The sequence below is a fragment of the Pseudanabaena sp. FACHB-2040 genome (assembly GCF_014696715.1).
In the GTDB taxonomy this organism is placed as follows: Bacteria; Cyanobacteriota; Cyanobacteriia; order Phormidesmidales; family Phormidesmidaceae; genus JACVSF01.
Genome location: NZ_JACJQO010000019.1, coordinates 167,621 through 223,251, shown reverse-complemented (window position 1 = coordinate 223,251; position 55,631 = coordinate 167,621). Strand labels below are relative to the sequence as shown.

Sequence of the window (55,631 nt, the reverse complement as noted above, 5' to 3'; positions counted from 1 at the left end):
GGGCCATTTGCAGGTCGGCATCGGAGAGTTGAGCCTGCTGCAGTTTGGCTTCGGTGAGGCTGGCTCCCTGAAGCTGGCTGTACCTGAGGCTGGCGCTATTGAGAATGCAGCGAGAGAGGTTGGCGTGAGTTAGCACGGTTTCGTCTAAATCGGCCCCAGTTAGATCGGCCTCTGCTAGGTAGGCGTGGGATAAAATTGCGCCTCGGAGATTAGCCCCAGCTAGGTTCACGCCCCTTAAAACAGCCTCACTCAAATTTGCGCCGCTTAGATCAACGTTGGTTAGATCGGCCCCGGCTAGGTTGGTTCCTCGCAGGTCTGCTTTGTGAAGGTTGGCCCCACGCAAATTAACAAAGTAGCTGCGTCGCTCTAATCGTAGGTTGGCTCCCCGCAGACAGGCTCCAGTTAAGTTGGCTCCACTGAGGTCGGCATTGCGCAGGTCAGCCTCGCTGAGGTTGGCATCTAACAGGTCAGCTAAGGTCATGTCAGCGCTCCGCAGGTCAGCATTTTGCAGGCTGGCTCCATGCAGATCAGCGTCTCGCAACACGGCTCCAGACAGATCTGCCTGGTTGAGGTTGGCCCCGGATAGCTGAGCCCGGTGCAGATTGGCTTTTCTAAAGTTGGCCCGACTTAGGTAGGCCAGCATCAGGTTTGCGTTTTCTAGGTCGGCCTGGGACAGGTTTGCGCCAATTAGATCGGCACCTTCTAAGTTAATGCCGACTAAGGGTTCACCCTTGAAGTTCAGGTTTCCTTGGGCATAGTGGTGCAGTAGCTCGCTGGCGTTCATGGGCTGTTATCCTGCTCTCGGCAGGGAAAGCGCAGTTTGGATCTGATTAGGAGGGGGAGGCAGCGTGGCGCTGGGTGGAGCAACAGCCTCTGATTGACTACCCACTGCCGGGGGCTGGTTAGTGCCGCTGCAGGGTGGATCGGGAGGGTAGTAGGCTTTCATAGCGCGTGCGATCGCACCGGCTACCGCCACATTCTCTCCAGCATTATCTAGACAGTGAGACAGAATGGTCAGCTTGCTTTCCAGGTCAGCAAAGGTGGGGCAGTAGTCGAAGGTTTCCTGCAGCAGTTGATCTAGGGTCTGGCTCTTGAGCGCTGACCAGTCTTGACGGCTAAAGCTAAAAGGCCCGTGTAGGCAGGAGTGTAGCAGCACCTTAGCGCGCAGGGGGTTGGCATACCGCATAATTTCCTGCCGCAGGCCAAATAGATTACGACGGTCAAGCAGCCCCACTGGCATCACCGGGATAGGCCGTACCTCCCCAGCTGAGATAATCGGCACCGAGAGAGCCGTGTGCAGCGTGGTCATATCTTGAACTGCCGCCGGAAACTGCTCAATTGAGGTAACCTCGCTGTTCACCTCAACCGCTTCTCTATCTACCGGGGCCGATATCTGGGTCAACTCCGGCTCCGAAGCATACAGCCTTTGGAATTGTTCAATAATGGCGTTGGCTAGCCGGGTATATTCGGCTTTGCGGTTGAGCCGCTTAACAATTCGGCTCAGCTGATATTTTAAGTCCTGAGCTGTGGGGGAAACGGTATGGGTTTGCCGGACTAGCTGCTCAAGGCTGTAGTTTTCCAGAATGCTGCGATCGTTTTCCCAAATGTTGTGGCAAATGCAGTAGAGCAGCTTGCGCACCCGCAGAGCATCGGACAGGGTTTCCAGCGTCACGGCAATGGCTTCGTAGGGCTGGGGAGCAGATGGGGCCAGCCCCAGAGCTGTCACTTCACCCAGCATTTGGGTCAACTCCATGGTCTGGCGGTACCACGGTTCTATCTGCATCAAGACAGTAGCGGCCACCGCTTCGTAGAAGGCCCGACGGTTGAGGCCAGCCACAATCCGGTTTAGCTGAGCTTTCAGGGCTGCCAGCGTCGGATACCGCTGTCTCAATGTTTCTAGTAGGGCCTTTAGCTCAAACTGATCCAGCACCGCCGTGTCGTTTTCCCAAGCCTGCTGGCAGGCCGCAAAGATCAGCTTCTTAATGCGCGGGTAGTGGGTGTTGCTCTGGAGCCCGGCAATTGCTGTTGCCAGCGTTGCCTCCGGCGTCACCACTATTGGATGGGTAGCGTCCGTCAGGGAAGTATGCCCCTCAGCATCTTCATTTTCTGGCAGCGGGTCAACCTGATAGGCTGGCACCGGCTCTTGAATGTTCTTAAGCTTCAGCGGACCGAGGAAGGCAGCATTGAGCTGCAGCCGGGCTTTGACCACATCGTGAATCGTCTGAGAAATGCACAGGCCGCCTGGTTTGGCGTAGGTCTGGAGTCGCGCTGTAATGTTTACGCCATTGCCCATGACATCCGACTCATTTACCAGGATGTCTCCCAGGTGAATGCCGATGCGGTGCATTAACCCTGGAACACCAGTTTGGTCTTGATTGAGATCCGCCAGCCGCTGCTGAATCTCCAGGGCACAGGAGACGGCCTGAACGGCGCTGACAAAGTAGACCAGCAGGCCATCTCCGGTCGATTTCAATAGGGTGCCTTCAAAGGCTTCGCACAGTTCTCCAATTAGCTTTAGATCTCGGTCAATCAGCCGCAGCGTCGATTCCTCGTCAACCGACATGCGGGCACTAAAACCCACGGCATCGGTCATCATGATCGCCGCCAAAATGCGATGACGGGGGTTTGACGAAAGGACTCGGTTCTCCATGGGAGCGGGTTGAGAGGCCACTAGGTGCAGAGTTGGAAAAACATCCCCAGGGCTGCTTTCCGATATAAGGTTGCCCTTTTAACGACCTTAACTCGCCATAAAAGACTCCCAAAGCGGAAAACCTTTACCGGGCCTTCATATCTGCGATCGCACCCCGCGTCATCGCGGCAATCGTTTGATCGGTGGCCTTGGGCAATTGATAGTATTTTCCCCCTGCCGTTTTGGCCAGTTCTTTGCCAAAACCGGTCGAGACAAACTTGCGCTCGGTGTCGATAATCACCAGCTGGTAGCCCATTGCCCGAATGCGGCCAGCAATGTCTAGCAGCTCCCGCTTAATATCCGGCTTTTCGTCGGGTTCTAGCGGCTCGCCCAAGGAGCGGGCCAGCGGCACGTTACCCCGGCCATCGGTAATGGCCACAATAATTACATTGCCAATATCGCCCGACTGCTGAGCGTTGGTGCCTACGCGCACCGCTTGGGTCAATCCGTGGGCGAGCGGTGAGCCGCCGCCGCAGGGCAGACGCTCTAATCGACGACGGGCCATAGCAATGGAGCGCGTCGGCGGCAGCAGCACTTCGGCTTGCTCTCCTCGAAAGGGGATCAGCGAGACTTCATCCCGGCTTTGGTAAGCTTCGGTCAGCAGCTGCATCACCGCTCCTTTGGCAGACTGCATTCGGTTCAGCGCCATCGACCCGGAGGCATCGACCACAAAGATGATCAGCGAGCCAGCCTTGCGAGCCAGCCGCTTAGCCCGAATGTCGGCTTCTTCGACCACGACCTTGCGGTTGGGATAGCGCTCTCGGCGGGCTTTTTGGTAGGGGGCGGCGGCCCGCAGCGTTGCGTCTACAGCAATGCGCCGCACTGGGCCTTGGGGCAGTACCGGCTTGATGTAGCGGCCTCGATCTTCTGATATCACCAGGCTTTGGCTACCCGACTTGCCCTGACGGCTCATGGCCTGGGCAAACATCAGCATCGCCGGATCGAGAATGACGCCTTCTGGGTCAAAAATAAACTCCTCTGGTACTGAAGGGGGAGTCTCTTCCTGCTCCTCCTCCGGCTCGGGCTCGTCTTCTGAGTTGTCCTCGGGTTCCTCGGGCTCGTCCTGAGGTTCCTCAGACTCGTCCTGATTTTGGGGTGGCGGCGGTGGTGGGGGTGGCGGCGGTTCTTCTGAAGGGGGTTGTTGGGTCAGCGAGCGAGGGATAATCACCAGCTCTACTGCCGCTCGCAGATCTTCTGCTGTCACCGTTGCCCGCCCGTCGAGAGCGGCGTGGGCTTTGGCGACCCGCACAGCAAACAGCTCTGCCCGGTGCCCCTGGACGCCGCCTCGCAGCGCTTCTGTCACCAGGTACTGAACCTGCTCTCGGGTGATGCGAACATCCTTTAGCCACTCCCGCGCCAGGATGATCTGGGTCTTGAGGGCATCGAGTTCTTCGGCATACTCGGCTAGAAAAGCTTGGGGATCGCGAGTAAAGCGATTGACCTGCTCTACTACCTCGACTCGGTTTTCTAGGCTCAGCAGGGCGTCGGCGGAGAGTGCGATCGCAATCCTATCGAGCAAATGTTCTCGCAGCACCCCCTCTTCTGGGTTGTAGGTAGCAATTAGCAGCGGCTCGCAGGGATGCTGAAAGCTAATGCCTTCGCGCTCAATCTGGTTGCGTTTTTCCGAAAGCGTGCCCAGCAGCAGATTGGCGATCTGCTCATCTAGCAGGTTAATTTCGTCGATGTAGAGCACGCCCCGATTAGCTTCGGCCAGCAGCCCTGGCTGAAAAATAGTCTCCCCAGCTTTGATGGACTTAGCTACATCTACCGAGCCCAGCAGCCGATCCTCAGTGACTCCCAGTGGAATCTGCACAAAAGGAGCAGCAATCACCTGGGTGGGTAAGTCAGCTACGTCGCGCAGCTCTGCGCCCAATCGCTGTAGCGTTTCATCGTCCCACTGGCAGGGATCGGTGGGATCAGCATTACAACAGGAGCCTTTAATCACTTCAATGGGCGGCAAGAGCTGATGCAAGGCCCGCGCCATCACTGATTTGGCTGTTCCTCGGCGTCCGGCGATGACTACACCACCTAAGCCCGGATCCACAGCGGCCAGCAGCAGCGCCAGCTTAATCGCTTCCTGTTCAATCACCGCTGTCAAAGGAAAAACGGTGGTCAGAGAAGGGCTTGCAGCAACAGTCATGGGGCAGGTGTGTAACGTCCGATCTTCCAGGGTATCAGGAATTGGGTGGATGGGTGGGGCGGTGAGGGTGGGGCGGTAAAGGTGATGGGACGGGTGGGGCGATGGGGGAGACAAGGCTATTCTGTCTTCTGCCTTTAAAGAAAGGGATTTGATCTGGGAATTAAGCTGAAACAACAGCGGCAGAATTGGGCGGTGAAGCTGCAGAAGATCTTTTTGAAACCGTTGGCAGCCCTTTGAAATTGGGCATTCTAGCAGCAGAAAAAAAAGCTTGAGCAGATGGCCTAGGCTCTGTTCTTGCTGCAAATCCTTGATAAGAGAACTCTGCCGTGTACACAAGCGCTGCTGCTTCACATCGCCCTGGCTTTACTCCTGCCCACGCTATCTACTGCAAGTTCTTGATGGAGCGAGCGGCCTATATCCCTTGCCACGTTCGGGTGCCTGATATGCCTCAGCGGATCTCGGCCGTGGCCTTAGATGGCCGGTTTTACAGCTTTTTTCGCGCTATTCCTGAGGCTCAGCGGGCGATTGCGATCGCAACTCGCCTAGGCAAGCGCGACGACGAGATTGTTATGACGCTCACTCGGCGGGGCTACGGCATTTGGGTTAATGAGCCTCAAGCCCAGTATGCACCGCCAGCCAAAGACCCGCGCCACTCTCTCAAGCCTGCTTTTGGCCCTTCTCCCTGCTTAATCTTGAGCGACGCTAGTAGCTACACTCGCTGCAGCTTAAAGGTGCCCGATCTCAGCCAGGTTGTCGACGGGATTAGCCACAACGGTCGTTACTACAGCGTTTTTCGGCAGGTGACAGGGGCGGCAGAGGCGATTGCGATCGCAGCTAAGCTAGCGCAAAGCGGCGATGAAACCTTGATGGTGACTACCAGCGGAGGCCTGATTCTGGCTGTCCGCGAACTGAATGCAATCATCGCTAGCTAAGGGCGCTGTGCTCCTTTTAATTTGGCTAAAGGACCAAAAGCGCCCCATGGGGCGCTTTTGGTGCGTTTTGAAAAGTTAGAAAGAAAAGGTTGCTTAGCTTAACGAGGACCGCTGCCCGGTAAGATGGGCTGCTCTACGGCCTGACGATAAACCTCAACATCATCATTAAACTCAATCGGCAAAATGGCCACCACGTTTTCATGGGGGCGAGGAATGATAACCCAGGTTTCTAGAATGCCGCCTGGCGTGTTTTCAGCCGCTTCTACGCCTGCTGCCATAGCGGCTTTAACCTCCGACACATCCCCCCGAATGTTGACGCAAAACCGGGCGCTGCCGGCCCGCAAATAGCCGACGAGCGTAACCCGCCCTGCCTTTACCATCGCGTCAGCGGCGGCTAAAACTGGTGGAAACCCTCTCGTCTCAAGTGACCCGACTGCCTGTGGCATTGCCGATCTCCTCAGAAAATCCTGTCAGTTCAAAAAAATCCAACCTCAATTGTACGAGGCTTAGGCACCGAAAGAAGACAATCCCAGCGTTATTAGTGGCCTTCCCGCAATTCTTTAAGGTTCGTCAGACTTAGTAATGCTTTAGCAGTGCTGCTCAGACCCAAAAAGGCTCTGACTGTGGCGTGAACTCGATAGGCAGCACGGCTTCAATGTTCTCCTCAGGGTTGGGGATGATGATGTGGGTTGTGACCTCGGCTGCACCGGGACAGGCATCGGCGGCAGCTAGGCCCGCTTCCATAGCCCGTTTAACCTCGGCGACTAGGCCGCGCACCGCGACAAACTGGCGGCCACTCTCGGATCGGTCGTACTTCACTAAAGTGACGCGGGCCGCTTTCACCATTGCATCAGCTGCTGCTAGCACCGCTGGAAAGGTCTGCGTCTCAATCACACCTACAGCAATCGCCATAACTCAGTCTCCTGTACCTGGCCCCGTTCGATCCTCAACTATACCTTGATTCCGCTGGGCTGCGATGGGGCCGCAATGATCCGCTCACAGCCAGATTCAGGTCTGGCCCAATCGTTACGGCACTCCTTGGGATCGCCCCAGCAAAGGCTCAGGTAGAGTTCCGTCCGGGTCGCATCGATCTCGGCCCATTCTGCCTGGGAAATGAGCGTTTCTACGTGTTCTATGGTGGTTGGGCACGGCGGTGTTCCGGCTATCCACAGCCGCATGCCGACCATCGATTCTCGCCAGAAGCTGAGGACCGAGGTTTTGGCTGCTATCAAGGTGACTTTGTCTTGGGGAATAGCGGCTAGCTGGGGGTGCAGCTCGGGAAAGCGGATGGAGCGCTCGCGAAAGCGGCAGGTGTGCCAGACCAGACCCGACACCCCGTGCTCCTGCTGGTATTGGTGGATCTGGGCCCGGAAATCTTGAATGGCAAAGACTTTACTGAGCTTTTCCGGGCCTAGGGCCTTAGCGATAGCGGGATGATCAAGCCGCTGGCTGGAGGATAGCAGCACTCGCTCTCCTTTCCAGTTGGCCCGGAGTTCCTGGTCGAGAATTTCGAGGAGCTGTTCGGTGGTGTAGCTCATCCGCCAACCCGGTAAAGTGCCTTTATTCTATCAACCGGATTTTTCGGAGCCTGTTCGCCTTTATAGTTTTGCTAGCTGATTTATTAAGAGACCATAGAGTCCATCAGCATCTACCTGCTCAATCACCTGGGCGTTGGGCGGTTGGGCTGTGGATTGCCAGCAGTCAACGAGCGTTTGTCCCAAAGTCAGCGGACTGTTAACTTCAATATCAACTCTTAAAGCTCGCCCTGAGAAGAGATGGGGAGCGAGCAAATAAGCAATGACGCAAGGATCGTGGAGCGGTGCACCGGGGAGGCCATAGCGCTCGGCATCGGCTGTGCCGTAATAGGCCAATAAGTCAGCAGCGGCTGCACTCACGGGGGTATTGATAGCGCGAATCCGCTCTAATCGTTCCGGGGTTGTCAGCACCTGATGGGTCACATCCAGGCTGATCAGCGTTAGGTTTAGCCCCGCTTCAAACACGACCTGAGCGGCGTGGGGATCAACATAAATATTGAACTCGGCGGCTGGCGTGACGTTGCCCTGGGTGATTGCGCCGCCCATGACTACGATGCGCTCAATCTGATTTGCGATCGCAGGCTCCTGGATCAGCGCTACCGCAATATTGGTCAGTGGTCCTAGGGTAGCCAGGGTGATGGGCCGCTCGGTCTGAGTCAGCCGCTCCATTAGAAATGCCACGCCATGCTGTGACTGGAGCGACATGCTGGGGTTGGGAAAGGTCACGCCTTCTAACCCAGTGGTGCCGTGGACGTGCTCTGCCGTCAGCAGGGGCCGCAGCAGGGGCCGGGGGCATCCGGCAAAGATGGGAACCTCTGGGCGTCCGGCCAGTTCACAGATCTTGAGGGCATTTTGCTGGGTTAGCGACAGCGGCACGTTTCCAGCAACCGTGGTGATGCCTAGCAGGTTGAGGGCTTCTGGAGAGGCCAAGGCTAGAAGGAGTGCGATCGCATCGTCCACACCGGGATCACAGTCAATAATCAGAGGCAGGGCTGTCATGCCGGTCACCAAAGCAAAGGGTCTCTAGGGGCGGTTATCCCCAGTCTAGGGGCATCTACGCTAGCGTAGGATCGTAGGTAAATTCTTGCAGCGTTCTTGCGTTTAAGCCCTGTGACTCCTTCTCGCTCCCTTTTGACTGCCTGCCTGCTAGGTTTTAGCCTGTTCGTTACGAGCTGTGCTGGTAGCTCCCTGGGCAACTCCCTGGAGCGGTCTTTTGAGGCCGATCCCCAACTGGCTGATAACCCTCCCTTTGGCACTCAAACAGATAGCGGTAGCCCCAGTGCTGGAGACGAGGTAGGGATGGCGGCTACACCTGCTAGGGGTGTCGATAGCCCGACCGAACCCGGCCAGCCAGACTCTGCAGCAGAAGTTGATGCCCTTCCTGACAGTAGCGCTACCCCTGCAGCGCTGGCCGAAGTTCCTGAAGAACTGCGCCAGTACGTTACTGACTTATTAGCGCTGGGTTTGCTCAGCAAATCCCCTACCCCTGAAGGTGAAGCCCAGAGCGAGCAGGACTTTAGCCCCAATCAGGTGATCACGCGCAGCGACTATGCCTATTGGCTGTTAGCAGCCAACAATCGGTTCTATGCAGATCAGCCCGATAGAAGAATTCGAGCGGGCGTTGCCAGCGCCACTGCCGCCTTCAAAGACGTACCGACCTCCCACCCCGACTTTGCTGCGATTCAGGGTCTGGCCGAAGCCGGACTGATTCCCAGCGCCCTGACTGGCAACTCCACTGCGGTCAACTTTCGGCCTGAAGATGCCCTCACCCGCAAAGACTTGATTCTCTGGAAAGTGCCGCTTGATACCCGACAGGGCCTTCCAACCACGTCCGTAGAAGCTGTCACCGAAAGCTGGGGGTTTCAAGACACAGGCAAAATCGAGCCCTTGGCCTTGCGGGCAGTCGCGGCAGATTATCAGAACGGTGAGTTTTCCAACATCCGTCGCGCCTTTGGCTATACCACTTTGTTCCAGCCCGATAGAGGGGTAACCGAGGCTGAGGCTGCTGCCGTTCTCTGGCGATTTGGCTCTCAAACTGAAGGGGTTTCGGCGGCCCAGGTTCGTCAGGGTGATTCGGCCTCAGCAGCGGCAGCAAGTTCTGAACCCGCCCAACCTGCCCAACCTCTACCGTCCACGACTCGCTAATTTTCGCCTAGAAATCTCCAAAGTTAAAGGGGGAGTGCGGTGGCTAAAAGACCACTGCACTCCCCCTTTTGCCAATAGCAGGCTTTTTAGAGAGTCTAGAGAATACCCATGTTGCTCAGGCCCAAAATTGCGCCTGCGCCGATGAGATGCCCAAAGCTTGTAGTTGCCAGCAATGCCGGCAGGCTCAGCCCTCCAAAGAATTGAGGCGCGGGCAGTTGCGGCCCAACATTAGGGTACTTAATGGTGAGCCGGCCAATTACGATCGCCAAAATGTTGGCAATGATCATCACAGCTCCCACTTTGGGGCTCCAGGCAGATGTATCGGCAAATAGTGCCAGCACGGGGAAAAAGTTCAAAATACCGCCTCCTCAGAACAAAAATGAAGCAAAGGCAAAGCCCAATCCATTGAAGGGGAAGCCAGCACTTATAGGAACTGGTCCGCTCCCTTGAAGAGCCTTAGCCATACTTTATCCATGTCGCCCTAAAGCCCTGTTATCCTTTGTTGCAAGAATTTACAAACGCTTTATCGTGAAATTTAGTTCGCCTAACCTGTGACAAAAAAGGCATCCCCCCAAAGGCTGCCTTCCGCCTTTTTTCTCACTTCAGATCGGCTGCGATTGCTTAAACGCTAAGCCTTCTCAACCCTCTTCAGATCTGCAGATACAATCAATAGGCACCAATTGCAGGAGCAACATATGGAACGTGGGCTGCTCTGGCTGCCGCTGCTGGCCGTTTTTATCGGACTAGCCTGGGCAGGCCGGAATGAGTATCAAAAAGTTGAAGCGTACAAGGTCTGGGCGCAGCAGTTTGAGCGAGCAAAATATGATATTTTTGCCGTTCTAGGGCAGTCTGGTACGCGGCTAACCTGGGGCATTCCAACTCGCAAAGGCCCGGTTGACCTAAAGACCCTATCCCTATCGGAAGTCAGTCAGCTCACCCTAAAGGCTGATGGGCAGACCGTAGATCCGGAACACCCGCCTGAAAAGGCCCGTCGCAGTGCCCTTGTGTTGACCCTGAGGGATAATGTCTCTCAAGAAATTCCTTTCACCGATCTCTCTTTGACTATTCAGTGGTTGAATTATTTGCGCCGAGAGGTGCAAGCGCTACAATCGGCATCAAACTAATTTATGACTAGCCCCTCAAGGCAGTGAGAATGGTCTTTCTCAACGTAATTCAGCAGCTATGACCCATGTCTCCTCTGTTTCTCCCAATGAGCTGAGAGAACGTAGACAATCCCTCCGGCGGCAGCGACGAATCCACCTACTACAAGGCTCGTGGCAGATCTTGGCAATGACTGGCCTGACTGCTGGCCTTTTTTGGGGGGCAACCCGGCCGATCTGGCTGATCAAAAGTGCTGATCAAATTGAAGTGAAAGGTAATCACTTGCTCTCAGATCAGGCCATTCAGTCACTGATCCCCATCGAATATCCAAAACCGCTGCTCAAGGTTGAGCCTGCAACTCTAGCTCAGCAGCTCCAGTCCAGAGCACCTATTACTCAAGCTACCGTTACCCGCCAGCTTTTCCCTCCCCAACTGCAGGTGCAGGTGCAGGAGCGGGTTCCCGTAGCGGTTGCCCTACCCCCGGCAGATGCCTCTAGAGGTGAGGGGAGTTACATTCAAGTCGGTCTATTGGACGCAGATGGTGTCTGGATGCCGCAGTCCAGCTTTACGTTTCAGGGAGAAGTTCTCTCGCTTCCTGAGCTAAAAGTCCGGGGCATGCAGGAGCAGTATCGACCTTACTGGCCTGAAATCTACCAGGCAGTAATTCAGAGCCCTATTACTATTTCGGAATTAGACTGGCAAGACCCGGCCAATCTTATTCTGCACACCGACCTAGGGATGGTTCACGTCGGTTCCTTTCCAGATCGTTTTAAGGAGAAACTGTCTACTCTAGACCAAATGCGGGATCTAACTAAACAGTTTGACCGCAAGCAACTTGCTTTTATCGATTTGAGCAATCCAGATCTGCCCTCAATTCAGGTACTGCAAGCTACCCGAACTGGAGTCAGCGCTCCCTAGCTAAAGAAACGCTGAAAAATAGCCTTATTTCTTAAAATCTAGCTTCTACTGGATATTTTCCAGAGTTAGACTGTCTTTCACAGACAAAAGGTTCCGCCTTTGCTGGCTTACACTTTAATGCTGAGAGATTTTCTGAAATTATTCAGTGGTTTGGTTTTTCAACCGAAGTACTCTATAGTTGTCTAAAATCGGCCTGAGCTTGGCAAGTTGGAGCTAAGTTGTATCTTCTTTAACCCCCGGTGTCTATGTCCGACGTATCCATGCCACCCGATGGCCAATTAAACAGCTTTTACAATCACGATTTTCCAGTCAATCAGCCAGATGGTTTTCCGTCGGCAGACCCTATGACTAACTCTGTTTCTCATTCCAACCCTTTTACCCACTCAGGGTTTGCCCATAATCAATCCAGCGATGCCAGAGTCATGTCAGCAGAAATGGCTAACAATGGAGACATCTTTCCCAGCAGTATTGCCAGAATCAAGGTAATTGGGGTTGGTGGGGGTGGCTGCAACGCTGTCAACCGCATGATCAGTAGCGGCTTGTCGGGCATTGAGTTTTGGTCAGTTAACACAGACGCTCAAGCACTCCACATTGCTACAACCAATAATTCCCTACAAATTGGGCAGAAGCTGACCCGAGGGCTTGGGGCAGGTGGCAACCCGGCGATTGGCCAAAAAGCTGCTGAAGAATCCCGAGATGAGCTGGCTCAGGCCTTAGAGGCGTCGGATCTGGTCTTTATCACGGCTGGCATGGGCGGTGGTACTGGAACTGGGGCTGCTCCTATTGTGGCCGAGGTCGCTAAGGAAGTGGGGGCTCTGACTGTAGGGGTGGTAACTCGCCCCTTTACGTTTGAAGGTCGTCGTCGAATGGCCCAAGCGGAGGAGGGTATTGCAGCTCTGCAGGGGCGGGTTGATACGTTAATCATCATCCCTAACGACAAACTCTTGTCGGTTATCTCCGAGCAGACTCCAGTGCAAGAAGCTTTTCGAGTGGCTGATGATATTCTGCGCCAGGGGGTTCAGGGCATCTCTGACATCATTACAATTCCTGGCCTGGTCAATGTTGACTTTGCCGATGTACGGGCAGTCATGGCTGATGCTGGCACAGCGTTGATGGGAATTGGCGTTGGCTCTGGCAAGTCTAGAGCTCGGGAAGCGGCCATTGCGGCGATCTCTTCTCCCCTCCTTGAAGCTTCGATTGATGGCGCTTCTGGAGCCGTCTTTAATGTCACTGGCGGTAGCGACCTGACTCTGCATGAGGTCAATGCAGCGGCTGAAATTATCTATGAAGCAGTCGATCCCAACGCTAATATCATCTTTGGTGCTGTCATTGATGATCGGATGCAGGGAGAGGTGCGGATCACGGTGATTGCGACTGGGTTTAATACTCAGGCTGCTGTCCAGGTAGAGACTGAGGCCTCTCGGGTAACGCCTTTTAAGCGAACCTTTAGTACGCCACCTCCTGCTGCTTCTCAACCGAGCGGAAATGCTGCTACTACTGGGCCAGGTGGACTGGATATTCCGGAGTTTCTACAGCGTCGCCGCCCTAACAATCGCTAGGATCGCGCACGGTTGCGATCGCACCTCCAACCCTAACAGGTTGGCTCTGTAGGTGCTCCATAGCTTGCTTTGGTCGAGATCTGATCTCGGCTTAGTTTATGGTGGAAACGTTTCACCCTGCTGCTATAGCATGGGCATTGAATAGGATCTGATGTTAGGTATGGCTGGGATTGAAGCTGTTCCTGTTGCCCTGACAATTGCTGGCTCAGACAGCGGCGGCGGCGCAGGTATACAGGCCGATTTACGCACCTTCTCGTTTCATCGAGTGCATGGTACTAGTGCGCTCACCTGTGTGACTGCTCAAAATACCCTAGGCGTTAATCGGGTTGATGCGTTGCCGCCCGAAGCGGTGACGGCTCAGATCCAGGCCGTTGTTGAAGATATTGGCGTTGGCGCAGCCAAGACTGGCATGCTGCTTAACCAGCCCATCATGGCTGCCGTGGCGGATGCCCTGCAAGCCTTAAAGATTCACCAGCTGGTAGTCGATCCGGTAATGGTTTCCCGGAGTGGGGCTCAGCTAATCGATGATGATGCGATCGCAACCCTGCGTCAGTCGCTCGTCCCCTTGGCTACGGTGCTTACACCCAATCGCTACGAAGCCCAAATTCTGAGCGGCTTCGAGATTCATACCTTAGAAGATATGCAGGCAGCAGCTCAGGCAATTTACCAGCAGGGGTCAAAAGCCGTCCTAGTCAAAGGCGGCGGCATGGCTGGAGATCTGCGAGGCGTCGATGTCTGGTTTGATGGACAGCAGCCCATCATCCTCAAAACAGAAACAGTTGAAACTATCAACACCCATGGCACTGGCTGTACGCTTTCGGCTGCGATCGCAGCTAACCTGGCCCTAGGCTTTACTGGGCTAGAGGCCGTGGAACGCGCCAAGCATTATGTCACCCAGGCGCTGCACCACGCCTTAAGCCTCGGCAGCGGGCAAGGGCCAGTCGGCCACTTTTACCCATTGCTGTCGTAATTCGGCCAGATCGATTCCCAGTCCTCACAGGTTTCTGCCTCTGGGCCGTAGGGATGCATGGCACAAACCAGCATGTTGTCACCGTAGGCTCGCCCGCAATAGTTGCGGCAGCCCACACAAACAGGATGGTTCTGGAGCATCGGCTCAACCGTACTGTTGATTGGAGCTGTGATCGTTTCGACCAGCAGGCCAATGCCAGACACAAAGGGTGTCAGCAGCGGATCAAGCACCTGCTCTAGGCGGTCGGCCACGTCCTCTACCTGAGATCCTACGGCTTCTTCCCAAGGCTCCACTTGGCGGCCAATGTTGTCGATGATGCGCTCTAGTTCAGGCTCAATCGCCTGCTGAACCTGATCGCTCCACTCGTCAGTCGCCTGTACAAAAGAATCTGAGGCTTCTGCTAAGTGCTGTGCGACCTGCTGAAGCCACTGCTCAGCATCCTGGGAAGCTGTCCCTAGAGACCGGAAAAACTGCTTAGACCACTCATCCATTGGTTGACCCCTGCCTGTAATCTGAACTAGGACTCCCGCCTTAACTGCTCTAGCTCCTGCCGCAGGTTAGCCACCTGACGCCGCAGCTCTTCCGCCTGCTGCTCTTCGGGTGACAAGTCACCTCCGTCAGCATCATCTAAAATTTCAATTCGCCGAGGCTCACTGGCTGTACCGCTAGTAGCTACCCCTTCATCCTGCTGCGCCCGACTGACCATTTCGTTGACCAAGCGCTGGGCCTCTTCGGCAGTAATCTCGCCGCGAGCCACCAGCTCATCTACCAGCTTTTGAGCCTGTACTCGAACGTCTTTTAGAGTAACGCCTACCTTCTCACCCGCGTAAGAAGCAACGCCTACCCCCAGATAAAATGCTTTTTGGACCAGGTCACCAAAACCAGCCATATTCCCAGGCTCCTAACCTATCCCGTACATCTTCCCAGGATAGGGAGAAACTTAATCGACTGCCACCTGCAAAAACCGTCCAGAGAAGTGGTAGATTCACCCCAAGGACTTCCTAAAAACCAAAAGACCCGGAGACCACGCCTGTCACAAGCATCCCGTAATGCTGCTACCTTCCGGTCCTGACATGATTTGGGCGTTGCGACCGCATGGGTCCGAGTCCATTACATCATAACATTATTTGCTCTGTAGAGGCAGGTGCAGCAAAAGACTCTGCTGCACCCAAATCTCCCACAAGACCCGCCCAGCACCACAATTCAAGTTACAACTGGGGTTGCAGTCACAGCACAAGCGCTACCTATGAACCAGCGGCTACGACAGCAGATTGACTTTATCTGCGAAATTGATCGGCTTAAAACTATTCTTCGGCAAACCTTGCTGATGGACGGATCGCGTCAGGAAAACAGCGCCGAACATTCCTGGCATCTGGCGCTGATGGCACTGACCCTGGCAGAATACGCGCCCCCCAAAGTAGAGATCACGCAGGCGATTAAACAACTGCTGATTCACGATCTAGTTGAGATTGATGCAGGGGACACCTTTTGTTACGATGCTGCCGCTAATTTGAATAAGGCCGAACGAGAGCAGGCCGCTGCCGATCGCCTGTTTGGCCTCTTGCCCCCCGACCAACAGCTAGAAATTCGCTGCCTGTGGCAAGAGTTTGAGGAGCAGACAACCCCCACCGCCCGGTTTGCGGCTGCTCTAGATCGGATTCAGCCGCTGCTGCACAACCAGCGCACCGCTGGCGGTACCTGGAAGCAGCACGGCATTACCCGTGAACAGGTGATGCAGCGCATGGCCCCAGTTGAAGTCGGTGCGCCTGAGCTATGGCCGTTTGTTCTACAAATTATCGAAGAGTGTACGGCTGCTGGATTCATTACTGACCAGGTTGCTAGCCCTGCGGCAGCCGGGTAGCAGCGTTAACTTAAATCGCCTATTGCGTCTGTTCGTTACGTCTGTTCTTGTGTTCCTACTGCATACGGTCGATGGTGCGGTATTGAATCGCTTCTGCTACATGGTGCGTCTGTAGGCTGTCGGCCTCGGCCAAATCAGCGATGGTTCTAGCGACTTTGAGAATGCGATCGGTGGCTCTGGCAGACAGGCCCAGCTTTCGCACAGCCCCTTCCAGCAAAGTTCGGCAGGCGTCGTCTAAAGGGCACCACTGCTTTAGGTGGCGGCTCTGCATGTCGGCGTTGCACTGTAAGCCCGATTCGGCCTTGAAGCGCTGGTAAGCCTGCTTTCGAGCCGTTTCGACCCGCTGTATCACTGCTGAAGAATCTTCGCCGGGTGTATGCCCTGTCATTTCTTCCGGTTTGAGACGACTGACGACTACCTGCAAATCGATCCGGTCCATCAGTGGGCCTGATAGTCTGGCCCAGTATTGCTCCCGGCTGCGGGGGGTGCAGGTGCAGGGCTGGACAGAGTCGCCATAGTAGCCACAGGGGCAGGGGTTGGTGCTGGCAATTAGGGTGAACTGTGAGGGAAAGACAACGGACTGGCGGGTGCGTGAAATGGTGACGTAACCGTCTTCCAACGGCTGACGCAGAAATTCGAGGACATCGCGTTTAAACTCTGTCAGTTCGTCTAGAAAAAGGATCCCTCTGTGAGCCAGAGAGATTTCCCCCGGCCTGGGAAAGCTGCCGCCGCCCACTAGGGAGGGGCCAGAGGCAGAATGATGGGGGCTGCGAAACGGGCGAGTGCTGACCAGAGATCCCTTGTCCTTTAACAGCCCGGCGACAGAATGAATCTGGGTGACTTCCAAGGCCTCTTCAAAGGTGAGGGGCGGCAGGATGGAGGGCAAACGGCGAGCCAGCATGGTTTTGCCGCTGCCGGGTGGACCGACAAAGACCAGATTGTGCCCCCCAGCAGCAGCAATTTCTAGTGCCCGACGAGCCTGGGTTTGGCCCTTGACATCGCGCAGGTCTAGGGTGGGGGTTTGCGATCGCACCAGCTCCGCTAGTCCATCGATCTGCACCGGCAAATGCTGCTCCGGATTGTTCAAAAAATCTGCCACCTCCGAGAGGTGCTTAAAGGCATACACCGTCAGCCCTGGGACAACGGCAGCCTCGCGTCCGTTATCGGCTGGCACCACCAGCCCGCGAATGCCCAGTCCTTGAGCGGCAGCGGCAATAGGCAGTACTCCCGCGACGGGCCGCAGTGAGCCATCCAGCGAAACTTCGCCTAAAAACAACAGATCGTTCAAAAAGTCACTGTTGACCTGTTCCGAGGCGGCCAAGATGCCCACGCTGATGGGCAGGTCAAAAATAGGCCCCTCCTTCCGCAGGTCGGCTGGGGTCAGGTTGATCACCACCTTGCGCATGGGGAAGGGGTATCCGGCGTTTTTCAAGGCCGCCTTGACTCGTTCCCGCGACTCCTGCACTGCCGTATCAGGCAGTCCTACTACGACCACGCCCGGCAACCCGCCCGAGAGGTCTACCTCCACACCGACTTTAACGGCATCAATGCCGATTAGCGCCGCGCTCCAAACCCTTGATAGCATCGCACCCAAAAACTTAGCTTCAGCCTCAGAGTGCCCAGGCAGCAGCAAGGCCCATCAGCAAGGCTAGGGATCAGCCGGGCCAGCGCAGGACCACGACTTCCTCCCGCATCTGTTGCTGGGTTACCGAGGCCAATCGGGTGCGAAACAGGTCTAGACTAACAACTTCGTATCCCACAGAGGCCGCAATTTCGGCCAAAATCTGCCCTGTGGGAATAAGCACCTGAAAAAAAGAGGCCTGATCGCCTACCACATACCCCAGCCAGGCCCCTGGCTTGAGAAAAGGCTGAAGGGCCAGAAAATGGCGAGCCATTCCCCCAAAATACAGCTGGGTGACCCGCCCATACTTTTTCTCAAAACCTGAGGTTTTGCCCAACTCCAGCCGGCGATTTTCAATGTTTGAGGCAATCTCCTGAATTTTTGGGTGCTGCTTGACCCACTGGTCGTCATCGTCGTCTCGGTAAACATTGCGGGTATTTGACCGCAGCAGTCTCTCCTTGAGATACCTCAGATCCTCCTTAGACTGAATAAAGCCCAGCAGCACTGACTCTAGACGAGTGGCTCGGGTGTAGTCCTTCTCGTTGGGATAGGGGGGCGAGGTAAACACGCAGTCAATGGACTGAGGCTCTAAATGCTGGCGTAAATTCCTAGCATCGCCTAAATGAATTCTGGCGGCCGGACCCGAGGCTGTCTTGACGTAAGTCAAGTCCTCAGCCATGGTGTAAATCTCGTCTAGCCAGCTTTCGACAACCGGGGCATCTTCTCTTTTTTGGGGTCGAATGCCGACTTCTGGCCGAAACCGTAGATTGCTGCACGAGAGAACAATGGCTTTGGCAAAGGCTAATCGGGCGTGATCTGCCAGGGTGCCCTCTAGCGAGGCATTAATCTGCTCCAGCAGCACCAAAGCCTTGTGCAGCGGTAGGGGGCTGATGGCGTTGGCGGGCAGCAGCTTAACGGCTGTGTCGGGCAACGTGCGCAGCGCTGGTGGCTCGTAAAACTCTTTGTGCTCGGTTACTGCTTGAGCAATTGACTGAGCCTGCTTAACTAAATTGTCGGGATCTATTGACCAGTTTGTTTTGGTATAGCTGGCGAAGTGAGCCACTGGATTGGCCTCGATTCCAATGCCTGAAATGCGATTGAGCTTGGCCTCAACAACGGTTGTGCCAGTACCGCAAAACGGATCTAGAACTGTCTGATCTGGGCCCAACTCAAAGCGATGGAAATACTGCCGCACTAAGTGAGGCGGAAAGGACAAAATGAACCGATACCACTCATGGAAAGACTGATCCTCCAGCCTGACTCTGTTCGCAATGCGACCCCTTATGTTTGTGGATTGCCCAGAGGGCTCTGGAAAAAGTTCGAGCTGGATTCCAGTCAAAATTGGTGAGGGTGCGTTAAAAACATTTCCCCAAGAGAGCATTTACTTGACGTCTCTTGGGGCGATCGGCACGATCGAGCCGCGATCGAGTTAAGTGTAGCAGTCCCTCTAGCGGTAGTTCGTAAACTGGAGGGCGACCGGCCAGTCTTCCTGCTTCACTAGCTGGATGGCCTCCTGCAGGTCGTCTTTAGACTTGGCCGAAATCCGTACTGAATCGCCCTGAATCGATGCTTGCACCTTCTTCAGGTTGTCGCGGATCAGCTTTGAGATTTGCTTGGCAAGCTCCTGGCTGAGGCCCTTTTTGAGCTTAACTTCGGTGCGAATCCGATTACCGCTGGCCGATTCGATTGAGCCGTATTCAAAAATCTTGAGCGAGAGATCGCGCTTGGCCGCCTTTTGCTGCAGCACGTCTTTCACCGCATCTAAAGTCATTTCGCTAGCGGTTTCAATGGTGATCGCTTCGTCGCCTAAATCCAGCGTTGTTTTAGTGTCTTTCAGGTCGTAGCGACTTGATACGTCCCGGCGGGTCTGGTCCAACGCGTTGACTAACTCCTGCCGGTCAAAGTCGCTGACAATGTCAAAAGAATAAGTAGAAGAAGCCATGCAGAGTTTCGTTAGAGAGTCCAGCAGGTTACTACATTAGGACAGAACGGCAGCTGACGACAAACAGCGTAAAGGTTCCTAAACTGCCGAGGCCAAACATGAGCGATCGCAACAGCGGCACATCCAAAATGTAGAACACAGAATAGAGCGTGCGGCCAATTAGATAGACAATAGCTGCGCCCACAGCCACTTGCGAAGACTGCCCGGTTACGTAGGCCATCAAAGCCGCTGGAGCAAACAGTGTAAAGGCTTCAAAGCTATTTTGATGCGCCCAGGTAGCCCTTTTAGCATAGGGCGGCAGCTTGTCGAACACTGCCCTGGGAGCAGAGGTATCGTAACCCACCTGAAATCTGGCATAGCCTACGACCAGAAAAGGCAGGTAGATCAAGACTGAGCCGATGACGATGGAAACCAGCAAAAAGCCAGACGGTGTCATCATTAGTCAAAATAAAATAGCGTCACAATCTTACGCTGATCTTCTGCATCTTGGCAGGTGCGCAGCAGCGTGTGGCTGTCGTGAAAGGCAAAGCAGATGAGCTGCTGGCAACGAGAAATTATCTCCTGGTTGCAAATGGCGCTGGCCTCTGCCAGAGACATGTTATCGTTAGCGCCATTTTCCACCAGATGGGTCACCTGATCGAGCTGATCCCTCGACTCGCGGGGCTGGCGCGACAGGCTCTGGGGCAAAATGACCGTCAGCAGATTGGGGTCAGCCTTCATTGCTCCCCGAATTGCTGCTGAGTTGGTCCCTGTGGCTCCGGAGGTAAGAATGCGGTTACCGCCCAACACCAGCGCATAGGTCAACAGCTCAATCAGCTGCTGATGAGTGATCGGAACGTGACGGGAACCCAAAATAGCAACCCGCTTAGAACCTGGCTGTTGAATGGCGGCCAGTTCCTGCAGGAAGACATCAACTTTTGAAACTTCAGAAGGCGCGTCGATGGACTGACTCAAAGGCTACACCGCTGCAAAAGAGACGGGCTCAATTGTATCAGACCTGTGACGTTCGCGTTAGCTCTGAGAAGTCGTAACTGGCAGTTTGAGATTGAGCAAACTCAGCAGGCGAGTTAGGTCCAAATGGTTTGTCATTAGCTGCTTAACGCACTCAACCTTGACAGTTTCATGTAAGCGCACCTGCCCAAATAGCTGATCAATGCGCTCGACCGTAGTTAAGGTGTCGCAGTCTACAGAAAGAATAGGCACCTCTAAATCAGTGGCCCGCGCCAAAATTTCTGGTGATGGCGGCAGATGTCCGGTCAATACCAGGCACTGAGTCGAGGTTTCTAGGGCAGCTAGCTGAATGTCAGTGCGATCGCCGCCGGTTACAACCGCCATGTTGGTTCCTTTACGGAAATAGCGCAAGGCGGAGTTGACGTTCATTGCTCCAATGCTGAGGCTCTCTACCATCAGATCTAGGCGATCCGCGCGACACAGAACTTCTGCCTCTAAGCAGGTCACAATTTCTCGCACGCTGATGCTCCGCATCAAGGGAGTGCGGGGTATTAAGGCTAGCACTGGCACCTCATGGCGCTCTAGATAAGGCACCACCGAAGTTTCTACTGCTGAAATTTGATCAGTGGGAATGTCGTTGATCAGCACTCCGAGCAGGCGTTGGCCTAGGCGCTGCTTAGCCGATAACAGGGCGTCTACAACCAGTGCTGAATGAAAGCGCGCAACTAGCAAGACTGGGGCATCGATCGTTTCGGCGATTTGGGGAAGTGACAGGTTAAACAGCACGCCTTCATCGAGGTTGCCAGGCCCCTCTAGCAGCAGCAAATCTTCTCCCTGTCCTTGGGCGTAGTGGCTGAGCGTGTGGAGGTGGCTCTGTTCACCGTTTTGATTGAGCTGAGCCGCAATTGTATCTGCAGTTAACGAGAGGATCGGGGGACGCAGGCGCTCTTGAGGCAGAGCAAGCGTCTGGGCCATAAAGGCCACGTCGGGATCTCCCAGGCCGTTGGCTTCATCTAGCCAAGTGCCGATGGGTTTGCCGTAGGCAATGTCAAAGCCGCTTGCCCGAAGTTGAAAGGCAATACCCAGTACAGTTGCAGATTTGCCGCTGTAAGCTTCGGTTGATCCAATCAGCAAATGCTTTACTGTTCTGGGCACTCTGACACTCCTTCAGTCACGCTTAGAGTCAAGAATAAGCTCCTTCCATTGTGCCACCTGAGCGATATCGGAAATGTTTATCAGCTATCTGTCAGGGGTTGCTCAGAGGGTTTTCGACTAAGCCTGAACAGGCTAACGCCTTGACCAGTGGGTTAAATCTGGCTAGAGATTGACCTGAGCGGCTTTGCGATCGCACCTGCAGATTCGGCACTCACCCTCTGGTTCAGGCTGAGACCTGCTAGCTCAGGCAAAAAAGCTCTGATCTCTAGTCATCTAGCCGCAGCAGCTTGCGGTAAAAGCCCTTAGCAAAGTCAGCCGGTTGCTTGTGCCGCAGAGAAGCGACTACGTCAAAGAGAAAGTCTACAAATTCAAACGTTGCCATTGTAATCTCGTAGCTGAGATCGGCATCGTCATCAAACTGCATTCGACAGCGGGTCAGATCCGCTGGCAGCATAGAGACATTCCAAGTAGCGACAAAGGGAATGCTGTCACCTTCCTCGATGTGCCGTTCACCCTCCAAGTTGCCTTGTTTATACAGTCCAATGGCATAGGGTAGAGCATTGCGTTTAGTGCCCTGATAATAGGGTACATAGACGCTGACGTCTTGCTTAGAGGCCGGTTGAATATCCTCGAATTTGAGACCCATGAGTGTTTTTACAGAGTGCGTCTTCGAAAGTCATTAAGACCAGATGCTAAGGTTCCCAGCCAGGTGAGACGGGAACTTATGAGGAGATTTCCCCAAAAAGAGCCTTTCTTTATCAAATCAAGTCCTCATCTTGGAGATTTGACGTCAGCTAGTTCAATCGGCAGCAAATTCCAGACAGAGTTGGGCAACAGATCTCTCTATGGAGGGTAGCAAACCGCTAACATCTTAGAATAAGGAATTCCACTCACGACCAAAAGTTGAAGAGGACAGCGTAATCTTTATCGTTGTGCCGTTGATCTACGCCCTTCCTCTGCTGACAACAGTGGCTCGCTAGGGAATTCTTTAGGCTGACAAAGTGTACCTGCTGTGGCTGCGCCCACTCCGTGTTTCAGCCTTGACCTTTCAGGAGTAACTAAGAAACCTTCATGTCTGACTTTGTTGAGCCCTCGGCCTACTTTGACGAGTTTGATATCGATGAATTTCCTGGTTATGCCGGACGTCGTCGTAAGGCAGCCTTTACCCTGACAATGCTCTGGGGCAGCACACTGCTGCTGCATTTGGTGTCTTGGGGAAGCTGGCTCGTCTGGGGAATGACCCTAGTGCTCAGCACCCATGCTGTTAGACTCCTGTTTGCTCGTCCTAGTGCCGCGCCGGCTTTGATGCCGTCGGTTCAGCCTACTTCAACAGTCACTGTTCCCTCTCAAACTTCAACTGTCGACAAGGAAACCTGGGCCGCTTGGCCCTATGTCTCGGTTTTGGTAGCCGCCAAGAACGAAGAGTCTGTCATCACTAAGCTAGTGGATGCTCTGTGTAATCTGGACTACCCGACCTGTCGCTATGACCTGTGGATTATTGACGACAACAGTAGCGATCGCACCCCCCAAGTTTTGAATCGGCTAACCCAAGAATATCCCCAACTCCATGTAGTCAGGCGGCCTGCGGGGGCTACCGGCGGCAAGTCTGGAGCCTTGAACGAGGTCTGGCCTAACACACAGGGCGATCTGATTGCCGTCTTTGATGCGGATGCCCAGGTTCCTGCTGATTTGTTGCGGCGAGTGGTGCCCTATTTTGCTCAGGAGAGCGTAGGCGCAGTTCAGGTAAGAAAGGCGATTGCCAATGCCGGGGCCAACTTCTGGACGCGCGGCCAGCAGGCTGAGATGGCCCTAGACTCGTATTTTCAGCAGCAGCGCATTGCGGTTGGCGGCATTGGCGAACTCAGGGGTAACGGTCAGTTTGTCCGCCGAGAAGCGATTGAGCACTGCGGTGGCTGGAACGAAGAGACCATCACCGACGACCTAGATCTGACCATGCGCCTGCATCTCAATGGTTGGGACATCCAGTTTTGCCTGCATCCAGCGGTGCGAGAGGAAGGGGTAACCCAGGCTGTGGCGCTCTGGCACCAGCGCAACCGTTGGGCAGAGGGAGGCTACCAGCGCTACCTAGATTACTGGCGACTGATTGCCCAAAACCGCATGACCCCCAGCAAGTCCTTTGACCTATTCGTCTTTTGGCTGATGCAGTACGGCCTACCGACGGTCGCCCTGCCCGATCTGCTGTTGGCCCTAGCCCGCAACCGTGTGCCCGTGTTTGCTCCGCTGACGAGTCTGGCTTTCTCGCTGTCGATGCTGGGCATGTTTGCCGGTATCCGGCGTACCCAGCAACAGGCAATGTGGCCTTCTCTGGTGCAGACCCTGCGCGGCTTTGTCTACATGTTTCACTGGCTGCTGGTTATTTCAGCAATGGCTATGCGGCTTTCTGTTAGGCAGAAGCGCCTGCGCTGGGTCAAAACGACGCACCTGGGGCTAGAAGACGATCTGCCAATTGATATCTCAGGAGAAATGCCTTAGATCAGGCGGCGATCGCGATCGTTGCGGTAGAAGTGCAGGCGGGCATAGCCGGTAAATCTGGGCTGGACCTGCTCTCCTGCCGGAAAGGCAGTTACTTCAAACAGGTAAATCCCTTCAAATCGGGGATTCCGCTCAGGGCGAAGGGCCAACGTTACAGTGCGACCGGGCAAGACGGCTGGGTCAAGCTGAACAGTTAGCGTATTTTCATCTCTATCCTGCGTCACCACCCCGACAGGAATCTCGGTGCCCCGGTCGTAACGGGTGCCCTCAAAAACCTGAGTGTCGTCTGGGCGAAAGCGGAAAATGGGGTCTCGGCCCTCAGTCAGCCGAATCTGTACGGTTTGAAGACCGACATCAGCGCCAGCAGGCAGGTCTAGGGTCACATAGTAGGTGGCATTGAGCTGACTCACCAGGTTGCGGGTGGTAGATGACTCGATGAGCCGGGGCTGCTGCACAAAGGAAGTGGGCTGCTGGGCCAGTTCTACCGCAGCCGCTGGGGCCAATAGACGCAGGCTTGGCATCAAAGCGAGACCAGCTGTCGCAGTCAGAACTCCGGCAACCGCCAGCAGAGCAGATCGTTGGATTGCTATGTGAGTCATGGGTGATCGTTGGGTCTGGGCAGAGGCAGGTAGTTCTTGCCCCCTCAGTTTTATTGTAATCAGCCGAGCATAAAGGCATTTTCGATTTCGCTAGCCGCCTTATCAAGGTCATCTAGCGAGCTGTTCATTTAATTAAAATCTGTAGGTAGCCTATTAAAGGTTGTATACAGAAAGTGAGGAATCTTTACCGCCTTTCTCAGGTTCTTTAGGCTGGGTCTAGGGCTGAGGTTACTTAATGTTGCCGGTCTAAACGGATTAATAAGAACGGTTTAGCCGAAATGATTTTTCATAGTGAAAACGGTTTAGTTTGGCTAGCCTATTAAATATGACTGAATCATCCTTACTTGGGCCTTATGAATATCTCCTCAAATCCTAGGTTGAAGCCCGCAAACTGGCATAATCTCGTGCTGTTTGCGATCGCATTTTGGTTCAGCAGCAGCGTGCTGATCGATTTCTTGATCATGCCGGGTTTATTTGTCTCTGGCATGATGAGCCAAGACAACTTTGGGACGGCAGGCTATTCCCTGTTTTGGTTATTTAATCGCGTAGAAATTTTGTGTGGAGCGGTAGTGCTAACCGGGTTGTTGGTACTGCGCCATCAGCGGGATGAGTCGAGCGTGCTAGTGAGCGGAACCCGCAGCCGCTGGTCTCTGGAGCTAGCTGGCGTACTGCTGGGCATTGCCTTGATTTACACGTACCTGCTAACGCCGACCATGAGTGCGTTGGGCATGCCCCTCGATCTGTTTCAGCCTCAGGAAATTCCGGCTGGTATGAATCAAATGCACGCCCTGTATTGGGCTTTGGAAGGGGTGAAACTGGTGGCAAGTGCTCTGCTGCTGCGGCTGTGCTACAGCGACCTGCAGCCTGCGGATCAGTAGGGCAGCGGAATGGAGAGAGACGCGGGCAGGGGGAGACGCAGGAACGCGGGGAACTCTCAGGGTCTTTAGCTCATTTGCCCAGGTTTGACGGGTCTGAACCTGAATGTATTTAAGCAAAAGAAGGGAAGCAGCCAGCTGCTTCCCTTCTTTCGCTTGAGGGTTTAAGTGGGTATGAAAAAGCTTTACTCGGCTGAGCTAGGCCAGAGTAGGCGCACTGCCATGAGGCCGAAGCCGACAGCCGCTACGGTTTTGACCAGGTGGGCTGGAAGCAGGTGAGCAGTGCCACCACCCAAGATGACGCCTAAAAAGCTGGCCAGCAGCAGGGCGGCAGTGGCCCCAAAAAAGACAGCTCGGGGCGATTGGGAGCTGCCTCCGAGTGCGATCGCAGCCAGCTGGCTTTTATCGCCCAGTTCTGACACAAAAACGGCCAAGAAACTCAGGCCGAGCAACTTCCAATCCATGAGTTTCTCCTAAAAGCCAGAAATATCCCAAAGTAGCCACCCAGTGATGGCCAGCAGCAGGCAACCGGCTGCTTTATCTAGGGTGCGGGGCGAGAGGCGGTTGGCCAACCACTGCCCTAGAAGAACGCCAATTAGGCTAGTAGCGATTAAAGCGCTGCTGGCTCCCAAAAACACAATCCAGGGCGCATGGGACTCGGCGCTCATCAGCAGCGTGGTGACCTGGGTCTTATCGCCTAGCTCTGCTAGAAAGATGGTGACAAAAGTAGAGAAGAAAACTCGCCAAAAGCCCACCGTTGGCTCAGAGCTCTCAGAAGTTACTAGGTCTACCTGTGCAGGCACCTGGGAAGCTGCTGTAGCAGGCGGAGCAATGTCAGTCTCGGTATCAACCACAGCATTTACCGGAGCATCAAAGGGAAAACAGGCGTTTGAATCTAAAACAGACCAGGGATTAGAGGTTACTGGAGAAGAGGTCACAGGCTGTAGCTTGGCAGAAGGTACTGGGCTATTTCATATTCCTTTCATTATCTGCCAGAAATCCCCATACGACAAGACCATGGCCTTATCATTCCTCTATGCCCACAGCGTTAAAGAAGTGCTCAAGCTCTTCGCTGCCAGTTCCATAGACGCCCTCGATCTGCTGCTCACAGCAGTCTATGGCAAATTCATTGAGTTCTTTGGCTTCAATGCCATACAGCGCTTTAAAGGTGGTTGCCTCTACCCGACAGAACCAAGGCCGATCGGCATAGATCCGACATTCGCGGTTGCTCTGGTCATAGTTAATACACCAGCCGTCTTCGCCAACCAGGCTGAGGTAACGCTCTAAATCTTCGCTCGATAGGTAGTCCTCTAGGTCGGGTCGCTCGGAGGGGTCTAGGTGGCAGCAGGCACCGCACTGCTTGACGCATTTCCAGGTAGCCACAGTGGATTGTCTCCTTAGAATTTTGTAAACTTATCTAAAATGAGCGCTACATTAACAGGTAAAATACCCAACGGATGGCTGATGTAGCTCCAATTTCAATCGGTCTGTGTTGGGAGGATACATGTTAAGTTTCTTGAACAGCATTAATTTTGAACTGATTGCTCAGCTGCTCATGCTGGCAATGATCGTGATTGCTGGACCGACCATCGTTTTTCTACTGTTCTTCCGCGGCGGAGACCTGTAGAGGGTCAGCTTCACTGGGTTATCAGGCTGGGGTAAGCAGACCCACGTCCAAAATATTCGAGCCTAACCTTACTCAATTTTGAGAGATGTTGCGTGAACTGCGGAACATCTCTTATTTTTTGGCCGATTCTTTTTGGGTTGATTCTGGGGCTGAGGTAAAGCCTCGCTGCCGTAGGATAAATTCTGCGATCGCAAGATCGACCGGCGTAGTCACCTTTAAGTTAGTTTCTTCTCCCGGCACAATCTGCACCGGCAGCCCACATTTTTCAAACAGGGCTGCATCGTCGGTGACCTCCCAGCCCTGCTGCCAACCCTTATCGTGGCACTGGCGCAGCAGCGGCACCTCAAAGCCCTGAGGCGTTTGCGCGGCCCAAAGTCGGGCTCGATCGGGAGTCTCTTGCACCTGGTTTGAGCTATCGACAACTTTGATCGTGTCTTTCACCGGCACCGCCGCAATTAGGCCAGAGCAGGTAGTCAGCGCTTGAGCACAGCGATCAAACAGATCCGGCGTTGCCAAGCAGCGGGCCGCATCGTGTACCAGCACTCGCTGGGCTCCCGCAGGCAGCCCCCGCAGTCCGTTGTAAACCGACTCTTGCCGAGTATTGCCACCAGGAATAAAGACTATGGGTGTTTGCAGGGAGAGATCGGCCAAAATCTCGGCTAAAACAGGCTCGTCGGCGGGTTGGCAGATAATTCCAATCCAGCGAATTGACTGGGCTGCCTCTGCAGCGAGCAGGGTCCAGGCGACAATTGGGCGATTGAGCAGCGTCAGCAGGACTTTATTGCGGTCAGCCCCCATGCGTCGCCCCATGCCAGCGGCTGGAATCAAAAGATGCACTTGTTTGCCTGTCTCCTTCAGCAATGGGGAAAATATTGAACCTTTTATCACCCTACCTTGAAAAAAACGTGAAATTTAATCCGTCTTGTCAACTGGATAGTCTCTAAATCCTCTCCAGGTTCAACTACAATGTGTTGCGGATAGGCGAGAACTAGACACTATGCGAGTATTGGCTCTTGTTCCAGGCGGAATCGACGACCAGATCCTCTTTTTCCCGACCATTCGGCAGTTGTATGACGCTTTTCCCAAAGCTGAGATCCATGTTGTTGTCGAACCTCAAGCAAAAGATGCCTACCAGCTGTCTAAGCTCGTCAAGGAAGTCATTCCTTACAGCTTTCAGACCCGCAACAGCCCGGCTGACTGGGCCAACCTGCTGGGCATTGTTCGCGATCGCGAGTTTGAAATTGCCATTACCCTGACTCAGAGTTGGTCGATTGGCCTGCTGCTCTGGCTCAGCGGCGTGCCGAATCGAATTGGCTACGAAGGCGGCGCAAACAGCCTGCTTCTGACCCAAAAGCTGCCGCTCAAGCGAGATCAGTATTTGGCTGAGCAATATCATGACTTGCTACAGGGTCTAAATGTGTCGGGTTCCTGTCCTGATCTAGCTCTTAATGTGCCGCAAGGAGACATTGCCTGGGCCGACTCTGCCCGCAAACAGGCAGATCTGGGCGATCAGGGCTATGTTTTGGTCTACCCCGGCCCTGCCGAATCGCTGCCGGGTAAAGGTCCAGACAACTATCCAGTGGAGAGCTGGGCCACCATTCTCAAGGATTTTCAGAGCCGCCAGCCGGAGCTGCCGCTAGTGCTTCTGCAAACGCCGACTACCTTTGATACAATTGCCGCTTTGGCTCGACTGGTTCCTGACTTGAGAGTTTTGCAGCCAGAGACCATCGGTCAGGTGGCCGCCCTAGTGGCCGGGGCGAATTTGCTGATCAGTCCCGACAGCTATCCGCTGTATTTAGCGATTGCCCTGAAGGTGTTTACTCTGGGCCTTTTTGGAGCCAACCATCCAGACCGTCAATTGCCGCCAGCAGCGGGCGAGGAAATGCGGTTTTCGGGAGTTGTCTCTGATACTGGCAAGGTGGCGGACATCGCTCCGGCTACTGTTTTGAAGAAGATTTGGAATGAGTAAAGATGGCATTTTTATGCCCCCTGGCTCGTTTTTGAGCTCGTATACTGTCAGTGAGCGAAGGCTTTACTGGATAACAGCAACAGCAGCCGTCATCATGGTGTGAGTAATTATGGACAGAATTAAAGATCAAGCTAATAAGGTTGGTCAGCTTCTGCTGGCTCCCGATACAGGCGCTGCCTATACAAAAACGCTAACGCTTACCTGGATTATTCTTCGAGAAACCGGCGTTCTGGTCTGGTTGGTAATTTGCCTGTTTTTTGTCGGGGCTGACTGGTTTTGGAACAACTCGATTCAGCTGGGCGGCAAAGCTAGAATTTGGTACAACGGTCTGAGTCAAAAAGCCGAGGGCACTGCGACTCAGCCTTTGGGAACTACAGGGCAGTCTCTGCTAGAAGCAGTCAAGTCAGGGGCTATGTACCTGCTGGCTCAGGCCAGACAGCAGCTAGGCCTTAAAGAAGAGGTCCCTGTCGCTTCTGCGCCTAGCCCCACCCCGCCCCTTGCACCCAAACCGGTTCCGATGGATCAGCCTAAGCCCCTGCCAATAGTGGACCCGACTATTCCTGAAGTGGTTCCAGCCGCCGAAGAGGATCGCGAAGAGATTTAGCCTACGCTAGGCAGAGACAGTTCAATATTGGTTTACGGCCATTTGGCCTAGGGCCTTGATAGTGCGGCAAGTGTTTATTCACTGGTAACCGCAGATCAAGGCCTTCTGTATCTTTGCCGGCCACTTGCGCCTGCATTTGCCACCCATCTACCTATCTACGTCATCCACCCGTCTACCCGTCTGTCCACCCCAGCCTGTAGCTGATTGATCTGAAAATCGCTGTATTCAACCAGTCGACTTCAGAGGGCCAAATTGGGCCAGTCAGCCAGCGGTGTAGAAGACTGTACCAAATGCATACCGGCTTGGGCGAAGCGGGCAAAGGTATCGTTAGCTGAGTCGGTAAAGTCAACCACACCAGGGACAACGACAGGAGAGGTGCAGTCCTCAAGCAAGTAGACCTTTTGAGCAAGTTGAGGATCTTTAACCAGAATTTCGCTGAGTAGATCTTCGACAGTCCAAGCGACGCAGTGACTCTTGGCCTGTCCAGCGATGATTACTGCATCGAAGGTGAGGAGCTTTTCGATCAGGGGGCTGTTTTTTTGTGCGATCGCATCTCCTCGTCCATCTTCTAGCACCTCCGGGCTTAGCACCGAGTAGTTTTCGGTGAGGGGGTTGCCGCCTTTGACCTCAAAGCGGGTTTGGCTGTTGCGAGCTAGGTTGTGAAAAAAGCAGGCCTCTTCGAAGGCAGATACTAGCGCATGGCCGATGCCGCCCAGCATGGAGTGGTAGGGCCAGATGGTGAGCGGATATTTACCCCGCTCGTCGAGCTGGCGGGTATAGTGCAGCGCGTATTCCTGTAGGGAACTGTAGTCGCCATTAATGCTGTGAGCGATCGCTGGATTGACCTGCCACTTGCCCTGGATCACGTCGTCGGCGTGGATCAGGGTCATGGGCGGCGGGTTTTCCCCGGCTGCATTGACCCAAAACTCGGCGTGGAAGATTTGTAGGACGGTGTGGGTGTCGAGGGTCGGGGCAATTTCGGTGATCAGGCCCAAATTGCGGTAAATAAACTGGCACAGCCGGGTATTGTCTTCTACTGCACCCAGGCCAGAGCGCCCGCCAACAAACAATTCAAAGCCGGGGATGCAGAAGGTGTTTTGTACATCAATGGCCAGCAGGCAGATCTGAGGCGCATCCTGACTGGCAGGGGTGATTTGGTATTCTTTGGCCCAGGCTTTGGCCTGCTGTGCCCGCTCCTCGTAGGGCACGCGCCAGACCTCACCAACCCGATCAGGCTTAAAGAAAGTGGGCAACGGCAGGGGAGGTGGAGTGGTCATAGCAATTTTCGTGATGGATCCTCTGGCTTCTTTTCGAACGATAGCAAACTCGGCCCAGTGGAGACGGGAGGGGCCGAGCTTTGACCTAAAACAAACTTAGTTTTAGAGGAAGTCTTGGTGTTATGTTAACACTAAGCTGAGTAAAAAAAAGCACATCGGTTCAGAGCAGTATCTGCCCAACGACTGACGTCAGATATAAATACAGTTAAATAAACTTAATGAACATCATTAAGGGTTTGCTCCGGGTAAGCCAAAATGCTTATCTTTACCGAAAATTACTGGACTGCCATTCCTGTGCCGGTATGAGTAGGTAGAGAGCTCTGGGTTGCATCTATTGTTTGGCTTTTATCGTTTCGCCTCTACTCGATATTGCTTTCTGAAAGTTCGCTTCAAGCATCGCCCCCTAGATTCTGAGTTTAGATCCTGTTTCTGTGTACTTTTGTAAGGCCGCTGCAGTCGCGCTGTGCCGCTAGCAGAGCCCAAACCAGAGCTCTAGTCCCTGACCGCTTGAAATCATCCTTTTCCAACTCAAAGGCTGATCAAGCTAAGTTGCTAGAGCTCAGTCTGTTAACGGGCTTAGTTTTGAAATCATTCAGCTTCTCTCCCTCGATTGATTTTTGTTCCCTGCATGTTAAATCACTACGATTTGCGGCTAGTTGCGCTTTCCTTTTTGCTATCTGTTTTGGCCGCCTATGCAGCTCTTGATTTTGCAGGGCAGGTGGCTACGGCTAAGGGCCGGAGCCGCACCTTTTGGCTAGCAGGGGGTGCGATCGCATTCAGCACAGGCGTCTGGAGCATGCACTTTATCGGCATGCTGGCGTTTGAGCTGCCGGTGCCGGTGCAGTATGACCTTGTGATGGTGGTGCTCTCAGCCTTGCCGCCTGTGCTAGCGGCGGGTTTGGCGCTGTGTCTGGTAAGCCGCCCTGTTCTGGGGCTGCGCCATGTGGTGCTGGGCAGTGTGTTGATGGGGCTCTCGATTGCAGCTATGCACTATCTGGGAATGGCCGCCATGCGGCTGCCCCTGATGGCCCGGTATAACCTTTCTACCGTCGCGGCCTCTGTGGTGATTGCGATCGCAGTTTCCTTTGTCGCCCTCTGGATAACCTTTTGCCTGCGTCAAGCGAGCACCCTCATCGGCAGCCTGCAAAAAGTCAGCAGCGCTCTGCTGATAGGGTTAGCTGTCTCCTCCATGCACTACACGGGCATGACGGCAGTCCACTTTGGGCCAGCCCCGCTGCCAGCCGCCATCTTTCCCAGCCTAGACATCGATATGATGGCGCTGCCGAGTCTGATGGCGATGGATTTGGGCTTTCTCGATAACTTGATTAGCGCCGTGGCCGGCATTGTGATTGGCATTGCCCTGCTAATCTCTCTAGAAGCTAAAGTGCTCCACCAGGCCACCCTGCTAGCGCAGCTACAGCAGGAAGTGGCCCATCGTCAGCGAGTAGAAGACGGCGTAAAAAAGACCCTGAGAGAGTTGCGGGCTGCTCAGGCCGCTTTGGTACAAACTGAGAAAATGTCTAGCCTTGGGCGGCTAGTTGCAGGCATTTCTCATGAGGTCAACAATCCCCTGGGCGTGATTACCGGCAACTTGGCCTACCTGCAGGGCTTTGCCCGGGATCTGCTGGAACTGGCAGTGTTGTGTCAGCAACACGGTGCCGCTCTACCGGCTCCGGTGCAGGCTCATCTAGACGAATTGGACTTGGACTTTGTCATTCAGGACACTCCCAGGTTGCTGGGATCTATGGAACACGGAGCCAGCCGGATTCGGGATATTGTTACCGCCCTGCGCAACTTCTCGCGGCTAGATGAAGCCGAACTCAAGCCCGTCCGGCTAACTGAGGGTCTAGAAGACGCACTGCAGCTCTTGCGGCACCGGCTAGCGGCTACCGTAGGACGGCCGGAAATCATGATTTTGCGCCAGTACACGGACATGCCCAAGGTGGAGTGCTACGCGGGCCAGCTCAATCAAGTCTTTGTCAAGCTGCTAGAGAATGCCATCGACGCGCTCGATGCCCGCACATTTCAAACCAACCAGATCTGGGAGGATACTGTACCGACAGTAACGCTAACCACCCATTGGAATACTGAGCAGGTCTGCATTGGCATTACAGACAACGGAATCGGCATTGCTGAAGCAGTCAAGGATTTAGTCTTTGATCCCTTCTTTACCACTAAGCCAGTCGGAGAGGGCACGGGCATGGGGCTGGCCATTGCCCACCAGATTGTCACTCAGACCCACGGTGGCACTCTGTCCGTAGTTTCGAATCAAGCTGGTGGCACGACCTTTGAGATTTGTCTGCCCCTGCATCAGAGCGCCATCCCCAGAATGCCAGCTTTCATCTGACCGGGCTGGGTGGCATCGGGGGCGGATTATTGGATCAGTAAGCTGCAGCTAGGATTGAGGGCGTGGATGGGTGGCGAGTGCAAGCGAAAATGGCTGTAATGGAAGGGGCAATTTGACGGCTCTGCTCCCTCTATGTCTTACTGCTATGCCTATCCTCGGGCCGGTTTAACTGTAGACTGCGCTGTGTTTGGCCTCAATGGTCAGGATGGGCTGAAGGTCTTGCTGATCCAGCGTCAGCTGCCGCCGTTTGAGCAGCAGTGGGCTTTGCCGGGCGGCTTTGTGCGGCCTGAGGAGTCGCTAGAGGCGGCGGCGCTGCGAGAGTTGGCAGAAGAAACTGGCGTGCGGCATTTATTTCTAGAGCAGCTTTACACCTTTGGCCGAGTCGATCGAGATCCGCGCGATCGCATCATCACTGTGGCCTACTATGCCCTGGTCAACCTCCATGATCATGCTGTGCAGGCAGCGACTGATGCCCGTGCTGCCCGCTGGTTTGCCGTGGAGGACCTGCCGCCCTTGGCCTTTGACCACTGCGAGATCGCCCAGGTCGCTTTGACTCGGCTGAGAAACAAAATTCGCTACGAGCCGATTGGCTTTGAGCTGCTGCCCGGAAAATTTACCCTGACCCAGCTGCAGCAGCTCTACGAGGTAATCTTGGCCGCACCCCTAGACAAGCGCAATTTCCGCAAGAAAATCCTCAATATGGAGCTGCTCATTCCCCTGCCCGAAAAGCAGACTGGGGTGGCTCACCGAGCGGCTCAGCTCTACCAATTTGACCCTCAGCGGTACTGCCAGCTCAAAGAAAAAGGCTTTAATTTTGAGCTTTGAGGTTTTATCTACTGTCCTGGGTCGAGCCTCGAAGTCTGTGCGCTTAGCCGCGGGAGAGAATTAAAGCGAGAGCCGTCCGTCGGTCGTACCGATGTGTAGGCGCTTGCCTGCCGTGTCAACCTGGACTGTCTGGTCGTTGCGGCTGAGCATGGGCGCACTCGAAATCCACCAGCCATAGCGAGCCTTTTCTACAATTTCGGCTCTGGGCGTCTGCAGCACTGCCGCCACTTCGTCGAAACTGTGTTGGGCCACCCTCTGCCCATCGGGATTAAGCACCATCACTGCATAATCGCTGGCCACATTAATCCACTCGTCTAGCAGAACGGTGTAGCCCAGGTCGCTCACTAGGACAAAGCGAGGGCCATATTCCTGAGGCAGGGTCTGGGTCCACTGGGGCTGGCAGAGGCTGCCGCTGGCGCTGTAGAGCGTTGCCGTTAGTGTCTGTGGCGTATCGTTGGCCCCGCTCTGTAGCACCAGAATGTGGGTTTGGTCAGGAGAAACAATCGCTTGATGGGCAGGGGGACGTGCGATCGCATCTTCACTTAGCATCGGCATCTCCTCGGCAGCTGCGCTAGGTGAGCTTGCTGACCCCAACAGCAGAGTCAGGGTGCCTAAAAGTCCTGCAACTATCGTCATCATCGCTGCCTCCGCCAAAATAACCACGCCAGCATACCGCCGCCTAACCAGGATAGCCCTAGCGGCTCAGGGACTGATTGGGCTGTCGGCTCTGGCACAAACTGCGTCGCTAGCAGCATTTCATCCTCAAAGTCCGCAGGGGCTTTGACCGGTGCGGCAAACGCTTCAGCAATGGGAGACAAGGGGGTAGCCAGCGCCACAGGCACAGCATCAAAGTCGCTATCTTCCAGGAGCGGCAAGATGATGGGAAAGGGATCAATCGGCACCACTATAGGCGTTGGGCCTGGGCTGCCTGAAACCAGTCGGCTGCTGCGGGCTCGACCAACCTGATCATCGGTCAGCCGCGACAGTCTAGCCCCATCAGGATTGATGTCATTGAGGGTCGTGGGAACGGCTCGATCTCTGCCATCAGTCATGAGATTGTTGGCACTGCCCCCGCCTAGGCTGGAGTGGGTCAGGCCCAGGTTGTGGCCAATTTCGTGGGCAACCGTATCGATCCGGCCCCGCCCATTATTGAAGCCCAAAATACTGTCGCTGATCAAAACCCCGTTGGCATCCACCCACGCTAGGCCGAAAACCTCAAATGCCCCCTGCAAAATCTCATCGACAAACCACATGTTGATAGGGCCAGAGGTGCGGGTTGAAGAGGGATTGCGGCCATAGGCTCCCGACCCTCCAGCAAACGACAGTTCAGCAAATTCCTCGCGAGAGTCGATAGTCAAGAACCGCGAGCCCAGCAACCGATTGGGCGGCAGAAAGCTGACTTCAATATCGGCCTGAGCCCAAATTTTAGAGGTGGACTCAGCAAAAGTGGCTAAATCAGCGCAAATCAGGCCAAAGTCATCGCACACCTGAATTGGCTGCACGGTGACAAATCGGATGGGGCGAGAGCCGGGGCTGGCGGTGGTAGTACATCCGACCAGAGTAAAAGCCCCAGCAGCGATCAGCAGCGGCTTGAGGTCGGCAGGTCTAGGCATGGGCGAGTCATGGTTGACGGCATGGGAGCAGACAATAGAGGTTGCGTTTCCCTGTCTTCTTTTTACGGGGAAATACCGACTAACCCCGCTAGGAATTGTTTCACTTTACAGGAACTTAATGGGGCTATCCTAGCTTGAGTCTGCTGCTCTTAGCTGTGGTAAATATTTTGGAAGAGACCCTTCTGCTGGTCGTCTCCCAAAACCTTCTGGTGCAGCAGCTGGTAGTGCCAGCCGGAGAGTACGCTTTCGGCGTGGGCTGCGATATTGCGCAGCTTGCTTATTTGGTCGATGCAGGAGGCCGCTTCAGCCGGAGCCCGCCCAAACCAATCTGCGATCGGGTGCTCCCACTGCTGCAAAAAGGCATTGAGACGGGTGCGATCGCTACTCGACATTTGCCCCCCAGCACTGGCTTTGCCATAGAGCCGATTTTTAGCCGTAGGCCGATCCGCTTTGAGCGCTGCGTCTTTTAGCGAAGACCACTCCTGGGCCAAAATCGGTGGCAGCATGCCTAGAGTGTATTTCTTCTGTGGGCCTAGCAATAGCCCGCCCATCTCGGGGCTGCCCTGATCGAGCAGAAACTGGTAGAGATCGCGGAAGAAAGGCTGAATCACCTCCCGTTCAACGGCAAACCCCAGCCGCAGCCCGGCCTCAGAGTAGTCTGCTAGCGCCGGATCGCTCTGCTCGGCCTGGATGATGGCTTGGTGTTTATAGGCGGCATATAAATCTTTCTGGCTCTGCTGAGTTAGGCAGTACCAGGCTTTGTCCCCCACTGCCTGCCGCACTTGCCGCTTGAGGTCTTGTGGATTGAGCCGGGGAGTTTCTGACTCCATTTGAGACTGGAGCTGAGCGATGTGGGCCTCCTGAGATTGGATGGCTGTCTCTTGCTGCTCTAGCTCTTGCTGCAATGCTTTAAACTGCTGGCGCTGCTCGCTCGAAAGCTGGTTGAGCTTTTGCTCAAGCAGGGCTACCTGCTGGATCAGCGTGTCGATGTGGTTATTTTTTTCGGCCAGCAGCTCGTCTTTTTCAATCAGCAGGCGCGTCTTTTGCCGAATCTCCAGGGCACTCAGACCGGCTCGCAACAGGTTGAAGTAGTACGGCTCGGCTAGGTCTACCGGGCGCGGTGGATCGCCAGGAATGCAGAGAAAGCCCTGCCGTTCTGGCAGCATCACCACTAGCCTCTGCCCCTCAGGGTTGCGGATGGTCAGCTCCCGCGCCGTACCCGTTGTCGCCACCTGAGTCGTGTAGCGCCGCCTGCTGTAGAAAAATTCGGCCCGATTGGGCCAGTCTTGAGGGTTCTCTAAGGGGGGCGCGGCTTCATCAAGCGCTCTTGGAGGAGATTCGGGTGTAGGTTCGGGTGTGGATTCTGGCTCGGTTGCAATAGGCTCAGAGGCAGGCAGCTCTCTCATCACTTTGAAGGTAGAGCGGGCAGCTGCTTTGGGCGGGGAGTTTTCAAAGGGTAGGGTGGGGGATTTGGAGGGAGCTGGAGGGGGTGGAGGAGGTAGGGGCAATGGGGCAGATTGAGGCGGGGGCGGGGCGATAGGGAGCCGCACGCCGACGAGCTCTAGCTCTACAGATCGGTTGCCCTGCCACTCGTTGACCTTGAGCTTATAGGCAATGTCTATTAAGTCAGGTAGGGGGCAATACTCGCCCCAGCGCCATGCGATCGCTTTAATTTCGCTGAGGGTGCCGTCGCTATTGGTCTGAGCCACCCGCAGCTTCAGGTGATCGCGGCTGCGGCCTACGGTCTGCTGCTCTAGAACCTGTACGCTAGGTGTCCAGAACACCGGATCGGAGTTTTCCATGCCGCAGGGATGGAGCTGATCGACCTGGTCATGGAGGGCCAAGTTGAGCTCTGATAGATTGGCCTGGACATCGACCCGCACCAGTGGCTTGAGGTGTTCGAGCTGTAGCTGTTGGCGGGCGTAGTTGACCAGGCGAGTTTTGACCTGCCGCAGGCGTTTGGCTGAAAAGGAAAATCCGCCTGCTGCCTTGTGGCCGCCAAATTTGTCTAGCAGGTCACCACAGGCTTGCAGGGCTTCAAACACATGAAACTCAGGGATGCCTCGGGCCGATCCTCGAATCTCTTTCTGCTCACTATCTTCATAGGTGCCGATAAACACTGGCACTCCATACCGCTCTACTAACCGGGAGGCCACAATGCCAATTACGCCGTGATGCCAGCCGGGCTGCACCACCACCAGCACTCGCTCTTGGGAAAAGTCGAGTTTGCCTGTCTGCTGCTGGGCTTCGCACCAGGCTATGGCTTCCTGCTCGATCTGCTGGCACAGGTCTTGACGGGTCTGATTGATCTGCTCGCACTGAATCGCCCGTTCTAGCGCCACCCCGACATCTTCGGTGGTGAGCATTTCGATCACTACTTGAGGATCGCTCAACCGTCCTACGGCATTGATTCGGGGGCCAAGACGGAACCCGATATGCTCTGGTTTCAGCGTTTTGTTCTGGTCGCTCAGGCCCGCCACCTGTACCAGCGCCTGCACGCCCAAAATTCTTGAGCGGGCCAGCAGCTTTAGCCCCCGGCGCACCCAGCGGCGGTTGACGCCTACTAAGGGGGCGAGGTCGGCAATTGTGCCCAGCGTAAACAGCTCCAGTAGCGGCCCGGTTAAGTCTTGGGTTTTGCCGAGTGCCTGGGCCAGACAGATTGCCAAGATGTAGGCCACCCCTACTCCGGCCACGCCCCGGTAGGGAGAGGTTTCAGACAGCAGCTTGGGGTTGAGAATGGCGTTGGCCGGGGGCAGTTCTGGGGGAATGTCGTGGTGGTCGGTGACGATGACAGACAGACCCAGTTCGCGGGCGCGGGCAATTGGCCTAACTGCCGAAATGCCGTTGTCCACGGTCAAAATAACGCCTATGCCCTCAGCATAAAACTCTTCCACGATGCGCTCATTGATGCCGTAGCCCTCATTCATGCGGCTGGGGATGGCGTAGTCTACGTTTGCTCCCAAAAAGCGCAGCGCTCGCAGCAGTAGCGCAGTGCTGGTCATGCCATCGGCATCGTAGTCGCCGCAGATAGCGATTTTTTGCTGAGTGGCAATGGCATCGCTGAGGAGTTCGAGGCTGTAGGCCAGATCGAGAAACTCTTCTAGGGGCGACGGTAGCAGCTGGCTTTCAGGCTCTAAAAACTCGACTGCCTGTTCAGGGGTATCCATACCCCGGTTGATCAGCACCTGAGCCAGCAGCGGCGACAGCCCGGTTAACTGAGCTAGCGACTGAACAATGACAGGCTGAGCCGCAAAAATCTGCCACCGCTGCTGCGGTATGCGTCTTTCCGGCGCTGGCACGGGGGCAGCTTCCGCCTGTTCGGGCACAGGCGGTACATCGGAAGAGGCCGCATCGGAGGCAGGAGAATCAAGCACTGAGATTGACTAGATCGCTTGAACTACTAAAGGCAACACCCTCAATCATAATGTGTTTGGCCAAAAGTCTAATAAATTATGACTCTGCCATCGTTCTGAATGTAGATTGAGCGATCGCTTAGCTGCCAGGGCAGGTCGCGGATCTCGACTCTCAAGGTGCGATCAGCAGGCCGAAACAAGTAGGCGCGAATGGGCTGATTTGCTTCGGCCCAAAAGCGAATGGCGATATTGGGTGTAGTGCCCCACCGAAAGCCGATATTGGTTGATTGTCCGGGCCGCAACGTTTGAGGCCCGATCAGCGGCACCTGCTCAACTGTAACGATCCGACTGCTCTGATTGACGAATTCAACCTGTATGCGCTCACCGGGCGTGAATTGAATTTCATCAGAACGACAGTTGGCTGTGCAGTTTTGAGCCTGCAGCGGCAGGGGTGCGCCCAACAGGCTCGCCACGACTACTGCCAGCCCCAAGCCCAAAGTAAAACGACTGACCATAGATATTTCAGAAACTTTTAGCTGGTTTAGCGTACCCCTATTGGGGGGCTAATAGGGCGCAAGTAAAAAATTGGAAACTTTCTCTTTTGCGTCTGTTTGCTCTGAGCCATTGGCGGCAATTTCTATCTAAATGAAGAGAGGTGAAGGACTTTTCTACCTCCATAATCGTCACCGGTACCGAAAACGCATAAATTTTCTGTCTGTCGCTTTACCTGAGCTGTGCTCTGGGAGAGATGCTTGGTTGGGCATCTGCTGCGCCCACCACTGAGTCCGGGATATATTGATGTTCTAGGAAAAATTTATGTCATCTACCGACTTTGCAACGCCGACAATGGACGCACTTGAGAGCCTTGCAACGCCTGAAAGTTTGACGGCTCCCAGTATTTTTGATCTGCTAGGTCTTTCGGATCTAGTCGAGACTCGTCTGTCGTTTGACCCGAGCGTAGAGTTTTTAAACACTTACTCCCTCTTGGGATTGCTGAACGGTTTTAGCCCTGAGTTAGCGGGGCAAGCCGAGTCTTTTTTGAATTCAACAGATGAATGGATAGGGCAGATCACGGTCGATCAGGGCATTGTTACAGCTGATGTCACTTTTCCTGAAGGTAAGGTGCAAGAATCGGTGGATGTGCCGGCTGAGTTTAGGCAGCTAGCTGAACTTGGGGCTGCGACTAATGGGGCGATTAGCTTTGGCGAGGGCCTAGTGAGCGGCACGATTATCAGCGGCGACAGCAGTGTGAGCCTAGATGGGGTTGACTTTGTTACCCCCTTCAGCGAACTGGTTGGAGACTTCTTCACCGGTCTAGAAGGCACTTTTGAATTTGCCAATGGCGCGATCGCACTTGGCACATCCACACCCTTTGGATCCATTACTGGCTCTGTTGGGTTTGGGGAGGGCGCGCTAACGCTGGATTTGCTGACGCCTTTTGGTGCGATCGCAAGTGCCGTTGACTTCCCTGGAGAGGCGCTGATTCCCTTTACTGTTGACGTCAGTACTGGCCTAGGCACCCCTGTGAGCCTTCCCGGCGTAGTGGACTTCAATCAGGGCGTTCTCGAACTGTCTCTCTTTAGCACCAACGATGTCGTGCTTCCCCTGGAGAATTTCTCTGGCACCGTCACCCTTGCAGAGGGAGTGGCTGCCTTTGACGTCGTTACTCCCTTGGGCAACATACCGCTGAGCGTTGAATTTGGGCCTCTAGCCAGTGAAGCGGCAGTCGAGTTTGTGCGTGACCTCTCGGGCAGCGCCACCATCACCAATGGGGTGATTGACAGCGTAGTAGAAACGCCCTTTGGCCCGCTAGAAAGCCGCCTTGATCTGGTAGATTTGGCTAGTCGAGCTGCTGATTTTGCCCAGCAGACCAGCGGCAGCATCTCCATTGCTGACGGCTTTGCCACAACCTTGCTAGAAACTCCAGCTGGTCTGGTTAGTGAAGTGACCGAACTCAGCAGCGCTAGCGACTTTCTCAATACCCCGCTGGCAGGACTGTTTGGCTAAGGAGATTGCTTGAATGCCTGGTAGGGGTAGATCTGTTGCTAGCGTTGAGCTGCCTGACAGATCTATCCCTGCCTTGACTCATGGCTTGGGCCAGCCTACATAGGGTTGGGTCGGTTCAGGTCGCCTTCACCGCTGAACTTTTTACCTGCTAGCCGGGGGATGCCGCCCAAACCGTGGAGCCACACGGCCACTACAACCCAGTGAATTAAGGTTACGACCCAGATCGACCCGGTAACTCTATAGGCCAGAGTTAATACAACCCCGAGCCAGGTCATCAAGACCACAAACCGCCGATCAAAAAAGGTAGGATTGCCAGCCGGGTAGTAGGTGCGGGCGCTGAGGAAGTGATAAACCACAAACAGCCCCAAACTGAGCCCAGCCCAGATTAACCAGCGGCCCAGCGGCAACCCCTCCACCGGATGAGGCAGCAAGATGACCCGAAACAGGACTTCTTCGATCAGGGCGGGCAGCAGCAGCAGGCGCACCAAGTTAAATAGAAAGATTAGAGGATTGCCGATCACCGCAAACCGGCGCAGAAATTTGCTCTTGAAGCCGTAGGGCAATGCGATCGCACCATACAGCAGCAGCGACCCTAAAATCACGCTACCCTCGTCCCACGTGGGCTGAGCCACAGCATCGGCCAGCCGCTTCATCACCTGTCCCAGCACCGGCACACCCCCTAGCAGCAGCGTGGGCGCAACTGGAGCAATGCCAAGGTCAATCCCGCCCACCTGGTTAGCGCGCAAAAACCAGAGCTGTGCCCCCTGCCGCAGAAAGATCCGGCTGATGTCGTCATGTCCCCAACGTGGCATCATCGAACGCCAGCTCAAAATGCCGCTGAGCAACCCGTGGCTGCGGGCAAAGCGGTCGTGGCCAGCGACCCCAGCCAGTACGCCAGCATTGTTTTCCCAGTCAGAGCGCACGACTCCATAGGGCGTGAGAGCTTGGGTCAAAGCCTTACTTAACCGCCTAAATTGATTAAACTTTTGCACCTCGGGGTCATCCGGATGCTGCTTAATCCACTCGACCGTAGCCGGATTGGCCGTCGCCTGCTGCTTCACCTGCTGCATAGCGATGTAGAGCGCCTGGCTAGAGTCTTGTACGCAGGATGTTGCAGGCGTTACGGCCGCCAGCCCAGTGCCATCTCCAATACGATAGCGGGCCGCAATTACCTGGGCCTCGATCAGCAACTGATGAAACAGGGACAGGGTTGTTTCCCCCAGCTCTAGCGGCTGAGTAAAATAGTCCAGCTTTACAACGACATCTGAAACAGGCCGCTGCCCTAGCCAGCCCCGCTGCAAATCGCCCATAAAGGCGCTCCAGTCATGGGTACCGGCCACAATACCATTGGTGTTATGAGCATAAATTTGCTGGTAGAGAATACTGAACTGCAGCTCTCCAGTAAACGGCTCCCGAATCACCCGTGCTAGGCCATAGGCAAAGTGCCCTGTTACTGTAACCAGCGAAGCAGATTCTTTGTTATCACCGCCAATGCCGCCAAAGAGGTGAATCACTAAGGCGTAGTCACCTTCCTGCCAGCTTTTCAGGGCCGCTTCTGGAGCGGCGGCAGTCGGGTTGACCAGCACGCGCCGCAGCGTGCCCTTGCGGGCAGGCGTGTCCTGCCAATTTTGGCGGTCAATGTAGTTAAGCCCTGCTGTCGGTCCCAGTACCACCTGATCGGGCTGCAGCTGAAATAGGACTCGGGGCTTGAGCGCCTGCACTGTAAACACGCCCTCAGCGTCTCTGGCCCCATAGATGTACCAGCCCTGGGTGCCGCCAGAGGCATTTTCTAGCTCGCGAATGCTGGAGAAAAAGTGGCCTCCGACTTGAGGCTGTTGCGGAATTCGCACTGTCTCGGCGGTGCCGTCAAAAAGCCCTGTGGCTGCGCTGTAGTGCTGTACCTTAAAATACTCGCTAGGGCAAGGAGAAGCCCCCGGACACTCTGGCGGCAGCGGTTTTTTTACCTCCGGGTTAGGCCCTAGGATCTTTACCAGCCCATACTCCCGCCCCGTTACCTGAATCGGCTCTAGGGCTGTTTGCAGCACTACCGGCGTTCCCTCTGTGATCAGCTTGACGCTGTCTAGCCTTACCGTTACATCGTCTTCCGGGCGAGCCCCGGCTAAAGACTGCAGGGGCCCTACCGCGTCTCGTCCATTCAGCCGAGTTGGTACAATACTGCCCGCCTCTGCCGACTGCTCAGCCTGCTTTGTGAACTGCACATCTCGCGTGACCGCTCGGACGTAGGCTTCTGTTTGCGGGTTTGGTTGCCAGGTCAGCTTCACTTTTTGGCCCACCAAATTAGGCTCTGCTATCGGGGCGTGCCACACCTCCAGCCAAACCCAGTCGCCAGGAGACTCGGCATACTCTTCTACCTCAGGCAGCAGCAAGCGACCCATCCACTCCCCAGTGGGCCGGTAATCGGCAGTCGAGGGCAAGGTCTTGATCGGGTATGCCTCAACCCGATTAAAGGCGGATTGCCGGGCCAGGAAGTAGTTGGATTCGCTGACGGCTGAGGCTGCTAAAGAGAGCAGTAGGAGGGTGGCAATGGTTGAGCCAAGCAGCAGACCCCAAAATTTCCAGCGCTTGAGAAAGCACCGACCTGGCAGGCAAAAACGCAGCGACATAGGCAGATTTAAGCGGTAGAACTTATTAAAAGCCCTGCTTTTAGCGGGCCAACTCCTGACGCGGAAAGTTTAAAGGGTCATTCTACTCCTGTTTCTAGGCGGACATTTTGAGATCTACTAAAGTTATGGGGTCCGTTAGGAGGCCAAGCTTCTAACCGCATTACAGACCTGACTTGTGGTCTCAGTGGGTTTTGTCTGCCTGAACGCCTGCCTCCTAGATGAAACAGATGGCCTCGCTGTTGTTGGGGCAGGTGAAGTTCTGTACTGGGTTGTTGTACAGGTAGAGTTGCTGCAGGCTGGAGAGCGATCGCAATGGCCCCGCATCTGATACCCGATTGCGGTTGAGGTTGAGCTGCTGCAGATTAACTAGATTAACCAGTGGCGACACATTGGCAACTTGGTTAGAGCTGATGTCTAGCACGCGCAGGCTAGTCAGGCTGCCCAAGGGGCTGACATCCTGGATCTGATTGCGGCTCAAATAGAGCTTATTGAGGTTAGTTAGCCTTGCTAGCTCACCCACTTCCGCAATCTGGTTCTCGTTCAGGTAAAGTTCCTGCAGCGCGTCAATTTCTCCCAACCCGGCTAGTGACACTAAATCGTTGTCCATCAAGACCAAAAAGCGCAGCCGCTCCAGATTTGCCAGCGGAGTGACATCGGCAATCAGATTACCGCTGAGGTACAGCCGGGTCAGGTTTGGCAGCGCTGCTAGGGGGCTGATATCGGTAATCTGATTGTTGTGCAGCACCAGTTCGGTCAGCAGCGGGAAAGTGCTAAGCGGGCTGATGTCGCTCAGTTGATAGCCGGTCAGATTCAAGAGCGTAACGACCGAAGCGCGGCGGTTGGCCTCAAGGCAATCCTCGGTTCGCAATTCATTTAGCAAGATGCTGATCGTTTGTTGGGTAGCGGCAGCTAGGCTATCTCTAGCCTCACACCATTCTTGAAAGCTGAGAAATGCAGGCGCAGCTTGGGCTATGGGCAGATCTGAGCGCACTTCTGAGGGGACTGCTGGTTCTGGGGCAGGACTGGCGGCTAGCGCTCTAGGGTGAACTGCACCGCTCAACCCCAAAGCCAATCCTACCAGCGCAATGTCTCCTGCCTTTATCTGGTTGATCATGACTTACCTTGCCACTGACATCATGGCTTTTGATTGTTTCTGTGGACTAAAAATTTGCTTCAGCCAGACTGGCTCACTGCATGGCCGCACTGACCACAGAAGCGGTCCTCTGGTTTGAGCAGTTGACCGCACTGGGTGCAAAAGCGCTGCTGAGTCCCGGCAGCGTTGTTGCCCATCTGCATCGCCATATTGCCCATCTGCATTGCCATTGGGTTTAGGCTCATCTGCATATTGCCCATCTGCAGGGGCGGTAGGGGAGCCATGGGCTGCATCGGCTGTATCGGCTGCATCGGCTGCAGGGGAGCTTGAGGCACCTGGCTGTTTTCCTGCAGGGGCAGCACCGAGCCTTTGTCAAATGTAGGCACCCCAGCAACTTCGGCAATTTGAGATCCCTGTACCTGCAGGTAGCGGGGACCCTCTGCTGTGGTCAGTTTGATTGCCACCCCTGCCCCGGCTTGCACCACGATGGGCGCAGCAGTCCAGGTTCCTATCAGCAGCCGACTAGTAGACTGCTGCTGCTGCCCGGCACTGCTAGCGGCGACGGTGATTACTGTTTCGGCTCCCAGACTATCGAGATAAATCCACTGTCCGGGGCCAATCTGACAGGCATAGGCCATCGCTCTACTCCTCAAACCTGACCCTACTAATTCTGACGTGTTCTGTTGGGGCGACGACGTTATTTATACATTCCTTCTAATTGACTGTACCGGTAGTGCTGTCAGGTGGTAAGTTAGGCGCATCTCGCCCTCTCACTTTGACCTTTGAAACCGTTGCGATGGGCAAAAAAAGCGCGGGGCTTTTGATGTACCGGCATCGGCACGGTGAACTAGAGTTTTTTCTGATTCATCCCGGTGGCCCCTACTGGCACAACAAAGATTGGCATGCCTGGTCGATTCCCAAAGGGGAGATTGACCCTGGCGAGGATGCGTTTGCGGCAGCTAAGCGAGAATTTTGGGAGGAAACCGGTCTGACTCCAGAAGGGTCGTTTCAGCCGCTGACAACGGTGAAGCAGTCGGGCGGCAAGGTTGTGATGGCTTGGGCCTTTGAGGGCGACTGCGACCCGGCTGGCGTCAAGAGCAACAGCTTTTCCTTGGAGTGGCCGCCCCGTTCCGGTCAGTTTCAAAACTTCCCAGAGGTTGACCGGGCTGCCTGGTTCTCTCTAGAAGAGGCGAAAGAGAGAATTATCAAGGCGCAAGCTGCTTTTTTGGAAGAATTGGCTGTTCACCTCCAAAAAGCATCTTCTTCTAAAGATTAGCTTCAAAAGAAATAGCTCCAGTCCCCCCAGACCAGAGCTGAAGTGCGTTGGCAATTGATTCACACAAGGAGCCAAAAACGCACATCCATATTCTACACACAGAATCTAAAACGCTGTGGGTGAAGATTTTGCAATACTTGAATAACTTCTACTTTCATGATGATGTGGTGAATTTGGGTCATCTAATCTTGCTGGGGTAGCTGGCTCCCTAGGAAAGGGTAGGGCAAGCTCGATCCCCTGCTGCTGCAAGCTCAGACTGACTGCTAAATTGATCGCCTGTTGGGCATTCATATAAATGTTGTGATCGCTTGTTTCAACGAAGTAAACCGCTTCGTAGTTGAGGCTGTATTCACCGTGGCCGAGGAAGTGGGCTCGGTCAAAAGAAACCTGGTCTGTGGCTTCGATGATTTGCTGAATTAGAGGTGGAATGGTTTCTAGCTTTTCCGGTGGCGTGGTGTAGGACACTTTTATGCTGAGAACGACCCGCCGCCGCTGCATCCGCCCGAAATTTTGAATGCGAGCCTTGGTCATATCGGTGTTAGGAATGATCAGTTCTTCTCCTCCTGAGGCACGAAGGCGGGTGGTTTTGAGGCCCACGCTCTCGACGGTGCCGGAAACGCTGCCCAGGCTGATGAAATCACCAATGTCAAAAGGGCGATCAAATAAGATGGCGAAGTAGCCAAACACGTCGGCCAGAATTCCTTGAGAAGCTAGGGCCAGAGCGACCCCACCAATGCCTAGACTGGTCACGGCGGCTGAGACATCTAGGCCTAGGTTGTCTAGCAGAAAGATGATGCCGACAGTCCAGACGACGACTTTTAGGGCTGGAATTAGCGCCTTTAGGGTCTGCTCCATAAAGAGGTCGTTGCGGTAGGTCACCCAGTAGAACCGGAACAGGTACTCCAGAATCGAACTGACTAGATGGATCCCTAGCACTGTGCCTAGAACCAGGCAGAGGACTGGAATGACTTGGCCCAGTAAGCTTGGAAAGCTCGGCTGCAGAATCAAATCTTGAATGCTGAGGAACAAGACGCCCAAGTACAGCAGCCAGATGGCGGGCACTTCGATAATGCTGATCAGGCGGTCGTCGAGGTCGGTGGCGGTGCGGCTGGCCCAGCGCTTCATTCGGCTTAGCACTACCTGGCGCAGAATATTGATAGCAGCGAGGCCGATCAGCAGGGTTGCGATCGCACCCCCGTAGGCTCCAACCGGGCTGCCCCATAGCTCAAGCAAGTCATTGTTCAACATGGCTTCCCTCCCCCACAGGGTCACGCATTGGCACGAGTGATAGTGCAAACAAAACGAACCCATCTTAGCAAGTGGAAAGAGGGTGGGGTAGGTGTGGAGGGGTAGGGGAGCGCGGGGACGCGGAGAGAGGGAAGGCGAGGATGCGGAGAGGCAGAGAAAGGGTTAATACCCGCGATAGATTCCCTGTGGCACAATTAACGGGTTACACCTCCATGGGTCTGGGTAGCGGGGCAGGCATGACTAAGTTTGTATTTGTGACGGGTGGCGTGGTTTCGAGTATTGGTAAGGGCATTGTGGCGGCGAGCTTGGGGCGGTTGCTGAAGTCGCGCAACTACTCTGTCTCAATTCTCAAGCTCGATCCCTATATCAACGTCGATCCGGGCACGATGAGCCCCTTTCAGCATGGCGAGGTGTTTGTCACTGAAGACGGGGCCGAGACTGACCTGGATCTGGGCCACTACGAGCGCTTTACCGATACGGCCATGTCGCGGCTTAACAGCGTCACCACCGGATCGATTTATCAGGCGGTGATTAATAAGGAGCGGCGGGGCGACTATCAGGGCGGCACGGTGCAGGTGATTCCCCACATCACCAATGAGATCAAGGAGCGGGTGCATAGAGTGGCCCGCAACACCAACCCTGACGTGGTGATTACCGAGATTGGCGGCACCGTAGGCGATATTGAGTCGCTGCCCTTTCTAGAGGCGATTCGCCAGTTCCGTAAGGACGTGGATCGAGGCGATGTGCTCTATCTGCACGTGACGCTGATGCCCTGGATCTCTTCTGCCGGAGAACTCAAGACCAAGCCGACCCAGCACTCGGTCAAAGAACTGCGTTCCATCGGTATTCAGCCCGACATTTTGGTGTGCCGCTGCGAGCGCCCGCTGCCGCAAAACATTAAGGAAAAGGTGTCTGGTTTTTGCGACGTGCCGGTGGAGTGCGTGGTGACCTCTCAAGATGCCAGCAGCATTTACGAGGTGCCGCTTAACCTGGAAGCAGAAGGGTTAGCCCACCAGGTTCTAAAGATTTTGCAGCTAGAGCAGCGCCAGCCTGAACTGAGCCAGTGGAAATCTCTGGTGGACGGTCTCTACAGCTCGACCCGCCCGGTGGAAATTGCCCTTGTCGGTAAGTATGTCAGCCTTAATGATGCTTATCTGTCGGTGGTGGAGGCGCTGCGGCATGGTGCGATCGCACATCAAGCAGATCTCAAAGTTCGCTGGATTAATTCCGAAGATATTGAAGCCCACGGCCCCGAAAAGTACCTTGATGGGGTCGATGGCATCGTCGTGCCCGGCGGTTTTGGCATTCGCGGTGTAGACGGCAAAATTCGCACCATTGAATACGTGCGGCAGCGGCGCATTCCCTTCCTGGGGCTGTGCCTGGGAATGCAGTGCTCGGTAATTGAGTGGGCTAGAAACACGGCCCATCTAAACCAGGCCAACAGCTCCGAATTTCACGAAGACACGCCCAACCCAGTAATTAGCCTGCTGCCCGAACAGCAGGACGTAGTAGATCTGGGCGGCACCATGCGGCTAGGTCTCTACCCCTGCCGCCTCAAGCCCGACACCCTCGCCAGCCGTCTCTACAACGATGAAGTAGTCTACGAGCGGCATCGCCATCGCTACGAGTTTAACAACGCCTACCGCAACCTCTTTGTCGAATCGGGCTATGAGATCAGCGGCACCTCCCCTGATGGCAGGCTGGTAGAGATTATCGAGCTGCCCGGCCACCCGTTCTTCATTGCCAGCCAGTTTCACCCTGAGTTTCAGTCTCGCCCCAGTGCGCCTCACCCGCTGTTCTTGGGCCTGATCGGCGCGGCAGTGAAGCACGAGAGCGGGGCTGAAGCGTCTCTCAGCGAAGCGGTTTTGTAGTAGCTCGCCCAGAAACCCGGCTTCTTCAGAAACCCGGCTTCTTGAAGAAGCCGGGTTTCTGGAACTTACTCGATCAGCAGGTGCTTGGTGGTGAGCACCATCCAGCGATTCACCCTGCCTGTGGGAATGGGGTCGCTCCAGTCGTTAGGCTCGGCGTAGCCCAGGAGATGCAGGTGCTTGATGCTCCGATCACAGCCCTCTAAACTGCCGTAGATCACGATATCGACTTTCTCTCGGGGCCGGTCAGATGATTGGGTAAGCGAAACGGGGGGCACTGGCGCGCCCGCATCAGAAGATTGAAACATGGTGTTCTGGTTTCCTGTTGTTTGGTTTGTAGGAAAACAGAACACGAAAACCCCAGCACACCGTATCTGAGAAGACAGAAGTCCGATGGCTAGGGTATCCTTCCACTAGCCCGTCGATCTGGTGATGTCAGGTTACGGGTTAGGTGTCCTGTTGAAGGGCCAACTTCAACAGGCACCGCCGAAGTCTTCGAGTTCTGCGATAGGCCATCTGGGTAGACAGCTTAATGAACGAGCATAGGATCAACAGCTCTGTACGTCAACCGTATAGATTGATGTTAGAACTAGCATGACTCCAGAGGATAACTTTCCCTATAAGCTCAGTCAACACGCTAAGCAACGGTTGACCGAGCGTAAGATTGAGTTGCAGTGGGTTATCAAGACGTTAGCTGAACCAGCTTTAGTTGAGCCTCACCCAGAAGATGCCACTTGCCAATGTGCTTATAGAGCGATTCCGGAAGTAGAAGGGCGGATTCTAAAGGTTGTCTATAATACGACTACAGATCCCTGGCGGATTGTAACGGTTCACTTTGATAGACGAATGAGAGGCAGGTTATGAAGATTAACTTTGATTCAGAAGTTGATGCTCTTTATCTGCGTCTATCGGATGAGCAAGCTGTAGATTCAGAAGCCATCGAAACCGATATTGTTTATGACTATAGTATCGACAATAAGGTTATTGGCATTGAGCTTCTAAGGGTAACTGCTAATTTGGCCAGATTGGCAGTTGTTCCACTACCGTTCAAAGACTTGAATCAGCAGTATGAGTTTATTAGCTTTCTAGAAACTATTGCTGACTCTGAACTGCGGTCAAAACTAGCTTTTGCTCGCCAAATTCTGCAAAATCAAAAGGCCTTTCTCCAGAGAGCTTGATTAGGATGAGATACAAGATGCGGTAGTTAAAGACTGGCCTTTGAGGTCATCGCATCTACCTCACGCGGCCCACTTCTACAGCTTCCCCTCAAACCGTTGATACCAGACCAAGTTGCCTACCACCGTCAGCGCCAAAGCAATGCCGCCGCCTACCAGGGCCAAGCTGGGGTTATAGCTCCCCTGGCCGAGGTTTTCCATCCAAAGGTGAGTCGTATCAGAGGGGAAAAACCGATCAAGCAAGGCGGGGGAAAGGTACATCAAAGCCCCACCGGCAAGCAGCCAGCCCACCATTGACGCCAGCAGAAAAATTGTTTTGGCCGTAGATTGAGCGCCCATGTGCGATCGCACCTAAAAACTAGAGTCGAGATTACCACGAGGGGATCAGAGAGTGCGATCGCACCGACAACTCAACCCCGTAAAATCGGGAGATGACTGAAAACACCTCTTCCCAAATTCCGCCCTACACCTGGCAGCGCCCCATTGGCCTCGGCTGGGAACATCCCTACATCGTTCGCTACGCCAGCAACCTAGACGACGGCCCCTGGCACGGCGCACCTCTGGGCGGCTTTGGCGCAGGCTGTATCGGCCGCTCCCCTCGCGGCGACTTCAACCTCTGGCACCTCGACGGCGGCGAACACACCTTCCAGACCTTTCCCGCCTGCCAGTTCAGCGTGTTTGAGCAGACCGCCGATGGGCAAACTCAAGCACATGCCCTGTGTACCGAACCCCCCCAAGATGACAGCCTTTCCACCTGGCAGTGGTATCCAGGTTCCAGCGGGGGAGCAGGGGAGCAGGGGGGCCGGGGAGCGGGGGGACAAATGGGTACAACCGGCACCACCCCACCCACCCATTCACCCCTCACCGGTACCTACCATGCCCTCTACCCCCGCAGCTGGTTTGTCTACGAAAACGTCTTTCGAGCAAAGCTGACCTGCGAGCAGTTCTCCCCAATCTGGGCGCACAACTACCAGGAAGCAAGCTATCCTGTTGCCGTGTTTGAGTGGACGGCGCAGAACCCGACGGATCAGCCGCTGACGATCAGCATTCTCCTGAGCTGGCAGAACATGGTGGGCTGGTTTACCAACACCGAAAAATCTGCCGAAATCAAGCAGCGGGACGATGGTAGCCCCTACTACGACTACGTTCCGGCGATTACGCAGAGTGCTGGAAATTTCAACAGCCGGGTGCAGGCAGGGGATTTTATCGGCTGCCTGATGGATGGAGCCTGGTCAGAATCGGGGGCAGACCCAGGAGAGGGAGACGGGCAGTTTTGTATTGCCACTGTTGCCTCTGCAGGCGTTGACATCTCCTACCACACCTGCTGGAACCCGGTGGGAGATGGGGCAGAAATTTGGCAGCAGTTCTCTCAATCTGGTGAGTTGGGCAATGTTGCGGATGAGCATCCGGCAGCAGAAGGGGAACAGGTGGGGTGTGCGATCGCACTGCGCTTTACCCTCCAACCCGGCGAAACCCGCCAAGTTCCCTTTGTGCTGGCTTGGGATCTGCCGGTCACAGAATTTGCGGCTGGCGTGGCGGCCTACCGCCGCTATACCGACTTCTTTGGCACCAGCGGCGGCAACGCCTGGGACATTGCTCGCGATGCGCTCAGGCATTACCAAAGCTGGCAGCAGCAGATTGTGGCCTGGCAGCAGCCGATTTTGGATCGCGCCGATCTGCCCGACTGGCTAAAGATGGCCCTGTTTAACGAGCTGTACGACTTGACTAGCGGCGGCACCCTCTGGTCAGCTGCGACTGAAGCCGATCCCGTGGGTCAGTTTGGTGTGTTGGAGTGCATCGACTACCGCTGGTACGAAAGCCTGGACGTGCGGCTCTATGGCGGCTTCGCCACGCTAATGCTGTGGCCGGAGCTGGAGAAGGCTATTCTGCGGGCTTTTGCCAGAGCCATTCCCACAGCAGACGCTCGGCAGCGCATCATCGGCTACTACTACACCATCGGCGCAGACGACACGATGGCGGCCCGCAAGCTGCGAGGAGCCACCCCCCACGATTTGGGTGCGCCCAACGAGCACCCCTGGGTCAAGACTAACTACACCAGCTACCAAGACTGCAACCAGTGGAAAGACCTGCCCAGCGACTTTGTGATTCAGGTTTATCGCGCCTTTAAGCTCACAGGCGAAACTGACTTTGAATTTCTAGCCGAGTGCTGGCCCTCGGTGGTCGAAGCTCTGAAATACCTGAAGCTGTTTGATAAAGACAGCGACGGCATTCCTGAAAATGGCGGTGCCCCCGACCAAACCTTTGATGACTGGCGACTCAAGGGCATCAGCGCCTACTGCGGCGGGCTGTGGCTGGCGGCATTGGAAAGTGCGATCGCAATCGGCGAAACCCTCACCGCCCAAAATCTTGCTCCCGGCACTGTGCCCATTCTCCTGACCCAGTATCGCCGCTGGTTGGAGAGCGGCCTCAATACCTACCACCGCAAGCTCTGGAATGGGCGGTTCTACCAACTCGATACCGGCAGCGGCTCGGCAGTGGTGATGGCCGATCAGCTCTGTGGCCAGTTTTGCGCTCAGCAGCTTGGCCTGCCCGATCTAGTTTCGCCCGACTGCACCCGCTCGGCATTAGAAGCCATCTACGACGCCTGCTTCGTCAAGTTCAACCAATACGCCCAGACCCAGGTAAAGCCCCAGAACCAAAAGTTTGCCGGAGCCCAAGTCGGTACCTTTAGCGCGGCCACGCTGGGCCTGCCCATTGGCGCAGCCAACGGTGTGCTCCCCGACGGTTCGCCCGAAGATCCCGACAGTACGCACCAGCTAGAAATTTGGACAGGCATTAACTTTGGCCTAGCGACGTTTCTGGCTCAGCAGGGCATGACGAAAGAAGCGCTCGAAATAACCGAAGCGGTGGTGCGCCAGATTTATGGCTACGGCCTCCAGTTCCGGACGCCGGAAGCGCTGACTGCACTGGGCACCTATCGTGCCTGCCACTATCTACGACCGCTAGCGATTTGGGGGCTGCTGCTGGAGCTGTAACCAGTATGCGCTGTCTGGAACTTGGCGATGACTGCGATCGCAACCCTCCTCAGCACCCATCCTATGCCTGGGTGAGCAGTGGAAATCCACCGGCAGAATCATGCTCTTAAAGAGACGAATATGAGAGATTTCTAGCCGTCCTTCACAAATCTTTTAGGCATCTCAATGGCGCAAACTTGGCTTTGGATCGGAGTCATTAGTATGGCTCTGGGTTCGGTTTTCTTCGGCTTTGGTGCCCACAACGCCAAAAACGAAGCCTGGAGCAGACTCTACACGCTCAACTTTTTCATTTGCCTGATCGCCAGCGCCCTGTATCTGGCAATGGCTTTGGGACAGGGCCAAAGCACTGTCTACGAACGCCCCACGGCCTGGGCCCGCTACATCACTTGGTCGCTCTCTACGCCTTTGCTCATCCTGGTACTGGGCTTTTTGGGGCGTTCGCGGGTTTCCCTGCTCGGCAGCCTGCTGGGGGCTAACGCCTTCATGATCGCCACCGGCTTTGTCGCCGCCTTTTCTCCCGACCCGATCAGCTACATCTGGTATGTAGTGAGCTGTGTGGCTTATCTGGCAATTGTCTACATGCTGCTGGTGCCTTACCAAAGAGACGCTGTGCGGCAGCGCCCCCGCAACCAAAAATCTTTCACTCATTTAGTCGCCGTGCACCTGATTTTATGGACGGGCTACCCCATCGTCTGGATCTTGGCTCCTAGCGGTATCGATACTTTCGGTCAGGGCTATGAAACAATGTTCTACACCCTGCTTGATATTGCCTCTAAGGTCGGATTTGGCTTTCTCTCCCTCAATACTTTCGGCAAGATAGAGCGGGCTGGGGAAGTCAGCACCAATCCCGCCGCGCAGCCCTCTTTGCGCTAGAGCCATTAAGCCCTTTGAGGCAGGCGGGGGTATAGCTAGGGGCTCAGCAGGCAGCTTAGCCAGGTCATCACCGGGTAGGTGGTCAGCAGAGCCGATGCAAAAACACGTATCGCCGCTGGCTACAGAGCGCCTCAATACTTACCACCGCTTTGGCCCAGCAGGATAGTGCAAGAAGCGCTCGAAATCACAGCTCGCGGCACAGTTCTTGGGGAAGCCGTTGGATGACTCGCTGAAATGGAGAAGGGTCATTGAGCCCCTGAGAGAGCACCAGCGATCCCTGGATTGAGATCAGGGCAGCTTCGGCCCGTTCTTGAGCGGCCTGCGAGTCTAGCCCCGCTTCTGTTAGGACGGTTGCGATCGCATCTCGCCACATCACCAATAGCGCCTGCACCTGGGCCTGAAATGCATCCCTAGCTGACCCCAGCAGCAAAGTCGCCAGCAGACAGGGACGGTTGCCATTGTCGTAAGCGGTGGCGGTGCGATCGCACATTCGCTGCAGCCTTACCAAAGGTTCCTCATCACTATCCATGCCTTGCAAAATGTGCTGCTTCAGCCCCTGCTGCAAATAGTCGAGCACCACCGTCACCATCTCATCTTTACCGCCTGGGAAGTGATGGTAGAGGCTTGCCTTGCCTAGACCAGTCGCCTCAGAAATTTTAGAGAGGGTTGCGCCGTCATAGCCATTCTGCCGGAACAGCTCCAGCAGGCAGGGAACGTAGGTGTCTTTAGGCATCAGAAAAAGGTGATGGGTATTGACACTATACCGAACGATTGGTACAGTCGTCTCAACCGAACGTTCGGTACACCCTTCACCCCACGAAAGCGCACCCCATGATCCAGCTCTATGGTCACGAACTCTCCGGCAACAGCTACAAAGTCCGACTCCTGCTCTCTCTGCTAGACCTAGAGTACGAGTGGATTCAGGTTGATTTGCTTAAAGGCGAGCATAAGTCTTCTGAGTTCCTGACCCGCAATCCCTTTGGTCAGGTGCCTGTGCTGGTAAATGGCGACCTGACTCTGGCCGACGCTCAAGCTATTTTGGTCTACTTAGCCCGCCAGTACGGCGGCGAATCTTGGCTACCAGTCGATGCAGTTGGCCTTAGCCAGGTAGTGCGCTGGCTCTCCACCGCTGCCGGAGAAGTTCGTCAGGGGCCAGAATCAGCCCGCCTATATCACCTGTTTAAGGTCACCACCATCAGCCTAGAGCGAGCCAACCAACGGGCCGAATTCATTCTCACCCAGCTAGACCAGCACCTAAGTCAGCGCCATTGGCTAGAGCTAAATCGCCCCACCATTGCCGATGTAGCCGTTTTCCCCTACGTGGCGCTCGCCCCCGACGGCCAAATCGATCTCGCCCCTTACCCCCACGT

Annotated in this window: 54 protein-coding genes, 1 other RNA gene and 1 pseudogene (2 of these 56 running past the window's edge); 21 read left to right on the top strand and 35 right to left on the bottom strand. The window is 55.0% G+C overall.

The window, feature by feature from the left end; translation table 11 throughout:
* The 3 genes from H6G13_RS21205 to bchD form a co-directional block, all read right to left on the bottom strand.
* Nucleotides 1–784, bottom strand: partial view of a pentapeptide repeat-containing protein gene (locus H6G13_RS21205; protein ID WP_190486536.1) — the 5' portion only. The gene continues 209 nt to the left of window position 1, outside the view; the window shows 784 of its 993 coding nt (coding positions 1–784); its start codon is at nucleotides 782–784; its stop codon lies beyond the left edge, outside the window.
* 6 nt (nucleotides 785–790) lie between these two features.
* On the bottom strand, nucleotides 791–2,650 hold the full coding sequence (locus tag H6G13_RS21200) for an adenylate/guanylate cyclase domain-containing protein (RefSeq protein ID WP_190486535.1): 1,860 nt from the start codon (nucleotides 2,648–2,650) through the stop codon (nucleotides 791–793).
* Nucleotides 2,651–2,774: 124 nt separating this feature from the next.
* Nucleotides 2,775–4,829: a magnesium chelatase ATPase subunit D gene (gene bchD / locus H6G13_RS21195; RefSeq protein ID WP_190486534.1), complete on the bottom strand. Its 2,055-nt coding sequence runs from the start codon at nucleotides 4,827–4,829 to the stop codon at nucleotides 2,775–2,777.
* A 326-nt stretch (nucleotides 4,830–5,155) separates the two neighbouring features.
* Between bchD and H6G13_RS21190 the strand changes: the two genes are divergently transcribed.
* Nucleotides 5,156–5,761: a hypothetical protein gene (locus tag H6G13_RS21190; RefSeq protein WP_190486533.1), complete on the top strand. Its 606-nt coding sequence runs from the start codon at nucleotides 5,156–5,158 to the stop codon at nucleotides 5,759–5,761.
* Between the two features lie 98 nt (nucleotides 5,762–5,859).
* On the opposite strand, the gene H6G13_RS21185 is transcribed toward H6G13_RS21190, so the two are convergent.
* The 4 genes from H6G13_RS21185 to H6G13_RS21170 form a co-directional block, all read right to left on the bottom strand.
* Complete coding sequence (locus tag H6G13_RS21185) at nucleotides 5,860–6,207, bottom strand: carbon dioxide-concentrating mechanism protein CcmK (RefSeq protein WP_190486531.1); 348 nt, start codon at nucleotides 6,205–6,207, stop codon at nucleotides 5,860–5,862.
* 154 nt (nucleotides 6,208–6,361) lie between these two features.
* Nucleotides 6,362–6,673, bottom strand: coding sequence for a BMC domain-containing protein (locus tag H6G13_RS21180; RefSeq protein WP_190486529.1), 312 nt, complete (start codon nucleotides 6,671–6,673; stop codon nucleotides 6,362–6,364).
* Between the two features lie 38 nt (nucleotides 6,674–6,711).
* The gene (locus H6G13_RS21175; protein ID WP_190486528.1) at nucleotides 6,712–7,299 is read right to left on the bottom strand and encodes a hypothetical protein; all 588 of its coding nucleotides are present in this window, start codon (nucleotides 7,297–7,299) and stop codon (nucleotides 6,712–6,714) included.
* A 60-nt stretch (nucleotides 7,300–7,359) separates the two neighbouring features.
* Entirely contained in the window at nucleotides 7,360–8,295 is a 936-nt protein-coding gene (locus tag H6G13_RS21170) for a nucleoside hydrolase (RefSeq protein WP_190486526.1), read from the bottom strand.
* 111 nt (nucleotides 8,296–8,406) lie between these two features.
* On the opposite strand from H6G13_RS21170, the gene H6G13_RS21165 reads away from it, so the two are divergent.
* Nucleotides 8,407–9,441 carry an S-layer homology domain-containing protein gene (locus H6G13_RS21165; protein WP_347277510.1) on the top strand — a complete coding sequence of 345 codons (1,035 nt, stop codon included), beginning with the start codon at nucleotides 8,407–8,409 and terminating at the stop codon, nucleotides 9,439–9,441.
* A gap of 95 nt (nucleotides 9,442–9,536) precedes the next feature.
* On the opposite strand, the gene psaK is transcribed toward H6G13_RS21165, so the two are convergent.
* Entirely contained in the window at nucleotides 9,537–9,797 is a 261-nt protein-coding gene (gene psaK / locus H6G13_RS21160; RefSeq protein WP_190486524.1) for a photosystem I reaction center subunit PsaK, read from the bottom strand.
* 339 nt (nucleotides 9,798–10,136) lie between these two features.
* Between psaK and H6G13_RS21155 the strand changes: the two genes are divergently transcribed.
* The 4 genes from H6G13_RS21155 to thiD all read left to right on the top strand — a co-directional run bounded on the left by H6G13_RS21155 (nucleotide 10,137) and on the right by thiD (nucleotide 13,989).
* The gene (locus tag H6G13_RS21155) at nucleotides 10,137–10,565 is read left to right on the top strand and encodes a hypothetical protein (protein WP_190486522.1); all 429 of its coding nucleotides are present in this window, start codon (nucleotides 10,137–10,139) and stop codon (nucleotides 10,563–10,565) included.
* 58 nt (nucleotides 10,566–10,623) lie between these two features.
* Entirely contained in the window at nucleotides 10,624–11,460 is an 837-nt protein-coding gene (locus H6G13_RS21150; protein ID WP_190486521.1) for an FtsQ-type POTRA domain-containing protein, read from the top strand.
* Nucleotides 11,461–11,804: 344 nt separating this feature from the next.
* The gene (ftsZ, locus tag H6G13_RS21145; protein ID WP_190486999.1) at nucleotides 11,805–13,019 is read left to right on the top strand and encodes a cell division protein FtsZ; all 1,215 of its coding nucleotides are present in this window, start codon (nucleotides 11,805–11,807) and stop codon (nucleotides 13,017–13,019) included.
* A 160-nt stretch (nucleotides 13,020–13,179) separates the two neighbouring features.
* Complete coding sequence (gene thiD / locus H6G13_RS21140) at nucleotides 13,180–13,989, top strand: bifunctional hydroxymethylpyrimidine kinase/phosphomethylpyrimidine kinase (protein ID WP_190486519.1); 810 nt, start codon at nucleotides 13,180–13,182, stop codon at nucleotides 13,987–13,989.
* Here the strand turns inward: thiD and H6G13_RS21135 are convergent.
* From H6G13_RS21135 to ffs, 3 genes are all read right to left on the bottom strand, one after another.
* The gene (locus H6G13_RS21135) at nucleotides 13,971–14,480 is read right to left on the bottom strand and encodes a hypothetical protein (protein ID WP_190486517.1); all 510 of its coding nucleotides are present in this window, start codon (nucleotides 14,478–14,480) and stop codon (nucleotides 13,971–13,973) included. The two genes, thiD and H6G13_RS21135, sit on opposite strands and share 19 nt — an antisense overlap.
* Nucleotides 14,481–14,506: 26 nt before the next feature.
* Nucleotides 14,507–14,878, bottom strand: a complete 372-nt coding sequence (locus H6G13_RS21130) for a hypothetical protein (protein WP_190486515.1) — start codon at nucleotides 14,876–14,878, stop codon at nucleotides 14,507–14,509.
* A gap of 122 nt (nucleotides 14,879–15,000) precedes the next feature.
* Nucleotides 15,001–15,097, bottom strand: an RNA gene (gene ffs, locus H6G13_RS21125) — signal recognition particle sRNA small type.
* A gap of 138 nt (nucleotides 15,098–15,235) precedes the next feature.
* Between ffs and H6G13_RS21120 the strand changes: the two genes are divergently transcribed.
* Complete coding sequence (locus tag H6G13_RS21120) at nucleotides 15,236–15,850, top strand: HD domain-containing protein (RefSeq protein WP_190486996.1); 615 nt, start codon at nucleotides 15,236–15,238, stop codon at nucleotides 15,848–15,850.
* Between the two features lie 55 nt (nucleotides 15,851–15,905).
* Here the strand turns inward: H6G13_RS21120 and H6G13_RS21115 are convergent, their stop codons facing one another.
* From H6G13_RS21115 to ebsA, 7 genes are all read right to left on the bottom strand, one after another.
* A complete protein-coding gene (locus tag H6G13_RS21115; RefSeq protein WP_190486994.1) occupies nucleotides 15,906–17,435 on the bottom strand; it encodes a YifB family Mg chelatase-like AAA ATPase in 1,530 nt (509 codons plus the stop codon).
* A gap of 70 nt (nucleotides 17,436–17,505) precedes the next feature.
* Nucleotides 17,506–18,687, bottom strand: a complete 1,182-nt coding sequence (locus tag H6G13_RS21110) for a DNA methyltransferase (protein WP_242028449.1) — start codon at nucleotides 18,685–18,687, stop codon at nucleotides 17,506–17,508.
* A gap of 231 nt (nucleotides 18,688–18,918) precedes the next feature.
* On the bottom strand, nucleotides 18,919–19,413 hold the full coding sequence (locus tag H6G13_RS21105; protein ID WP_190486511.1) for a YajQ family cyclic di-GMP-binding protein: 495 nt from the start codon (nucleotides 19,411–19,413) through the stop codon (nucleotides 18,919–18,921).
* 31 nt (nucleotides 19,414–19,444) lie between these two features.
* Entirely contained in the window at nucleotides 19,445–19,852 is a 408-nt protein-coding gene (locus tag H6G13_RS21100; RefSeq protein WP_190486509.1) for an MAPEG family protein, read from the bottom strand.
* Complete coding sequence (locus tag H6G13_RS21095; RefSeq protein WP_190486507.1) at nucleotides 19,852–20,367, bottom strand: DNA recombination-mediator protein A; 516 nt, start codon at nucleotides 20,365–20,367, stop codon at nucleotides 19,852–19,854. Before H6G13_RS21095 ends, H6G13_RS21100 begins: the two co-directional genes overlap by 1 nt.
* A 57-nt stretch (nucleotides 20,368–20,424) precedes the next feature.
* Nucleotides 20,425–21,519 (bottom strand): DRTGG domain-containing protein, encoded by a 1,095-nt coding sequence (locus H6G13_RS21090; RefSeq protein ID WP_190486506.1) that lies wholly within the window; start codon nucleotides 21,517–21,519, stop codon nucleotides 20,425–20,427.
* Nucleotides 21,520–21,784: 265 nt separating this feature from the next.
* On the bottom strand, nucleotides 21,785–22,165 hold the full coding sequence (gene ebsA / locus H6G13_RS21085) for a type IV pilus biogenesis protein EbsA (protein ID WP_190486504.1): 381 nt from the start codon (nucleotides 22,163–22,165) through the stop codon (nucleotides 21,785–21,787).
* 425 nt (nucleotides 22,166–22,590) lie between these two features.
* Here ebsA and H6G13_RS21080 point away from each other — a divergent pair, with 425 nt between their 5' ends.
* Nucleotides 22,591–24,012 carry a glycosyltransferase family 2 protein gene (locus tag H6G13_RS21080; protein ID WP_190486502.1) on the top strand — a complete coding sequence of 474 codons (1,422 nt, stop codon included), beginning with the start codon at nucleotides 22,591–22,593 and terminating at the stop codon, nucleotides 24,010–24,012.
* Here H6G13_RS21080 and H6G13_RS21075 read toward each other — a convergent pair.
* Nucleotides 24,009–24,611, bottom strand: a complete 603-nt coding sequence (locus H6G13_RS21075; protein WP_190486500.1) for a DUF2808 domain-containing protein — start codon at nucleotides 24,609–24,611, stop codon at nucleotides 24,009–24,011. The two genes, H6G13_RS21080 and H6G13_RS21075, sit on opposite strands and share 4 nt — an antisense overlap.
* 353 nt (nucleotides 24,612–24,964) lie before the next feature.
* Here H6G13_RS21075 and H6G13_RS21070 point away from each other — a divergent pair, with 353 nt between their 5' ends.
* A complete protein-coding gene (locus H6G13_RS21070) occupies nucleotides 24,965–25,489 on the top strand; it encodes a DUF4149 domain-containing protein (protein ID WP_190486498.1) in 525 nt (174 codons plus the stop codon).
* Between the two features lie 182 nt (nucleotides 25,490–25,671).
* On the opposite strand, the gene H6G13_RS21065 is transcribed toward H6G13_RS21070, so the two are convergent.
* The 3 genes from H6G13_RS21065 to H6G13_RS21055 all read right to left on the bottom strand — a co-directional run bounded on the left by H6G13_RS21065 (nucleotide 25,672) and on the right by H6G13_RS21055 (nucleotide 26,869).
* Nucleotides 25,672–25,950, bottom strand: a complete 279-nt coding sequence (locus tag H6G13_RS21065; protein ID WP_190486496.1) for a TMEM165/GDT1 family protein — start codon at nucleotides 25,948–25,950, stop codon at nucleotides 25,672–25,674.
* 9 nt (nucleotides 25,951–25,959) lie between these two features.
* Nucleotides 25,960–26,289 carry a TMEM165/GDT1 family protein gene (locus H6G13_RS21060; RefSeq protein WP_347277517.1) on the bottom strand — a complete coding sequence of 110 codons (330 nt, stop codon included), beginning with the start codon at nucleotides 26,287–26,289 and terminating at the stop codon, nucleotides 25,960–25,962.
* 223 nt (nucleotides 26,290–26,512) lie between these two features.
* Nucleotides 26,513–26,869, bottom strand: coding sequence for a YkgJ family cysteine cluster protein (locus tag H6G13_RS21055; protein WP_190486494.1), 357 nt, complete (start codon nucleotides 26,867–26,869; stop codon nucleotides 26,513–26,515).
* A 121-nt stretch (nucleotides 26,870–26,990) separates the two neighbouring features.
* Between H6G13_RS21055 and H6G13_RS21050 the strand changes: the two genes are divergently transcribed.
* A complete protein-coding gene (locus tag H6G13_RS21050; RefSeq protein WP_190486492.1) occupies nucleotides 26,991–27,113 on the top strand; it encodes a photosystem II reaction center protein Ycf12 in 123 nt (40 codons plus the stop codon).
* Nucleotides 27,114–27,224: 111 nt separating this feature from the next.
* Here H6G13_RS21050 and ispD read toward each other — a convergent pair whose 3' ends face one another.
* Nucleotides 27,225–27,950, bottom strand: a complete 726-nt coding sequence (gene ispD, locus H6G13_RS21045) for a 2-C-methyl-D-erythritol 4-phosphate cytidylyltransferase (RefSeq protein WP_190486490.1) — start codon at nucleotides 27,948–27,950, stop codon at nucleotides 27,225–27,227.
* A gap of 160 nt (nucleotides 27,951–28,110) precedes the next feature.
* On the opposite strand from ispD, the gene H6G13_RS21040 reads away from it, so the two are divergent.
* Both H6G13_RS21040 and H6G13_RS21035 read left to right on the top strand, forming a co-directional pair.
* Complete coding sequence (locus H6G13_RS21040; RefSeq protein WP_190486488.1) at nucleotides 28,111–29,082, top strand: glycosyltransferase family 9 protein; 972 nt, start codon at nucleotides 28,111–28,113, stop codon at nucleotides 29,080–29,082.
* A 109-nt stretch (nucleotides 29,083–29,191) separates the two neighbouring features.
* A complete protein-coding gene (locus H6G13_RS21035; RefSeq protein WP_190486486.1) occupies nucleotides 29,192–29,686 on the top strand; it encodes a hypothetical protein in 495 nt (164 codons plus the stop codon).
* A gap of 239 nt (nucleotides 29,687–29,925) precedes the next feature.
* On the opposite strand, the gene H6G13_RS21030 is transcribed toward H6G13_RS21035, so the two are convergent.
* Nucleotides 29,926–30,963, bottom strand: a complete 1,038-nt coding sequence (locus tag H6G13_RS21030) for an isochorismatase (protein ID WP_190486484.1) — start codon at nucleotides 30,961–30,963, stop codon at nucleotides 29,926–29,928.
* 628 nt (nucleotides 30,964–31,591) lie between these two features.
* On the opposite strand from H6G13_RS21030, the gene H6G13_RS21025 reads away from it, so the two are divergent.
* Nucleotides 31,592–33,310 carry an MHYT domain-containing protein gene (locus H6G13_RS21025; RefSeq protein WP_190486483.1) on the top strand — a complete coding sequence of 573 codons (1,719 nt, stop codon included), beginning with the start codon at nucleotides 31,592–31,594 and terminating at the stop codon, nucleotides 33,308–33,310.
* A 132-nt stretch (nucleotides 33,311–33,442) separates the two neighbouring features.
* The gene (locus H6G13_RS21020; RefSeq protein ID WP_190486481.1) at nucleotides 33,443–34,135 is read left to right on the top strand and encodes an NUDIX domain-containing protein; all 693 of its coding nucleotides are present in this window, start codon (nucleotides 33,443–33,445) and stop codon (nucleotides 34,133–34,135) included.
* A gap of 60 nt (nucleotides 34,136–34,195) precedes the next feature.
* On the opposite strand, the gene H6G13_RS21015 is transcribed toward H6G13_RS21020, so the two are convergent.
* The 4 genes and pseudogenes from H6G13_RS21015 to H6G13_RS21000 all read right to left on the bottom strand — a co-directional run bounded on the left by H6G13_RS21015 (nucleotide 34,196) and on the right by H6G13_RS21000 (nucleotide 39,616).
* Nucleotides 34,196–34,774: a hypothetical protein gene (locus tag H6G13_RS21015; protein WP_190486479.1), complete on the bottom strand. Its 579-nt coding sequence runs from the start codon at nucleotides 34,772–34,774 to the stop codon at nucleotides 34,196–34,198.
* Nucleotides 34,771–35,748, bottom strand: coding sequence for a zinc-dependent metalloprotease family protein (locus H6G13_RS21010; protein ID WP_190486476.1), 978 nt, complete (start codon nucleotides 35,746–35,748; stop codon nucleotides 34,771–34,773). The genes H6G13_RS21015 and H6G13_RS21010 overlap by 4 nt, the downstream gene beginning before the upstream one ends.
* Nucleotides 35,749–37,289: 1,541 nt before the next feature.
* A pseudogene (gene recJ / locus H6G13_RS29540) lies at nucleotides 37,290–39,047 on the bottom strand (single-stranded-DNA-specific exonuclease RecJ); the annotation flags it as partial.
* Nucleotides 39,048–39,190: 143 nt separating this feature from the next.
* Nucleotides 39,191–39,616 (bottom strand): hypothetical protein, encoded by a 426-nt coding sequence (locus tag H6G13_RS21000; protein ID WP_190486474.1) that lies wholly within the window; start codon nucleotides 39,614–39,616, stop codon nucleotides 39,191–39,193.
* A gap of 301 nt (nucleotides 39,617–39,917) precedes the next feature.
* Here H6G13_RS21000 and H6G13_RS20995 point away from each other — a divergent pair, with 301 nt between their 5' ends.
* Nucleotides 39,918–41,108, top strand: a complete 1,191-nt coding sequence (locus tag H6G13_RS20995; protein ID WP_190486472.1) for a hypothetical protein — start codon at nucleotides 39,918–39,920, stop codon at nucleotides 41,106–41,108.
* Nucleotides 41,109–41,203: 95 nt separating this feature from the next.
* Here the strand turns inward: H6G13_RS20995 and H6G13_RS20990 are convergent, their stop codons facing one another.
* The 3 genes from H6G13_RS20990 to H6G13_RS20980 form a co-directional block, all read right to left on the bottom strand.
* Nucleotides 41,204–43,732 carry a CPBP family glutamic-type intramembrane protease gene (locus tag H6G13_RS20990; RefSeq protein WP_190486470.1) on the bottom strand — a complete coding sequence of 843 codons (2,529 nt, stop codon included), beginning with the start codon at nucleotides 43,730–43,732 and terminating at the stop codon, nucleotides 41,204–41,206.
* A 214-nt stretch (nucleotides 43,733–43,946) separates the two neighbouring features.
* The gene (locus H6G13_RS20985; RefSeq protein WP_190486468.1) at nucleotides 43,947–44,846 is read right to left on the bottom strand and encodes a leucine-rich repeat domain-containing protein; all 900 of its coding nucleotides are present in this window, start codon (nucleotides 44,844–44,846) and stop codon (nucleotides 43,947–43,949) included.
* A 59-nt stretch (nucleotides 44,847–44,905) separates the two neighbouring features.
* The gene (locus tag H6G13_RS20980) at nucleotides 44,906–45,463 is read right to left on the bottom strand and encodes a zinc-ribbon domain-containing protein (RefSeq protein WP_190486466.1); all 558 of its coding nucleotides are present in this window, start codon (nucleotides 45,461–45,463) and stop codon (nucleotides 44,906–44,908) included.
* 80 nt (nucleotides 45,464–45,543) lie between these two features.
* On the opposite strand from H6G13_RS20980, the gene H6G13_RS20975 reads away from it, so the two are divergent.
* Nucleotides 45,544–46,101, top strand: coding sequence for an NUDIX domain-containing protein (locus H6G13_RS20975; protein WP_242028448.1), 558 nt, complete (start codon nucleotides 45,544–45,546; stop codon nucleotides 46,099–46,101).
* 105 nt (nucleotides 46,102–46,206) lie between these two features.
* Here H6G13_RS20975 and H6G13_RS20970 read toward each other — a convergent pair whose 3' ends face one another.
* A complete protein-coding gene (locus H6G13_RS20970; RefSeq protein WP_190486464.1) occupies nucleotides 46,207–47,349 on the bottom strand; it encodes a mechanosensitive ion channel family protein in 1,143 nt (380 codons plus the stop codon).
* A 236-nt stretch (nucleotides 47,350–47,585) separates the two neighbouring features.
* On the opposite strand from H6G13_RS20970, the gene H6G13_RS20965 reads away from it, so the two are divergent.
* Nucleotides 47,586–49,220, top strand: a complete 1,635-nt coding sequence (locus tag H6G13_RS20965) for a CTP synthase (RefSeq protein ID WP_190486462.1) — start codon at nucleotides 47,586–47,588, stop codon at nucleotides 49,218–49,220.
* A 65-nt stretch (nucleotides 49,221–49,285) separates the two neighbouring features.
* Here the strand turns inward: H6G13_RS20965 and H6G13_RS20960 are convergent, their stop codons facing one another.
* Nucleotides 49,286–49,525, bottom strand: a complete 240-nt coding sequence (locus H6G13_RS20960; RefSeq protein ID WP_190487056.1) for a hypothetical protein — start codon at nucleotides 49,523–49,525, stop codon at nucleotides 49,286–49,288.
* A 552-nt stretch (nucleotides 49,526–50,077) separates the two neighbouring features.
* Here H6G13_RS20960 and H6G13_RS20950 point away from each other — a divergent pair.
* Complete coding sequence (locus H6G13_RS20950; RefSeq protein ID WP_190486459.1) at nucleotides 50,078–50,395, top strand: DUF2283 domain-containing protein; 318 nt, start codon at nucleotides 50,078–50,080, stop codon at nucleotides 50,393–50,395.
* Nucleotides 50,396–50,470: 75 nt separating this feature from the next.
* Here H6G13_RS20950 and H6G13_RS20945 read toward each other — a convergent pair whose 3' ends face one another.
* Nucleotides 50,471–50,731, bottom strand: a complete 261-nt coding sequence (locus tag H6G13_RS20945; protein ID WP_190486457.1) for a hypothetical protein — start codon at nucleotides 50,729–50,731, stop codon at nucleotides 50,471–50,473.
* Nucleotides 50,732–50,823: 92 nt separating this feature from the next.
* Here H6G13_RS20945 and H6G13_RS20940 point away from each other — a divergent pair, with 92 nt between their 5' ends.
* Nucleotides 50,824–53,388, top strand: coding sequence for a GH116 family glycosyl hydrolase (locus tag H6G13_RS20940; protein WP_190486455.1), 2,565 nt, complete (start codon nucleotides 50,824–50,826; stop codon nucleotides 53,386–53,388).
* Nucleotides 53,389–53,553: 165 nt separating this feature from the next.
* Nucleotides 53,554–54,261, top strand: a complete 708-nt coding sequence (locus H6G13_RS20935) for a microbial rhodopsin family protein (RefSeq protein ID WP_190486454.1) — start codon at nucleotides 53,554–53,556, stop codon at nucleotides 54,259–54,261.
* 184 nt (nucleotides 54,262–54,445) lie between these two features.
* Here H6G13_RS20935 and H6G13_RS20930 read toward each other — a convergent pair whose 3' ends face one another.
* Complete coding sequence (locus H6G13_RS20930; protein WP_190486452.1) at nucleotides 54,446–54,994, bottom strand: TetR/AcrR family transcriptional regulator; 549 nt, start codon at nucleotides 54,992–54,994, stop codon at nucleotides 54,446–54,448.
* Nucleotides 54,995–55,092: 98 nt separating this feature from the next.
* On the opposite strand from H6G13_RS20930, the gene H6G13_RS20925 reads away from it, so the two are divergent.
* Nucleotides 55,093–55,631, top strand: partial view of a glutathione S-transferase gene (locus H6G13_RS20925; protein ID WP_190486449.1) — the 5' portion only. Its footprint extends 79 nt past the window's final position; only the first 539 of its 618 coding nucleotides appear in the window; its start codon is at nucleotides 55,093–55,095; its stop codon lies beyond the right edge, outside the window.

Coding starts and splice junctions, on each gene's coding strand:
- H6G13_RS21070 (WP_190486498.1), top strand. CDS start 24,965: ATGAATATCTCCTCAAATCCTAGGTTGAAGCCCGCAAACTGGCATAAT.
- H6G13_RS21015 (WP_190486479.1), bottom strand. CDS start 34,774: ATGATGACGATAGTTGCAGGACTTTTAGGCACCCTGACTCTGCTGTTG.
- H6G13_RS21180 (WP_190486529.1), bottom strand. CDS start 6,673: ATGGCGATTGCTGTAGGTGTGATTGAGACGCAGACCTTTCCAGCGGTG.
- H6G13_RS20990 (WP_190486470.1), bottom strand. CDS start 43,732: ATGTCGCTGCGTTTTTGCCTGCCAGGTCGGTGCTTTCTCAAGCGCTGG.
- thiD (WP_190486519.1), top strand. CDS start 13,180: ATGGCTGGGATTGAAGCTGTTCCTGTTGCCCTGACAATTGCTGGCTCA.
- H6G13_RS21135 (WP_190486517.1), bottom strand. CDS start 14,480: ATGGATGAGTGGTCTAAGCAGTTTTTCCGGTCTCTAGGGACAGCTTCC.
- H6G13_RS20930 (WP_190486452.1), bottom strand. CDS start 54,994: ATGCCTAAAGACACCTACGTTCCCTGCCTGCTGGAGCTGTTCCGGCAG.
- ebsA (WP_190486504.1), bottom strand. CDS start 22,165: ATGGGTCTCAAATTCGAGGATATTCAACCGGCCTCTAAGCAAGACGTC.
- H6G13_RS21185 (WP_190486531.1), bottom strand. CDS start 6,207: ATGCCACAGGCAGTCGGGTCACTTGAGACGAGAGGGTTTCCACCAGTT.
- H6G13_RS20985 (WP_190486468.1), bottom strand. CDS start 44,846: ATGATCAACCAGATAAAGGCAGGAGACATTGCGCTGGTAGGATTGGCT.
- H6G13_RS21025 (WP_190486483.1), top strand. CDS start 31,592: ATGTTAAATCACTACGATTTGCGGCTAGTTGCGCTTTCCTTTTTGCTA.
- H6G13_RS21105 (WP_190486511.1), bottom strand. CDS start 19,413: ATGGCTTCTTCTACTTATTCTTTTGACATTGTCAGCGACTTTGACCGG.
- H6G13_RS21075 (WP_190486500.1), bottom strand. CDS start 24,611: ATGACTCACATAGCAATCCAACGATCTGCTCTGCTGGCGGTTGCCGGA.
- H6G13_RS21065 (WP_190486496.1), bottom strand. CDS start 25,950: ATGGATTGGAAGTTGCTCGGCCTGAGTTTCTTGGCCGTTTTTGTGTCA.
- ftsZ (WP_190486999.1), top strand. CDS start 11,805: ATGACTAACTCTGTTTCTCATTCCAACCCTTTTACCCACTCAGGGTTT.
- H6G13_RS21170 (WP_190486526.1), bottom strand. CDS start 8,295: ATGACAGCCCTGCCTCTGATTATTGACTGTGATCCCGGTGTGGACGAT.
- H6G13_RS21010 (WP_190486476.1), bottom strand. CDS start 35,748: ATGCCTAGACCTGCCGACCTCAAGCCGCTGCTGATCGCTGCTGGGGCT.
- H6G13_RS21130 (WP_190486515.1), bottom strand. CDS start 14,878: ATGGCTGGTTTTGGTGACCTGGTCCAAAAAGCATTTTATCTGGGGGTA.
- H6G13_RS20980 (WP_190486466.1), bottom strand. CDS start 45,463: ATGGCCTATGCCTGTCAGATTGGCCCCGGACAGTGGATTTATCTCGAT.
- H6G13_RS20970 (WP_190486464.1), bottom strand. CDS start 47,349: ATGTTGAACAATGACTTGCTTGAGCTATGGGGCAGCCCGGTTGGAGCC.
- H6G13_RS21035 (WP_190486486.1), top strand. CDS start 29,192: ATGGACAGAATTAAAGATCAAGCTAATAAGGTTGGTCAGCTTCTGCTG.
- H6G13_RS20935 (WP_190486454.1), top strand. CDS start 53,554: ATGGCGCAAACTTGGCTTTGGATCGGAGTCATTAGTATGGCTCTGGGT.
- H6G13_RS20945 (WP_190486457.1), bottom strand. CDS start 50,731: ATGGGCGCTCAATCTACGGCCAAAACAATTTTTCTGCTGGCGTCAATG.
- H6G13_RS21040 (WP_190486488.1), top strand. CDS start 28,111: ATGCGAGTATTGGCTCTTGTTCCAGGCGGAATCGACGACCAGATCCTC.
- H6G13_RS21030 (WP_190486484.1), bottom strand. CDS start 30,963: ATGACCACTCCACCTCCCCTGCCGTTGCCCACTTTCTTTAAGCCTGAT.
- H6G13_RS21155 (WP_190486522.1), top strand. CDS start 10,137: ATGGAACGTGGGCTGCTCTGGCTGCCGCTGCTGGCCGTTTTTATCGGA.
- H6G13_RS20965 (WP_190486462.1), top strand. CDS start 47,586: ATGACTAAGTTTGTATTTGTGACGGGTGGCGTGGTTTCGAGTATTGGT.
- H6G13_RS21120 (WP_190486996.1), top strand. CDS start 15,236: ATGAACCAGCGGCTACGACAGCAGATTGACTTTATCTGCGAAATTGAT.
- H6G13_RS21020 (WP_190486481.1), top strand. CDS start 33,443: ATGTCTTACTGCTATGCCTATCCTCGGGCCGGTTTAACTGTAGACTGC.
- H6G13_RS21200 (WP_190486535.1), bottom strand. CDS start 2,650: ATGGAGAACCGAGTCCTTTCGTCAAACCCCCGTCATCGCATTTTGGCG.
- H6G13_RS21000 (WP_190486474.1), bottom strand. CDS start 39,616: ATGGTCAGTCGTTTTACTTTGGGCTTGGGGCTGGCAGTAGTCGTGGCG.
- H6G13_RS21050 (WP_190486492.1), top strand. CDS start 26,991: ATGTTAAGTTTCTTGAACAGCATTAATTTTGAACTGATTGCTCAGCTG.
- H6G13_RS20995 (WP_190486472.1), top strand. CDS start 39,918: ATGTCATCTACCGACTTTGCAACGCCGACAATGGACGCACTTGAGAGC.
- bchD (WP_190486534.1), bottom strand. CDS start 4,829: ATGACTGTTGCTGCAAGCCCTTCTCTGACCACCGTTTTTCCTTTGACA.
- H6G13_RS21175 (WP_190486528.1), bottom strand. CDS start 7,299: ATGAGCTACACCACCGAACAGCTCCTCGAAATTCTCGACCAGGAACTC.
- H6G13_RS20960 (WP_190487056.1), bottom strand. CDS start 49,525: ATGTTTCAATCTTCTGATGCGGGCGCGCCAGTGCCCCCCGTTTCGCTT.
- H6G13_RS20940 (WP_190486455.1), top strand. CDS start 50,824: ATGACTGAAAACACCTCTTCCCAAATTCCGCCCTACACCTGGCAGCGC.
- H6G13_RS21115 (WP_190486994.1), bottom strand. CDS start 17,435: ATGCTATCAAGGGTTTGGAGCGCGGCGCTAATCGGCATTGATGCCGTT.
- H6G13_RS20950 (WP_190486459.1), top strand. CDS start 50,078: ATGAAGATTAACTTTGATTCAGAAGTTGATGCTCTTTATCTGCGTCTA.
- H6G13_RS21100 (WP_190486509.1), bottom strand. CDS start 19,852: ATGATGACACCGTCTGGCTTTTTGCTGGTTTCCATCGTCATCGGCTCA.
- H6G13_RS21150 (WP_190486521.1), top strand. CDS start 10,624: ATGACCCATGTCTCCTCTGTTTCTCCCAATGAGCTGAGAGAACGTAGA.
- H6G13_RS21080 (WP_190486502.1), top strand. CDS start 22,591: ATGTCTGACTTTGTTGAGCCCTCGGCCTACTTTGACGAGTTTGATATC.